Source organism: Pseudomonas sp. B14(2022), from assembly GCF_012030485.1.
In the GTDB taxonomy this organism is placed as follows: Bacteria; Pseudomonadota; Gammaproteobacteria; order Pseudomonadales; family Pseudomonadaceae; genus Aquipseudomonas.
The window spans coordinates 568,398-624,913 of sequence record NZ_JAAUVM010000001.1 but is presented as its reverse complement, the minus strand read 5'-3'; the positions used below and the strand labels follow the sequence as shown (position 1 = coordinate 624,913).

Here is a 56,516-nt window from a genome sequence, read left to right as displayed (position 1 = left end):
GATCGGCGTTGGGCCGAGACGGGCCAGGGCTTCCAGATGAACGGGCGTCGGATAGCCCTTGTGCCCTCCGATGCCGTAGCCGGGGTAGATCAATTCGAACGCCGCCATTTCACGGTCTCGGCTGACCTTGGCAAGGATCGACGCCGCTGCAATGGCGGGCACCTTGCTATCGCCCTTGACCACCGCTTCAGCCGGCATCGCCAGCTTCGGGCAACGGTTGCCGTCGATCATCGCCAGTTTTGGGGTGATATGCAGACCTTCAACGGCACGCTGCATGGCCAGCATTGTGGCGTGCAGAATGTTCAATTCGTCGATTTCTTCGACTTCAGCCCGGGCGATATGCCAGCTCAGGGCCTTTTCACAGATTTCGTCGTAGAGTTTCTCACGACGCGCTTCAGTGAGTTTTTTCGAGTCGTTGAGGCCCAGGATCGGACGGTTCGGATCAAGGATCACGGCCGCCGTAACCACCGCGCCACACAGCGGGCCGCGCCCCACTTCGTCAACACCGGCCACCAGTTCGTGGGTTTGGGCAACCAGGCTGAAATCCAGGCCTATTTGCGTGCTCATAAAGCTTCCTGTTTTTGGCCGATCAAGGTCAATACGGCGTCCGCCGCCTGGTTCGATGCATCACGGCGCAGGGTGCGGTGGATGTCGTCAAAACCACGGGTCTGTTCTTCGCCGCCGTCGATCAAGGGTAGTAGGGTTTGCGCGAGGGCTTCGGGCGTTGCATCGTCCTGCAACAACTCCGGCACCAACAGGCGCTGGGCCAGCAAGTTGGGCAGGGAGATGTAAGGACTTTTGACCATGCGCTTGAGAATCCAGAACGTCAGCGGTGCCAGGCGATAGGCCACGACCATCGGGCGCTTGTACAGCAGCGCCTCCAAGGTCGCGGTACCCGACGCGATCAGCACGGCATCACAGGCCGCCAAGGCCAGGTGCGACCGACCGTCGAGCAGGGTCAATGGGAGATTGCGACCGACCAGCAGTGTCTCGATTTGTGCACGCCGTTGCGGGCTGGCGCAGGGCAACACGAAACGTACCCCGGGCTTCAAGGCTTGAAGGCGCTCGGCAGCATCGAAAAACACGCTGGCAAGACGGCCCACTTCGCCGCCTCGACTGCCCGGCATCAGCGCGACGAGCGGCCCTTCGGGCAGGCCAAGTTCGGCACGGGCAGCCGCACGATCAGCCTGCAAAGGAATACTGTCAGCCAGGGTATGCCCGACAAACCGTACCGGCACGCCCTTCTCCTCGTAGAACCTGGCTTCGAACGGCAACAGGGTCAACATCAGGTCGCAGCCTTCGCGGATCTTCAACACACGCTTCTGCCGCCACGCCCACACAGAGGGGCTGACGTAGTGCACGGTCTTGATCCCGGCCTGACGCAACTTGAGTTCGATATTGAGGGTGAAGTCCGGCGCATCGATTCCGATAAAGACATCGGGCTTTTCTTCGATCAGCGTCTGGATCAGCAGCTTGCGACGAGCCAGAAGCTCACGCAAGCGACCCAGCACCTCGACCAGGCCCATGACCGACAGACGCTCCATGGGGAAGTATGACGTGAGGCCTTCGGCCTGCATCAGCGGGCCGCCGACACCGATAAATTCCACCGCAGGGTGCCGGGCCTTGAGCGCCCGCATAAGACCTGCGCCCAAAATGTCGCCGGAAGCTTCTCCGGCCACGAGCGCGATACGCAGAGTAGCCATGATCAGCGGGTGATGCCGCGGGTCGAAGCCTGGATCGAGTCACGGAACACCGCGACTTCCGGAAACAACGCTGCTGGCTCGGCCAGTTGGATCAACGCCTGGTCTACCGTCAGCCCCTGACGGTAGACCACCTTGTAGGCACGGCGCAGGGCGTGAATCGCGTCTTCGCTGAACCCACGACGGCGCATGCCTTCGAAGTTCATGCTGCGGGCTTCGGCCGGGTTGCCGAACACCGTGACGAACGCTGGAACGTCCTTGCCGATGGCGGTGCCCATGCCGGAAAAACTGTGGGCGCCGATATGGCAATACTGATGCACCAAGGTAAAGCCGGACAGGATCGCCCAATCGTCAACGTGTACATGGCCAGCCAACGCCGTGTTGTTGACCAGGATGCAGTGGTTGCCGATCACGCTGTCATGGCCGATATGGGCATAGGCCATGACCAGGTTGTGATCACCCAGCGTGGTCTCTGCACGATCCTGCACGGTGCCACGGTGAATGGTCACGCCTTCACGGATGATGTTGTGATCACCGATTACCAGGCGCGTCTCCTCACCCTTGTACTTCATGTCCGGGGTGTCTTCGCCTACCGAGGAAAACTGGTAGATGCGGTTGTGTTTGCCAATGCGGGTCGGACCTTTGAGGATCACGTGCGGCCCGATGACAGTCCCCTCGCCGATTTCCACACCTGCGCCGATGATCGACCAGGGGCCGACCTCAACGTCGGCGGCCAGTACGGCCGACGGATCGATGATTGCGCGAGGGTCAATCAAACTCATAGTTTGCGTTCCGCACAGATGATCTCGGCCGAGCACACCGGCTTGCCGTCTACCGAGGCCTGGCATTCGAACTTCCAGATCTGGCGCTTGCAGCTGATGAACTTGGCTTCCAGGATCAACTGGTCACCCGGAGTAACCGGGTTGCGAAAGCGCAACTTGTCGGAGCCCACGAAATAGTAAAGCGTGCCGTCGGCAGGCTTGAGGTCGAGCATTTTGAAACCAAGGATACCGGCAGCCTGGGCCATTGCTTCGATGATCAATACGCCCGGCATAATGGGATGCGCGGGGAAGTGACCGTTGAAGAACGGTTCGTTGATGCTGACATTCTTGTAGGCACGAATGCGCTTTTCCTCAACATTGAGGTCCACTACGCGGTCCACCAGCAGGAACGGGTAACGGTGAGGCAGGTATTCGCGAATCTCGTTGATGTCCATCATTTCGGGGGGAAGCCTGTAATAAAGATTGGGGGCGGGCGACTAAACGCACGCCCCGCTAGCAAATCAAGGAGGCAGTCTAGCGGCTGTGCACACTTGATATGGAAATGGTATCAGCCTTCAGATGAAGCATTACCGCCAGGGGTCACGTCCCCAACACGCTTTTCCAGCTGTTTGAGACGTCGAGCCATGTCGTCGAGCTGCCTCAAACGTGCTGCACTCTTGCGCCATTCAGCTGCGGGCTGCATGGCGGTACCAGATGAGTAGGCCCCCGGTTCGGTAATCGAGTGGGTCACCATGGTCATGCCGGTGATGAAAACGTTGTCGCAAATATCGATATGCCCCACCAGCCCTACGCCACCGGCGAGCATGCAATGCTTGCCGATCCTGGTGCTGCCGGAAATGCCTACACAGGCGGCCATGGCGGTGTGATCGCCAATCTGCACGTTGTGAGCGATCTGGATCTGGTTGTCGAGCTTCACGCCGTTACCAATCACGGTATCGGCCAGGGCTCCGCGATCGACAGCCGTGTTGACACCGATTTCCACGTCGTCGCCGATCAATACACCGCCGACCTGGGCAATCTTGTGCCAGACGCCTTTCGAGTTGGCAAAGCCAAAGCCTTCACCACCGATCACGGCACCCGATTGAATCACTACACGCTCCCCGATACGCACATCGTGGTACAGGGTCACGCGAGGCGCCAACCAACCATCGGCACCGATCTCGCAGCGCGCACCGATAAAACAATGGGCACCGACCGTCACACCTGCGCCAATGCGCGCGCCACTCTCGATCACCGCAAAGGCGCCAATGCTTGCCGCAGGATCAACCTGGGCATCATCGGCGATCACCGCCGACGCATGAATACCGCCGGCTGCCTTGGGTTTCGGATCGAACAGGTGTGACACCCGCGCATAGGCCAGGTATGGGTCGGGTACCACCAGCGCATCCCCGGCAAACCCTTCTGCATCAGCTGCCTTCAACAACACGGCTGCAGCCTGGCTGTCGACGAGGTATTTACGGTATTGAGGGTTTGCAAGGAAGCTCAACTGAGCTGGGCCAGCCTCCTGCAAGGTGGCTAGCCCAGTGATTTCCTTCTCCTGGGAACCACGCAAGGTGGCTCCCAGGAACTCGGCCAACTCGCCGAGCTTGATAGTCGCGGTCATGGCTTACTTCAGCTGGTTCATGCGCTCGATCACCTGACGGGTGATGTCGTATTGAGGCTTGACGTCGATCACTGCGCCACGCTCGAACACCAGGTCAAAGGCACCTTTCTTGATGACTTCTTCCACTGCGCTGTCGAGTTTAGGCTTGAGCTGCTTCAGCATTTCACGGTCGGCAACAGCCTTGGCTTCGTTCAGCTCCTTGGATTGGAACTGGTAGTCACGAGCCTTTTGCTTGAACTCAAGCTCCAGACGCTCGCGCTCGCCTTGCTGCATCTTGTCGCCACCCGCTACCAGACGGTCCTGGATACCCTTGGCGCTGCTTTCCAACGTCTTGAGCTTAGTCAGTTGCGGACCGAACTTCTTCTCGGCATCCACTGCGTATTTCTTGGCCGCGTCGGATTCCAGCAGAGCCATCTGATAGTTCAGGACGGCGATTTTCATTTCGGCGAAGGCCGGGGTGGTTACCAGCACGGTGGCCAGCAGAACCAATTGAGTCAACTTACGCACGATGTACTCCTACAGAATCCGTTGTCGTTATCTTGGGTCAGACGCTTAGAACGTCTGGCCGAGGGAGAATTGGAAAATCTGGGTTTCAGCGTTATCCGGTTTCTTGATCGGCATGGCCAGAGCAAAGCTCAACGGGCCAAGCGCAGTCACCCAGGTCACACCTACACCCACCGAGCTCGCCAAGTTGCTTAGGCTCACGTCGTTGCACTCAGTACTGGACTTCACGCCGCTTGGGTTGGTGATCTGTTCACACTTGGAGTCGAACACGTTACCCACATCCCAGAAGACAGAAGTACGCAGGGACCGCTGATCTTTGACGAACGGCAGCGGGAACAGGATTTCCGCCCCACCCTGGATCAACACGTTACCACCGAATGGCAGCGGGTCGTTGTCGGAGTCAGCTACGGTGCCCTGGTTACCGGTCACACCAACACCACGGCTCGGTGTACCACGTGGGCCCAGGGTGCTGTCCTTGAAGCCCCGCACGGAGTTGAAGCCACCCGCGTAGTAGTTCTCGTAGAACGGCAGCCCATTGGTGGAGCCATAACCGTCGCCATAACCCAACTCAGTGTGAAGGCGCATGGTGTAGTTATCGCTCAGCGGCTGGAACAACTGGCCACGGTAATCGAGCTTGAAGAACGACAGGTCGCTGCCCGGCGTCGTTGCTTCCAGAGTCAGGCTCTGGGAGTGGCCACGGGTGGCAAGCACGCCTTTGTTCAGGGTCGACTCGGACCAGCCGGCGGACGCCTTGAAGTTCAGGAACTTGTCGCCTTCCTTGCGAGTGAAGTCGAAGATCTCGTCCACGGTGTACACACCGGTCTTGATCTCATCCTGTTGCGCGGTCAGGCCGAACGTCAGGCGCGAAGTCTCACTGATCGGGTAACCCACGTTGACACCGGCACCGAGACTGTCGATCGCATAGCTCGCTACGTCAACATCAAGGTCTTTGTAGTCAGTGGTGCGGTAGAAGGCGTTGTAGCCCAGGCTCACGCCGTCAGCAGTCCAGTAGGGGTCGGTATAACCGAAGTTATATCGGCTCTGGTATTCGCTTCGGGTCAGGCCGATGGATACTCGGTTACCGGTACCGAGGAAGTTGTTCTGGGTGATGGAACCACCGAGGATCAGACCGGCGCTCTGCGCGAAACCGACACTGGCGGTGATCGAACCCGACGCTTGCTCTTCCACGGCGTAGTTCACGTCAACCTGGTCATCCACACCCGGTACGGCAGGCGTTTCGACGTTCACTTCCTTGAAGAAGCCCAGGCGTTCAAGACGGGTCTTGGACTGGTCGATCAGGTAAGTCGACGCCCAGCCACCTTCCATCTGGCGCATTTCGCGGCGCAGCACTTCGTCCGCAGACTTGGTGTTGCCACGGAAGTTGATGCGGTTCACGTAGGCACGCTTACCTGGGTCGACGACAAAGGTGATGTCCACGGTGTGGTCTTCATCGTGCGGGGTAGGCACGCCGTTGACGTTGGCGAAGGTATAGCCTTCGTTACCCAGGCGACGGGTGATCAGTTCGGACGTGGTGGTCATCAGCTTGCGCGAGAACACCTGGTCTTTCTGCACCAGCAACAGGGCCCTGACCTGGTCTTCAGGCACTTTCAAGTCGCCGCTGAGCTTCACGTCACGAACCTTGTACTTCTCGCCTTCGTTGACGTTGACAGTGATGTAGACGTGTTTCTTGTCCGGGGTGATGGACACCTGGGTCGAAGCGATATCCATGTTGATATAGCCACGGTCCAGGTAGTAGGAACGCAGGCGTTCCAGGTCACCGGAGAGTTTTTCGCGGGCGTACTTGTCATCGTTCTTGAAGAACGACAACCAGTTGGTGGTCTTCAGCTCGAACAGGTCGATCAGGTCTTCATCAGCGAACTTGGTGTTACCCACCACGTTGATGTGCTGAATGGCCGCCACGGTACCTTCGTTGATGTTGACCTTGAGGCCGACACGGTTACGAGGCTGCGGCACCACTTCCGTTTCCACGGTCGCAGAGTAGCGGCCCTGGGCAACGTACTGGCGTTGCAGTTCGTTACGAACACCTTCAAGGGTGGCGCGCTGGAAGATCTCGCCCTCGGCCAGGCCAGATTGCTTCAGGCCTTTCATCAGGTCTTCAGTGGAGATCGCCTTGTTGCCTTCGATCTCGATACTGGCGACGGAAGGTCGCTCGACGACGGTGATGACCAGGACGTTACCTTCGCGACCCAGTTGGATGTCTTGAAAGAACCCGGTTTTGAACAGCGCACGAGTGGATTCCACCAGGCGACGGTCATCAGCCTGTTCCCCGACGTTCAACGGCAAGGCACCAAAGACGCTACCCGCGGAAACCCGCTGGAGGCCGTTGACGCGAATATCGGAGATGGTGAAGGACTCGGCGTGAACTTCGGCGATCATCAATACGGTGAGAACCGCAGTTAGCAGCAGACGTTTCATGAAGTCCTTTCTTATTCCAACTGGCAATAAACAAACTGCCGCAAAATGCGGCAGATTCGCAATTCAGCGAAGCGTTACAGTCGACCCAGATCGTTGACCAGGGCTAATAACATCACCCCAACCACCAAGCTGATACCGATCTGTATCCCCCAACCCTGCACCCGATCCGACAAGGGGCGACCACGCACCCACTCGACCAGATAAAACAACAGATGCCCCCCATCCAATACTGGAATGGGCAGCAAATTCAGAACACCCAGGCTAATACTCAGATAAGCCAGGAAATTCAGGAAATCCGCGACACCCGACTGGGCAGAAGCGCCCGCCACTTTAGCAATGGTTATCGGTCCACTCAAGTTTTTTACCGAGAGCTCGCCGAACAACATTTTCTTGAGGGATTCGAGGGTCAGCACACTCATGGTCCAAGTGCGTCTTGCACCCTCCCCAATTGCCGCCAACGGCCCGAAACTGACCTCACGCACCATCGATGGCGGCCACTCCGGACTCTTGACGCCAGCGCCCAGGTACCCCGTGGCCGCCTTGGCTTCCCCACGTACCGCCAGGGTCACGGGGACGTCGATTTGAGCACCGTCGCGTTCAACTTTCAGCACAATTTTGGTATCAGGGCGTACCCGGACCAGATCGACCACCTGCTGCCACTCACCCAACACCTGGCCATCGAGGGCCAGCAAGCGATCGCCGGTTTTCAGGCCAGCGGCCTGGGCCGGACCTTTCGGGTCCAGCTCAGCCAGTACCGGCGGCAGCGCAGGACGCCATGGACGGATGCCCAGGGACTTGATCGGATCAGGCTCATCAGCGCCCTTGAGCCAATGGTCCAGAGCCAACGCGCGAGGGGTCTCGGCACTGGAATCCTGCTCACGTACCACGACGTTGACCGTGCCGCTTTCACCCAAACGACGTACCAATTGCAAATTGACCGCGCCCCAACCCGTCGTCGGCTCACCATCAATGGAAACAATTTCCTGTCCCGCGACCAGACCTGCCTTGGCCGCGATACTGTCAGCCTCGACCGCGCCGATGACAGGACGCACCTGCTCGCTGCCGAGCATGGCCAAGACCCAGAAGAACAGCATCGCCAACAGAAAGTTGGCAATCGGACCGGCGGCAACAATGGCGATACGCTGACGAACGGTCTTGCGATTGAAAGATTGGTCCAGCTGATCGGCCGGCACTTCGCCTTCACGCTCATCGAGCATCTTGACGTAGCCACCCAACGGAATGGCCGCGATCACGAACTCGGTGCCGCGTCGGTCGTGCCAGCGAACCAACGGCATGCCGAAGCCGACGGAAAAGCGCAGTACCTTGACGCCGCAACGACGCGCCACCCAAAAGTGGCCGAATTCGTGGAAGGTGACCAGCACGCCCAGAGCAACCAGGGTGCCGACAATCATGTAAAGCGCACTCATCTAATTTCTCCGCATTCCAATCCAGTGCCCCAAGGCTCAATCGCGCCCACAACCTAACGCGCGTTGCGGTTCAACCATTGTTCGGCCAAGACGCGTGCCTTGGTGTCCGCCTCGAATACCGCGCCGAGGTCGTTCACCGCCACCACAGGCTCAAGACCCAGGACGTCCTCGATGATACTCGCGATCTGCGGAAAGCGGATGCGCCGTTCGAGAAACGCCGCCACCGCCACCTCATTCGCCGCATTGAGCATCGCCGGCGCGCTGTTACCCGCCTCCGCCGCCTCACGCGCCAGGCGCAGACAAGGAAAACGTTGTTCGTCCGGTGCCTCGAAGTCCAAGCGGGCAATGGCAAACAGATCCAGTGGCGCCACACCGGAATCAATTCGCTCCGGCCAAGCCAGGGCATTGGCGATCGGAGTACGCATATCGGGATTGCCCAATTGGGCCAATACCGAGCCATCCACATAGTCGACCAGTGAATGAATCACACTTTGCGGGTGAATCACCACCTCGACTTGATCCGGTTGCGCATCGAACAACCAGCAGGCCTCGATCAACTCCAGGCCTTTATTCATCATGCTTGCTGAGTCTACGGAGATTTTGCGCCCCATAGACCAGTTAGGATGAGCGCACGCCTGGTCCGGAGACACATGCTCCAACTCCGCCAAGGGAGTTTGCCGAAAAGGACCACCCGAAGCGGTCAGCAAAATCCGACGCACCCCCACCTGACTGAGACCGCGAGCAAAGTCACCAGGCATGCATTGGAAGATAGCATTGTGCTCACTGTCGAGGGGCAGCAGTACGGCACCGCTCTTGCGCACAGCCTGCATGAAGAGCGCGCCGGACATCACCAGCGCTTCTTTGTTGGCCAGCAGAATTTTCTTGCCCGCGTCCACGGCGGCCAAGGTCGGACGCAAGCCGGCGGCACCGACGATAGCGGCTACCACCGTATCCACCTCGGCATCGGCCGAGACCTGGCACAACCCCTCCTCCCCCACCAGCACCTGAGTGGCCAGCCCGGCAGCCCGCAGATCATCCTGCAGGCTCCGCGCCGCCGAACGCCCGGGCACAACAGCAAAGCGCGGCACGTGGCGCACGCACAGTGCCAGCAGTTCGCTGAGACGGGTGAACCCGGTCAAGGCAAACACTTGATAGCGGTCAGGATGACGAGCGATCACATCCAGGGCGCTCAACCCTACCGAACCGGTTGCACCCAGTACGGTCACTTGTTGCAGGCGACTCACGAAGCGGTCATCCACAACAGCACGGCAAAGATCGGGATGGCAGCGGTAAGGCTATCGATACGATCCAGCACCCCGCCATGTCCCGGCAGCAGGTTGCTGCTGTCCTTGATCCCGGCCTGGCGCTTGAACATGCTTTCAGTGAGGTCACCCACCACCGAAATGAATACGACGATGGCCGTACCGAGCAGTGCCAGGAAGATGTCCATCACCGACCAGTCGCGTAACACACCCACCACAAGCGTGATCAACAGCGTCAACGCCAGGCCGCCGTACACACCTTCCCAGCTCTTGCCCGGACTGACCGCCGGCGCCAGCTTGCGCTTGCCGAATGCACGACCAGAGAAGTAGGCGCCGATGTCTGCACCCCAGACCAGCACCATCACTGCCATGATCAGCCAGTTACCCATCGGCGAATTCTTGATCTCCACCAGCCCTTGCCAGGCGGGCAACAGAATCAACAAGCCAATCACCAACTTGCTGGCGACACTGGACCACTGGCCACTGCTGCGCGGAAAAGTCAGCACCAGGTAGGTCGCAAGCGCCCACCACAACACCGCAGCCCCCAACACCCAAGGCACGATGATGCTCGACAGGGTATGCATCAGAAACAGCAGCACCGCCACCACAAGGGCGTACACCACACGCGGCAACTGCGCGTTGAAGCCTGCCAATCGTGCCCATTCCCAGGCACCCAGGGTTACCACCAGGCCGATAAACAGTGCAAAGCCGGAGCCATCCAGCAGGAAGAACCCGCACAAGGCAATCGGCAACAGTATCAGTGCTGTGATGATTCGTTGTTTAAGCATTTAAACCCGGGCTCCAGCTTCGATCTGCTCACTCGTTTTACCGAAGCGACGCTGACGGGAAGCGAAATCGGCCAGCGCAGTGCGCATGGCATCGTGTTTGAAGTCCGGCCAGAACAGGTCGGAGAAGTACAGCTCGGTATAGGCCAACTGCCATAAGAGGAAATTGCTGATGCGATGCTCACCACCGGTACGGATACATAAGTCAGGCAACGGCAGGTCACCGGTCACCAGACAGGTTTGTAACAGTTCAGGCGAGATGTCGTCCGGCCGCAGATGACCGGCCTGCACTTCACGGGCCAGTCGCTGCGCAGCCTGGGCAATATCCCACTGACCACCGTAGTTGGCCGCGATTTGCAGCACAAAGCGGTCAGTGCCAGCAGTGATCGCCTCGGCTTCACGCATGGCCGCCTGCAGTTCCGGATGGAAGCGCGAGCGGTCGCCGATGATGCGCAGGCTGATGTTGTTGTCATTCAGGCGCTTGGCCTCGCGACGCAGTGCCTTGAAGAACAGATCCATCAAGGCACTGACTTCTTCGGCGGGCCGCTGCCAGTTTTCACTGGAGAACGCGAACAAGGTCAATACCTCGACCTTGGCCTCGGCGCATACCTCGATCACAGCCCGTACCGCATCGACACCCGCTTTATGCCCGGCAACACCCGGCATAAAGCGTTTCTTCGCCCAGCGATTATTCCCATCCATGATGATCGCGACATGGCGCGGCACCACAGAGGGCACAGTCTGCTTGGTCTTTTCCATGAAGGCGTCCTGACCCCTTATACGGCCATCAGGTCCTTTTCTTTTTCTTCCGTGGCCTTGGTGATCTGGGCCTCGGCATCCTTGGTCAGCTTATCGATATCGGCGACGGCACGACGCTCTTCGTCTTCGCTGATTTCCTTGTCCTTGACCAGTTTCTTCAAGTCACCCAAGGCATCGCGACGGATGTTGCGCACGGCAACACGCGCATCTTCAGCGGCGCTGCGGGCCTGCTTGGTGAAGCCCTTGCGGGTTTCTTCAGTCAGGGCCGGCATGGAGATCAGCAGCAACTCGCCCAGGTTGGTCGGATTGAGGTTCAGGCCGGCGCTCTGGATGGCTTTGTCGACTGCGGCGAGCATGTTGCGCTCGAAGGCCACGACTTGCAGGGTGCGCGAATCTTTTACGGTAACGTTGGCCACGCCGCTCAGCGGGGTATCAGCGCCGTAATAAGGCACCATCACGCTGCCCAGAATGCTCGGGTGCGCCTTGCCGGTACGAATCTGGCCGAATGCGTGGCTCAGAGACTCCAGGGATTTCTGCATACGCGCTTGGGCGTCTTTCTTGATTTCATTGATCATTGTTGGCCTTCCTCGATCAGAGTCCCTTCCGCGCCGCCGTGTACGATATTCAGCAGGGCACCGGGCTTGTTCATGTTAAATACGCGCAGTGGCATCTTATGGTCGCGACACAGGCAAATAGCCGTCAGGTCCATCACGCCCAGCTTGCGATCCAGCACTTCATCGTAGGTCAGATGATCGAACTTCTCGGCATGCGGGTCTTTGAACGGGTCTGCGGTGTACACGCCATCTACCTTGGTCGCCTTGAGCACTACGTCAGCATCGATCTCGATGGCGCGCAGGCAGGCAGCCGAGTCCGTGGTGAAGAACGGGTTGCCGGTACCGGCAGCAAAGATCACCACCTCTTTGGCGTTCAGGTGGCGCATGGCTTTGCGACGATCATAGTGATCGGTCACGCCCACCATGGAAATAGCCGACATCACGATAGCCGAAATATTGGCACGCTCCAGGGCGTCACGCATGGCCAGGGCGTTCATCACAGTGGCCAGCATGCCCATGTGGTCGCCAGTGACCCGATCCATACCGGCCGCACTCAGTGCCGCACCGCGGAACAGATTGCCCCCGCCGATCACCAGGCCGACTTGTACGCCGATGCCGACCAACTGGCCGACTTCCAGCGCCATGCGGTCGAGAACCTTGGGATCGATCCCGAACTCTTCCGAGCCCATCAGGGCCTCGCCGCTAAGCTTGAGTAGAATGCGTTTATAGCGAGCCTGATAACCACTGCCCTGCTGAGCCATTGCGAATCTCTCCTGCGGCGTATTTTTAAAAAATTCTTGGCGAGCCATTTACGGCTTGCGTTCACTCTAGCTGGACGCTCTCACAGCGCCATCGGAACACGGCTTTGTAAGCCAGTTCCGAGGGTAAGCCAAATAAAATCGGCCTGCCCATTTGAAAAGAGGCTGCGCGCGTGAGCGGGCAGCCTCTTTCGGGCGACAGTTAAAAACTGTCTTATTGCTTGGCGGCAGCCAGCTGGGCAGCAACTTCTTCAGCGAAGTTGTCGACCGGCTTCTCGATGCCTTCGCCTACCTTGAAGTAAGTGAAGGAAACGATTTCAGCACCGGCTTTCTTGGCCAATTCGCCAACCTTGACTTCAGGGTTCTTGACGAACGCCTGCTCAACCAGGCTTGCTTCGGCCAGGAACTTGCTGATACGGCCCTTGACCATATTCTCAACAATGTTTTCTGGCTTGCCTTTGATTTTTTCTTCGTTCAGCTGCAGGAACACAGCTTTTTCACGCTCGATCGCTTCGGCAGAAACTTCCGAAGGCAGCAGGAACTCAGGGTTGCTGGCCGCTACGTGCATAGCGATGTCCTTGGCCAGCTCAACATTGCCGCCCTTCAGGACAACTGCAACGCCGATCTTGTTGCCGTGCAGGTAACCACCAACTACATCACCTTCAACGCGCACCAGGCGACGGATGTTGACGTTTTCGCCAACCTTGCCGACCAGTACCAGGCGATCAGCTTCTTGAGCGGCGATCAGCGGAGCGACGTCAGTCAGCTTGTCGGCGAACGCTTTTTCAACGCTGGCAGCAACAAAGGCCTTGAAGTCGTCCTGCAGGGCCAGGAAGTCGGTCTGAGAGTTCACTTCCAGCAGAACAGCAGATTTGCCGTCTTCTTTCAGAGCGATAGCGCCTTCAGCAGCCACGTTGCCTGCTTTCTTGGCAGCCTTGATGGCGCCGGAAGCACGCATGTCATCAATGGCTTTTTCGATGTCGCCGTCAGCCTTTTCCAGGGCTTTCTTGCAATCCATCATGCCTTCGCCGGTACGCTCACGCAGTTCTTTAACCAACGCTGCAGTAATTGCTGCCATTTTCAAATTCCTCTTGGATAGGTTTTCAACCATTCCACCCGATCGAACGGGGGATCAATTCTTCCCGAACCACCCTTGTTAGCCGCTGCACGTTACAGGTGATGTAGCTGCGCTGCTCACAAATGGTTTTCGAGGTGGCAAAAAGGGGGCCAAGCCCCCTTTTTGCTTACTGAGTCAACGCCAGGGCGTCAATTACTCAGCTGCGGCTACCGGAGCTTCTTCAACGAACTGCTCAGTACCACCAGCAACGTGGTTGCGACCACGGATTACAGCGTCAGCCATCGAACCCATGTACAGCTGGATAGCGCGGATGGCGTCATCGTTGCCTGGGATGATGTAGTCAACGCCTTCCGGGCTGCTGTTGGTATCGACTACGCCGATAACAGGGATGCCCAGCTTGTTGGCTTCGGTGATCGCGATGCGCTCGTGATCAACGTCGATAACGAACAGTGCGTCAGGCAGACCGCCCATGTCCTTGATACCACCCAGGGAACGATCGAGCTTTTCCAGGTCACGAGTGCGCATCAGCGCTTCTTTCTTGGTCAGCTTGGCGAAAGTACCGTCTTCGGCTTGCACTTCAAGGTCACGCAGACGCTTGATGGAAGCACGGATGGTTTTGAAGTTGGTCAGCATGCCGCCCAACCAGCGGTGATCGACGTACGGCGAACCGCAACGTGCTGCTTCTTCAGCAACGATCTTGCCAGCGGAACGCTTGGTGCCGACGAACAGGATCTTGTTTTTGCCCTGAGCCAGGCGCTCTACGAAAGTCAGAGCTTCGTTGAACATTGGCAGGGTTTTTTCAAGGTTGATGATGTGGATCTTGTTACGCGCGCCGAAAATGTATTTACCCATTTTCGGGTTCCAGTAACGGGTCTGGTGACCGAAGTGCACACCGGCCTTCAGCATATCGCGCATATTGACTTGGGACATGATAGTTCCTTAATAAGTCGGGTTTGGCCTCCACGTATCCCAATGACCAACCAGCGGCATCAAGGCCTCCGGCACCCAGGTCATCGTGTCGACACGTGTGTGGATTTAAGCTTTGCGGGGTATCCCCGGAAAGCGGCGCATTTTATACCACACGAAGGGCGAAAACGAAACACGCAATCACATTTGGCCTGAGCGACTTGTACGCAACCCTTTGAATAGACCCGATATAACCCCACCTGATAGAGAGAAGCGATCGTCAGGGGCTCATGATTTGACGCCCGCGTCTGTTAGAATCGCGTTTTTTGGCGCTTGTGCGAATTCTGCAACCTTTTGTCGCACGCCCGTAAACCGTATTGATTTCAGCGCATCGCGCTAGAGAGAGCCTGTATGACCGTTAGTTTGAAAACCGCCGAAGACATCGCCGGCATGCGCATTGCCGGCAAACTGGCTGCCGACGTGCTGGAAATGATTGCCGAGCACGTCAAGCCCGGCGTTACCACGGAAACCCTGAACCAAATCTGCCATGACTATATAGTCAATGTGCAGGGCGCTATTCCTGCGCCGCTGAACTACAAGGGCTTCCCCAAGTCGATCTGCACGTCGGTCAACCACGTGGTCTGCCACGGGATTCCGGGCGACAAGCCGTTGAAGGACGGCGACACCCTGAACATCGACGTCACCGTGATCAAGGACCGCTACTTCGGTGACACCAGCCGCATGTTCCACGTCGGCAACGTGCCGGTCTGGGCCGAGCGCCTGTCCCAGGTCACCCAGGAATGCATGTACAAAGCCATCGAGATCGTCAAGCCTGGCTGCCGCCTGGGCGACATCGGTGAAGTGATCCAGAAGCACGCCGAAAAGAACGGTTTCTCGGTGGTGCGCGAATTCTGCGGCCACGGTATCGGCACGGTCTTCCACGAAGAACCGCAGATCCTGCACTACGGCCGCGCCGGCACCGGCATGGAGCTCAAGGCAGGCATGACCTTTACCATCGAGCCGATGATCAACCAGGGCAAGGCCGATACCAAGGTGCTGGGCGACGGCTGGACCGCCATCACCAAAGACCGCAAGCTCTCGGCCCAGTGGGAACACACCCTGCTGGTCACCGAGACCGGCTACGAGATCTTCACCCTGCGCGCCGACGACACGATCCCACGCGTTTCGGCGTAAAGGCTGCCAAGGTTTTCCCAAACTGTGTTGTGACTGACTGATAGATAGAAAGGAAAGCCGATCAATGCCCCAGGTGGATCCCGAACTCTTCGACCGTGGCCAGTTCCAGGCCGAGCTGGCTCTGAAAGCGAGCCCCATCGCCGCGTTCAAAAAGGCGATCCGCCAGGCCCGCGAGGTACTCGACGAGCGCTTTCGCAGCGGCCGGGACATCCGCCGGCTGATCGAGGACCGCGCCTGGTTCGTCGATAACATCCTGCAAAAGGCCTGGGAACAGTTCAGCTGGAGCGAAGACGCCGATATTGCCCTGGTGGCGGTCGGCGGATACGGTCGTGGCGAGCTGCACCCCTACTCCGACATCGACCTGCTGATCCTGCTGGACAGCGCCGATCATGAGATCTTTCGCGATTCCATCGAGCGTTTTCTCACGCTGCTGTGGGATATCGGCCTGGAAGTCGGCCAGAGCGTGCGCTCGGTCGATGAATGCGCCGAAGAGGCCCGCGCCGACCTCACCGTCATCACCAACCTGATGGAAAGCCGCACCATCGCCGGCCCCGAGCGCCTGCGCCAGCGCATGCTCGAAGTCACCAGCACCGCGCACATGTGGCCGAGCAAGGACTTCTTCCTGGCCAAGCGCGCCGAGCAGAAGGCCCGGCACCACAAGTACAACGACACCGAATACAACCTGGAACCCAACGTCAAAGGTTCTCCGGGCGGGCTGCGCGACATCCAGACGATTCTGTGGGTAGCGCGTCGCCAATACGGCACGCTGAACCTGCGCGCCCTGGCCGGCGAAGGCTTCCTGGTGGAGAGCGAAAACGCCCTGCTGGCGTCGTCCCAGGAATTCCTGTGGAAAGTGCGCTACGCCCTGCACATGCTCGCCGGGCGCTCCGAAGATCGCCTGCTGTTCGACCACCAGCGCTGCATCGCAACCCTGCTGGGGTTTGAAGGCGAAGACGCGAAGACCAGCATCGAAAGCTTCATGCAGCAGTACTACCGGGTGGTCATGAGCATTGCCCAGCTCAGCGACCTGATCATCCAGCATTTCGAAGAAGTGATCCTGGCCCCGGAAGACGAAGCACCGCCGCAGCCGATCAACTCGCGCTTCCAGCTGCACGACGGCTATATCGAGGCACGCAACGACAACGTGTTCCGCCGCACCCCGTTCGCCATGCTGGAGATCTTCGTGCTGATGGCCCAGCAGCCGGAAATCAAGGGCGTACGCGCCGATACCATCCGCCTGCTGCGGGAAAACCGTCACCTGATCGACGATGACTTTCGCAACGACATTCGCAACACCAGCCTGTTTATCGAGCTGTTCAAGTGCAAGATCGGCATCCATCGCAACCTGCGCCGCATGAACCGCTATGGCATCCTCGGGCGTTACCTGCCGGAGTTCGGTTTCATCGTCGGGCAGATGCAGCACGATCTGTTCCACATCTATACCGTAGACGCCCACACCCTGAACCTGATCAAGCACTTGCGTAAGTTGCAGTACACCCAAGTGTCAGAGAAATTCCCGCTGGCCAGCAAGCTCATGGCCAAACTGCCCAAGCCGGAGTTGATCTACCTTGCCGGCCTGTACCACGACATTGGCAAGGGCCGACATGGCGACCACTCGGAAATCGGCGCGGTCGATGCCGAGGCGTTCTGCCAGCGCCACCAGCTGCCGCTGTGGGACAGCCGCCTGATCGTGTGGCTGGTGCAGAACCATCTGCTGATGTCGACCACCGCCCAGCGCAAGGACTTGTCCGACCCGCAGGTGATCCACGACTTCGCCGGGATCGTCGGCGATGAAACCCACCTCGACTACCTGTACGTGCTGACCGTTTCCGACATCAACGCCACCAATCCGACCCTGTGGAACTCCTGGCGCGCCAGTCTGTTGCGCCAGCTGTACACCGAAACCAAGCGCGCGCTGCGTCGTGGCCTGGAAAACCCGGTGGACCGCGAAGAGCAGATCCGCCGCACCCAAAGCGCCGCCCTGGACATCCTGGTGCGCGGTGGCAACGACCCGGACGACGTCGAGCAGTTGTGGTCGCAACTGGGTGACGACTACTTCCTGCGCCACACCGCCGGCGATGTGGCCTGGCACAGTGACGCGATCCTGCAGCAGCCTGCCGATGGCGGCCCGCTGGTGCTGATCAAGGAAACCACCCAGCGCGAATTCGAAGGCGGCACGCAGATCTTCATCTATGCGCCCGACCAGCACGACTTCTTCGCCGTGACCGTGGCGGCCATGGATCAGCTCAACCTGAACATCCATGACGCCCGGGTCATCACCTCCAGCAGCCAGTTCACCCTCGATACCTATATCGTGCTGGATACCGAAGGCGAGTCCATCGGCGATAACCCGGCGCGGGTGAAAAAGATCCGCGAAGGCCTGACCGAAGCGCTGCGCAACCCCGATGACTACCCGACCATCATCCAGCGCCGGGTACCGCGCCAGCTCAAGCACTTTGCCTTTGCGCCCCAGGTGACCATTTCCAACGACGCCCAACGCCCGGTCACGGTGCTGGAACTCAGCGCGCCGGATCGCCCGGGGCTGCTGGCAAGGATCGGCGGGATTTTTCTGGAGTTCGACCTGTCGTTGCAGAACGCCAAGATTGCAACCCTCGGCGAGCGAGTGGAAGACGTGTTCTTTATTACCGACGCCGACAACCAGCCGCTGTCCGACCCGGAGCTGTGCCTGCGCTTACAGGCGGCGATCGTGCAGCAGTTGAGCGTGCCCCAGGAACCCGGTGTCGAACTGACGCGCCTGACGATTTGATACCAGGAGCGGCCCACCGCTCCCCTCCCAGTTTTTAACGCCTTGCACGAGATCCACCGATGAACAACGCCCTGAATCAGCTCCAGCCCTACCCGTTCGAAAAGCTACGCGCCCTGCTGGGCAGCGTCACACCGAACCCGGACAAGCGCCCGATCGCGTTGTCCATCGGCGAGCCCAAGCACAAGTCGCCGCAGTTCGTTGCCGATGCCCTGGCCAACAACCTCGACCAGATGGCGGTGTACCCCACCACCCTGGGCATCCCGGCTTTGCGCGAGGCCATTGGCGCCTGGTGCGAGCGCCGCTTCGACGTACCCAAGGGCTGGCTGGATCCGGCGCGCAATATCCTGCCGGTCAACGGCACCCGTGAAGCGCTGTTTGCCTTCACCCAGACCGTGGTCAACCGTGGTGACGACGCGCTGGTGGTCAGCCCGAATCCGTTCTACCAGATCTACGAAGGCGCGGCGTTCCTGGCCGGGGCCAAGCCACATTACCTGCCCTGCCTGGATGAAAACGGCTTCAACCCGGATTTCGACGCCGTGTCGCCAGACATCTGGAAACGCTGCCAGATCCTGTTCCTCTGCTCCCCGGGCAACCCGACGGGTGCACTGATCCCGGTCGACACCCTGAAAAAACTCATCGCCCTGGCCGACGAACATGACTTCGTGATCGCCGCCGACGAGTGCTACAGCGAACTCTACTTCGACGAACAAACCCCACCGCCGGGCCTGCTCAGCGCGTGTGTCGAACTGGGCCGCCAGGACTTCAAGCGCTGCGTGGTGTTCCACAGCCTGTCCAAGCGCTCCAACCTGCCAGGCCTGCGTTCCGGTTTTGTCGCGGGCGATGCCGAGATCCTCAAGGGCTTCCTGCTGTACCGCACTTACCATGGTTGTGCGATGCCGGTACAAACCCAGCTGGCAAGTATCGCGGCCTGGCAGGACGAGGCCCATGTGCAGGCCAACCGGGACTTGTACCGCGAGAAGTTTGATGCCGTGCTGGCGATCCTCAAGCCGGTGCTGGACGTACAGGCCCCGGACGGCGGGTTCTACCTGTGGCCGAATGTACAAGGCGATGATGCCGCGTTCTGCCGCGATTTGTTCGTCGAGGAACACGTGACCGTGGTGCCGGGTTCGTACCTGTCCCGGGAAGTGGATGGCGTCAACCCTGGGGCTGGCCGTGTGCGCCTGGCGCTGGTTGCACCGCTTGCCGAGTGCGTGGAAGCGGCTGAGCGAATTCGGGACTTCATTCAGCGTCACCGCTGATCCCAAGGGCCGCTCGCGCGTTCCGGAGCGGCCAACTCAAAGAAAGATCAAGCAACCCTTTGAATGGGAACACGCCCGCGTTTCTCACCCACCAAAAGTAGTAGCCAACAATGATGCCAATGGCAGCCCATGCCGTTCATGGCGGCCTGGCCTTTTACTTTTGATGGAGAGAAGACATGACCGTCTGCAACTTGCCTCCCCCTACTTCCTCATACAACACAGCCGCCTTTACGACGCCCGAATCAAATCCCACCCGGCATAAACGTGGCATCGCCACCCCCGACAAACTCTGGCCACAGCATTCAGTCCTGAAGATAGCTTTGCTGGATATGACGGACGCGCAGAAGACGCTGGTAAAAGCCAATATAAGAAAATGGACGCCTCACACCAACCTGCACTTCAAGTTCGTCGATACAGCGCATGGCGATATCAGAATTACCGCAAATAACACGAGCACTGCAGGCTGGTCGTACATTGGAACGGACGCAAAAAATATCTCCCCCTCTGAACCGACGATGAGCATTGGCTTCGGCAGTTCGCCGGAACGTATTGAGGCGCAGGTGCTACATGAGTTTGGTCATGCGCTGGGTTTAAGGCATGAACACCAGCATCCGGATCGGACATTGGTATTTGATGAGGATGAAGTTTACAAAGATTACGAATCCCGAAATAAAACAAGAGGTGACGCTTACCACGACGTCCTCAAGAAATCACACCGCAGCACCGTGAAAACTTCACCTTACGATGAACAATCAATCATGCATTACAGTTTTTCCAAGCCCCGATTGAAAAGTCCAAACGAAATCCCTAAACCGTTGCAACTGTCGGACGGCGATAAGGGTTTTATTCAATCGCTTTATCCGCAGGACAGCACGCCTGCGGGGCAACTGATTTATACGTTGATGAAGGTGTTAATCAAAACTGATCGCCCTCCAACTGTGTAATACCTCCTCTACTTCACGGGCCCCAAGTTCGCCTCACTCATATCCAGCTCTGCCAGCACCTCTCGCAACACGTCATCACCAATCTGGTGATGACGGCTCAAGCTGTAGAGCTCCAACCGCTGCGCGCGCAGCGCCTTGAGACGCAACTTTCGCTCTAGTTGGTCCATCTGCTGTGCCAATGCCTGGGCTTCGGCCGAGTCATTGAACACTTCCAACTGATGGCGATATTCCGACATCAGGCGTGCCTTGAGTTCAGTGGCCAACGCGGCCTGGGCGGCGTCCTGGGTTGCGATGTCAACGGGCTCCTCTGCCTCCAAGGCATGGATCGCCGCCACGGCGGTTTTTTTCCAGGCCTCGCGCACTTCGTTATGGCGCTTTTCATCCGGACTCTTTTCAACGCCGCGCAAGAGCAGCGGCAGGGCGATGCATGCGGCGATCAGTGACAGCAGGATCACACCGGCCGCGATAAAGATCAGCAGGTCTCGCTCGGGGAAACTCTGGCCCGGCACCAGCAACAATGGCACCGACATTACACCGGCCAGGGTCACCGCACCGCGCACTCCGCCCACGGTCAACAGCCAACAGGAACGCGCGGTCGGCACCAGGGTCAACTCACTTTTCACACGTAGCCGCCGGAGTAAACCCGACAGGCGCCAGATGCTCTGTACCCAGATAAAGCGCAACACCACCAGCACCAGAAAGATCGCAATCACATCCAGGCAGCGATACAACAAGGCGGGCCACAGCGTCGGCTCATGACTGACCACGGCCTTGATGATGTCCGGCAGTTGCAGGCCCAGCAGCAGGAAGATCAGGCCATTGAAAGCAAACTCCAGCAATGACCAGACACTGCGATTGAGCAAACGCGTGCTGGTCTGGCGAGGCAACAGGTCGAGCCAGCTTTGCATCATGCCCGCCGCGACCGCCGACAAGATGCCCGAGGCGCCGAGGCGTTCGGCCAGCACGTAGGCCGCAAACGGCAGCAGCAACATGAACACCACGTGCGTTGCCGGGTCATCCCAACCTCGAGCAATCATCCAGGCACGCAGGCGGCCGACCAGCCAGCTCAGCGCCACCCCGACCGCCAGGCCGCCCACGGCCACCAAAACAAAGGTCAGGCTGGCATCGGCCAGAGAGAACACGCCGGTCAATGCTGCGGCCAAGGCGAACTTGAAGGTCACCAGGCCCGAGGCATCATTCATCAACGCTTCGCCCTGGAGCATATGCATCAGCGGTGTCGGCAAGCGGTTCTGGGCAATCGCCGACACGGCCACGGCATCTGTCGGCGACAACACGGCAGCGAGGGCGAAGGCCACCGGCAGCGGGATCGTCGGCAATAGCCAATGAATGAAGTAGCCAGCACCGACCACGGTGAAAAGCACCAGGCCGACGGCCAGCGTCAGGATCGGCCCACGCAGGCGCCACAATTCGCGCTTGGGCATGCGCCAGCCATCGGAGAACAGCAGCGGTGGCAGGAATAGAAACAGGAACAGCTCCGGGTCCAGCGCCACATGCAGCCCCAGTGTGGGCCAGGCCAGCAAGGCGCCAGCGGCAATCTGCACCAGGGGTAACGGCAGGGGGATGACACGCCCGACCAGACGCGAAACGCTGACCAGCATCAGCAGGATAAGAACGGTGTAGGCGGTTTGCATAACGCGGTTTCCCGGACAATCGACTTGCAACGACACATCAGGCAACAACCAGCCGTTGAAGTGCCATATTACCCGGCTATGTTAAGCGCTGGCTTTTGCACAAAGGTCGCACGATGCTGACGAGCGGCACCCAAACCCGCTGGTCGTGGCATAATCCGTGATCTTTCATTTTCATTGGCACTGACATCAGTAAAGCAGGGGGGGCAATTCCTTGACCGCTTCAAGCAAAACGTTGCACCTTTTCGGCATCAAAGCCTGCGACACCATGAAAAAGGCGCGCACGTGGCTCGATGAGCACGCGGTGAGCTATGAGTTCCACGACTACAAAACGGCCGGTATCGACCGTGAACACTTGACCCAATGGTGCAACGAGCACGGTTGGCAGGTGGTTTTGAACCGTGCGGGCACCACCTTTCGCAAACTCGAAGACGAACGCAAAGCCGATCTCGATCAGTCGAAAGCCATTGAATTGATGCTCGCACAACCCTCGATGATCAAGCGTCCGGTGCTTGATCTCGGTGACAGAACCCTGATTGGCTTCAAGCCAGATAGTTATTCGGCGGCCCTCAAGTAGGCCAGCCCTTCCATTTTTGTAGAGGTAACAGCATGTCCAATTCCCTGTTCAGCCTGGGCTTCGGCGTCGGCACTCAGAACCGCCAAGGTGCTTGGCTGGAAGTGTTTTACGCACAACCCTTGCTCAACCCATCGGCTGAAATCGTTGCCGCCATCGCGCCGATCCTCGGCTACAGCGAAGGCAACCAGGCGATCACCTTCACCGTCGCCCAGGCCCTGCAACTGGCTGACGCGCTCAAGGGCGTCGACGCCACCCAAGCCGCTCTGCTGAGCCGTCTGGCTGAAAGCCACACGCCGCTGGTTGCGACCTTGCTGGCCGAAGACGCCGCACTGACGTCCACCCCAGAGGCCTACCTCAAGCTGCACCTGCTGTCCCATCGCCTGGTCAAGCCACACGGCCTGAGCCTCGCCGGTGTGTTCCCGCAGTTGCCGAACGTGGCCTGGACCAGCCAGGGCGCAATCGACATCAATGAGCTGGCCGAACGCCAACTGGAAGCACGCCTGCGTGGCGAGTTGCTGGAAGTGTTCTCGGTGGACAAGTTCCCGAAAATGACCGACTACGTGGTACCGAGCGGCGTGCGTATCGCTGATGCCGCGCGTATCCGCCTGGGTGCCTATGTGGGCGAAGGCACCACCGTGATGCACGAAGGTTTCGTCAACTTCAACGCCGGCACCGAAGGCCCGGGCATGATCGAAGGCCGTGTATCGGCTGGCGTGTTCGTCGGCAAGGGTTCGGACCTGGGCGGCGGTTGCTCGACCATGGGCACCCTGTCGGGCGGCGGCAACATCGTGATCAAGGTCGGAGAAGGCTGCCTGATCGGCGCCAATGCCGGTATCGGTATCCCGTTGGGCGACCGCAACACCGTGGAGTCGGGCCTGTACGTGACCGCCGGCACCAAGGTTGCATTGCTGGACGAGTCGAACCAACTGGTCAAGGTGGTCAAGGCGCGCGAGCTGGCCGGCCAACCGGACCTGCTGTTCCGCCGCAACTCCGAGACCGGTGCCGTGGAGTGCAAAACCCACAAATCGGCCATCGAACTGAACGAAGCGCTGCACGCTCACAACTAAGCAGCCACTCGATGCCACTAGCGGGCCCCGACCCTGGGGCCCGCTTATACGAGTCTTGAACACCATGCTAGTGCCCTCCCCCTGGCGCGCCGACTTTCCGGCCATCGCCACCCTGCAACGGCAAGACCAGACCTACCTGGACAACGCCGCCACCACGCAAAAACCCCAAGCCTTGCTGGATGCCATCAGCCATTACTACGCCAATGGCGCCGCCAATGTGCACCGTGCCCAGCATTTGCCGGGAGCCCATGCGACCCAAGCCTTCGAGGACAGTCGCAGCAAGGTTGCGCAGTGGTTGAATGCAGGTGACAGCGGGCAAATCGTGTTTACCCACGGCGCGACGTCAGCGCTGAACCTCTTGGCTTATGGCCTTGAGCACTTATTCAATGCGGGCGATGAGCTTGTCATCAGCGCCCTGGAACACCACGCCAACCTATTGCCGTGGCAGCAACTGGCCAAGCGTCGCGCGCTCACACTGGTGCTATTGCCGCTCGACGATGACGGCGTGATCGACCTGCAAGCCGCCGCCGAGTTGATCGGCCCGCGTACGCGCCTGCTGGCGGTAAGCCAACTGTCCAACGTCCTCGGCACCTGGCAGCCGCTGCAAGCCTTGCTGGCGTTGGCCCAGACCCATGGCGCCCTGACCGTGGTCGATGGCGCCCAAGGCATCGTCCACGGCCGTCACGACGTGCAGGCCCTGGGCTGCGACTTCTATGTGTTTTCCAGCCACAAGCTGTACGGCCCCGACGGCGTCGGCGTGCTATATGGCCGCAACGAGGCCCTGCATCACCTGCGCCATTGGCAATTCGGTGGCGAGATGGTGCAACAGGCCGACTACCACAGCGCCAGCTTCCGCCCGGCACCGCTGGGGTTCGAGGCCGGCACCCCACCGATTGCCGGCGTGATCGGCCTGGGCGCGACGCTGGACTACCTGAGTTCGCTGGACCCAAAGGCGATTCTCACCCATGAAGCGGCCCTGCATGACTACCTGTTGCGCGGGCTGCAAGCGCGCAAGGGTGTCCGTGTGCTGGGTTCGCCGCAGGCGGCGCTGGTCAGCTTTGTGGTCGAGGGCGTGCACAACGCCGACCTTGCGCACCTGCTGACCGAGCAAGGCATTGCCGTACGTGCCGGGCATCATTGCGCGATGCCGCTGCTCAAGGCGATGCACTTGTCGGGTGCGATCCGCGTATCCCTGGCGCTGTATAACGACTCCGATGATCTGGAGCGCTTCTTCGAAGCGCTGGACCAGGCGCTGGATATGCTGCGATGAGCCTGCCGGTGGATGCAGTTGCCGCGCTGGAGGCCTTTCAGTCGGTGGGCAGCTGGGAGCAACGCGCGCGAATGCTGATGCAGTGGGGTGAACGTCTGCCCGTATTGGCGGATGAGGAGAAGGTCGATGCCAACCTGGTGCAGGGCTGTGAGAGCCTGGTGTGGTTGGTGGGGCGCTTCGAGCACGGTCATTGGCAATTCGCCGCGAGCAGCGATGCGCGGATGATTCGTGGCTTGGTGGCATTGCTGCTGGCGCGGGTCAATGGGTTGTCGGCGGACGAGTTGCAGGCGGTCGACTTGCCTGACTGGTTCAATCAACTCGGGCTTTCCCGCCAACTGTCGCCATCGCGCAGCAATGGCTTGAATGCAGTCCTGCAGCGCATGCGAACGCTAAGCCATACACAGGACTAAAGGTGGGAGGGGCGGTGCGATTCAGGCGGGTTTGACCCGCTCGGAAGGCCTGCGCACCCCGGCCACAATCTTATCCACCGCCTTGGTCGCCGCGACCATGCCGAAGGTCGCCGTCACCATCATCACCGCGCCAAACCCGCCGGCGCAGTCGAGCTTCACCCCATCACCGACAAAACTCTTCTGCAAACAGATGCTGCCATCCGGCTTGGGATAACGCAGTTGCTCGGTGGAAAACACACACGGCACGCTGTAATGACGGGTCACGGTGCGGGAAAAGCCGTAGTCACGGCGTAAGGTGGAGCGCACTTTCGACGCCAACGGGTCATTGAAGGTGCGGTTCAGGTCGCACACTTGGATCAGCGTCGGGTCGATCTGCCCGCCGGCGCCGCCGGTGGTGATGATCTGGATCTTGCGGCGCTTGCACCAGGCGATCAGCGCGGCCTTGGCGTTGACGGCATCGATGCAGTCGATCACGCAATCGATGTTGGGCGTGATGTATTCGGCCATGGTCTCGCGGGTCACGAAATCTGCCACCGCATGCACCGTGCAGTCCGGATTGATGCCGCGCAAACGCTCGGCCATCACCTCGACCTTGGGCTTGCCCACGGTGCTGTCCAGGGCGTGCAGCTGGCGGTTGCTGTTGCTGACGCAGACGTCGTCCAGGTCGAACAGCGAAATCTCGCCCACCCCGCAGCGGGCCATGGCTTCCGCCGCCCACGAGCCCACGCCGCCGACACCGACGATCGCCACATGGGCCGCTTTCAAGCGTTCCAGGCCTTCAATGCCATACAAACGGGCGACGCCTGCAAACCGCGGATCTTCTGTGCTCATGACCATTACCCCAAAAACCGGCGCGCATTATGGACTACGTAGCGACAAGTTCGAAGCCACAAGCTACAAGTAAAGAACTTAGAGGGTGTTTCGCTGACTAACGTCCGGCTTTTCTCTGTCTGCTATACGCTCAGGGAGCGGCCGGTGTAGGATGCGCGCCGTTCGGCGCAGGCCGACACCTCTTTTCGTTCCGCACCCTTTGGAACCCGAAATAGCCATGTCATCGCGTAAATTTGGACTCAACCTGGTGGTAGTGCTGGCAATTGCCGCGCTGTTCACCGGCTTCTGGGCGCTGATCAACCGCCCGGTCACTGCTCCCAACTGGCCCGAGCAGATCTCCGGTTTTTCCTACTCGCCGTTCCAGCAAGGCCAGTTCCCGCAGAAAGACCAGTACCCCACCGACGAACAGATGCGTCGCGATCTGGAGATCATGAGCAAGCTGACGGACAACATCCGTACTTACTCGGTCGACGGCACATTGGGGGACATTCCCAAGCTCGCCGAAGAGTTCGGCCTGCGCGTAACGCTGGGGATCTGGATCAGCCCGGATCTGGAGCGTAACGAGCGCGAAGTCCAGCGCGCCATCGAGATCGCCAACAGCTCGCGCAGTGTCGTGCGGGTTGTCGTCGGTAACGAGGCCCTGTTCCGTGAAGAGATCACCCCTGAAGCGCTGATTGTGCTGCTGGACCGGGTGCGCGCCGCCGTGAAAGTCCCGGTGACGACCTCCGAGCAATGGCATATCTGGGAAAAGAACCCGCAACTGGCCAAGCACGTCGACCTGATCGCCGCGCACATCCTGCCGTTCTGGGAATACATCCCGATGGACAAGGCCGGCCAGTATGTCCTCGACCGCGCCAAGGATCTGAAGAAACTGTTCCCGAAAAAGCCGCTGCTGCTGTCGGAAGTTGGCTGGCCAAGCAACGGTCGTATGCGCGGTGGCAATGAAACGTCCCCGGCAGACCAGGCGATTTACCTGCGTACGCTGGTGAACAAGCTGAACCGCCAGGGCTACAACTACTTCGTGATCGAGGCGTTCGACCAGCCGTGGAAAGTCAGCGACGAAGGCTCGGCCGGCGCTTATTGGGGCGTGTATAACGCCGCGCGCCAGCAGAAGTTCAACTTCGAGGGGCCCGTCGTTGCCATCCCGCAATGGCGCGTCCTGGCGATCGGATCGGTGGTGCTCGCATTGCTGTCCCTGACCCTGCTGATGATTGACGGCTCATCCCTGCGCCAGCGTGGCCGCACCTTCCTGACCTTTATCGCGTTCCTCTGCGGTTCGGTACTGGTGTGGATCGGCTACGACTACAGCCAGCAATACAGCACGTGGTTCAGCGTGACCGTCGGCATTTTGTTGGCCCTGGGCGCCCTCGGCGTATTCATCGTGTTGCTGACCGAAGCCCACGAACTGGCGGAAGCGGTCTGGACCCACAAGCGCCGGCGTGAATTCCTGCCGGTGGAAGGGGAATCAGACTACCGCCCGAAAGTGTCGATCCATGTGCCGTGCTACAACGAGCCGCCAGAGATGGTCAAACAGACCCTCGACGCTCTGGCCGCGCTCGATTACCCGGACTACGAAGTCCTGATCATCGACAACAACACCAAGGACCCGGCGGTATGGGAACCGGTGCGCGACTACTGCGACACCCTCGGCCCGCGCTTCAAGTTCTTCCACGTCGCACCCCTGGCCGGTTTCAAGGGCGGTGCACTGAACTACCTGATCCCGCACACCGCCAAGGATGCCGAAGTGATCGCGGTGATCGACTCGGACTACTGCGTGTCGCCGAACTGGCTCAAGCACATGGTGCCGCACTTCGCCGACCCGAAAATCGCCGTGGTGCAGTCGCCGCAGGACTACCGCGACCAGAACGAAAGCACCTTCAAGAAGCTCTGCTACGCCGAATACAAAGGCTTCTTCCATATCGGCATGGTCACCCGTAACGACCGCGACGCGATCATCCAGCACGGCACCATGACCATGACCCGTCGCTCGGTGCTCGAGGAGCTGGGCTGGGCCGACTGGTGCATCTGCGAAGACGCCGAACTGGGCCTGCGGGTATTCGAGAAAGGCCTGTCGGCGGCGTACTACCACGACAGCTACGGCAAGGGCCTGATGCCGGATACCTTTATCGACTTCAAGAAACAGCGTTTCCGCTGGGCCTATGGCGCGATCCAGATCATCAAGCGTCACACCGCCAGCCTGCTGCGCGGCAAAGACACCGAGCTGACCCGTGGCCAGCGCTACCACTTCCTCGCGGGCTGGTTGCCGTGGGTGGCGGACGGCATGAACATCTTCTTCACCGTCGGCGCGCTGTTGTGGTCGGCGGCGATGATCATCGTGCCGACCCGGGTCGACCCGCCGCTGCTGATTTTCGCGATCCCGCCGTTGGCGTTGTTCGTGTTCAAGGTGGGCAAGATCATCTTCCTGTACCGCCGTGCGGTGGGCGTGAACCTCAAGGACGCGTTCTGCGCCGCCCTGGCTGGCCTGGCGCTGTCCCACACCATCGCCAAGGCGGTGCTGTATGGCTTCTTCACCACCAGCATTCCGTTCTTTCGTACACCGAAAAACGCGGATAACCACGGCTTCTGGGTAGCAATTTCCGAAGCCCGCGAAGAAATGTTCATCATGCTGCTGCTGTGGGGCGCGGCGCTGGGGATCTACCTGGTGCAAGGCCTGCCGAGCAATGACATACGTTTCTGGGTGGTGATGCTGCTGGTGCAATCGCTGCCGTATGTGGCGGCATTGATCATGGCGTTCCTGTCGTCGCTGCCAAAACCGGCCGTGGCACCTGAGCCTGCACCTGCGGCTTAAAAACTTGCGCAATGCACTAAACGGCGGCCTCTGGCCGCCGTTTTGCTATAAGATAACGGCCGTTTTGTCTGCCCGCCCTGCTCTTCCAAACATGCTTTCCGGAGTTTTCCCATGACGGCCCATGCCGACCTTTCGCCGACCCTTCAACTTGCCATCGACCTGATCCGTCGTCCCTCGGTCACGCCGATCGACGCCGATTGCCAGAAGCTGATGATGCAGCGCCTGGGCGACGCCGGTTTTGCGCTGGAGCCGATGCGTATCGAGGATGTGGACAACTTCTGGGCCACCCATGGCAAGCACGAGGGTCCGGTGCTGTGCTTCGCCGGCCACACCGACGTGGTCCCCACCGGTCCGGTGCACGCCTGGCAGAACGACCCGTTCGACGCATTGATCGACGAAAACGGCATGCTCTGCGGGCGTGGCGCAGCGGACATGAAGGGCAGCCTGGCCGCGATGCTGGTGGCGGCGGAGCGCTTCGTCAGCGACTACCCGGACCACAAGGGCTCGGTCGCGTTCCTGATCACCAGCGATGAGGAAGGCCCGGCGCACCACGGCACCAAGGCCGTGATTGAACGCCTGGCGGCGCGCAAGGAGCGCCTGGACTGGTGCGTCGTAGGCGAACCGTCGAGCACCACCCTGGTGGGCGATGTGGTCAAGAACGGCCGTCGCGGCTCCCTCGGCGCCACCCTGACCGTGCGCGGTGTGCAGGGCCATGTGGCCTACCCGCACCTGGCGAAGAACCCGATCCACCTGGCCGCACCGGCCCTGGCCGAACTGGCCGCCGAACACTGGGACAACGGCAACGCCTTCTTCCCGCCGACCAGCTTCCAGATCTCCAACCTCAACTCTGGCACCGGCGCCACCAACGTGATTCCGGGTGACCTGACGGCGGTGTTCAACTTCCGTTTTTCCACCGAATCCACTGTCGAAGGCCTGCAACAGCGGGTTGCGGCGATTCTCGACAAGCATGGCCTGGACTGGCATGTGGAGTGGGCGCTGTCGGGCCTGCCGTTCCTCACCGAGCCGGGCGCGTTGCTCGATGCGGTGTCGGCCAGCATCAAGGCGATCACCGGGCGTGAGACCCAGGCCTCCACCAGTGGCGGCACTTCCGACGGGCGCTTCATTGCGACCCTCGGCACCCAGGTGGTGGAGTTGGGCCCGGTGAATGCGACGATCCACCAGGTCAACGAGCGGATCCTGGCCAGCGACCTCGATGTGCTGACCGAAATCTATTACCAGACCCTGATCAAGTTGCTCGCCTGATGCTGGCCTGCCCCATTTGCAACGCACCGCTCAATGCGGTGGACAATGGCGTGGCGTGCCCGGCCGGGCATCGTTTCGACCGCGCGCGCCAGGGTTACCTGAACCTGTTGCCGGTGCAGCACAAGAACAGCCGCGACCCGGGCGACAACCTGGCCATGGTCGAGGCGCGTCGTGACTTTCTCAACGCCGGGCACTACGCCCCGGTAGCCAAGCGCCTGGCCGAGCTGGCCGCCGAACGTGCACCGCAGCGCTGGGTGGACATCGGTTGTGGCGAGGGTTACTACACCGCGCAAATCGCCGCGGCCCTGCCCCATGCCGATGGCTACGCGCTGGACATTTCCAAGGAAGCGGTCAAGCGCGCGTGCAAGCGCAACCCGGCGCTGACCTGGTTGATCGCCAGTATGGCCCGCGTGCCGTTGGCCGACGCCAGCTGCCAGTTCCTCGCCAGTGTGTTCAGCCCGTTGGACTGGCAAGAGGCCAAGCGCCTGCTCAGCCCGGGCGGCGGCCTGATGAAGGTCGGCCCTACCAGCGGCCATCTGATGGAACTGCGCGAGCGCCTGTACGACGAAGTGCGCGAGTACACCGACGACAAGCACCTGGCCCTGGTGCCGGACGGCATGAGCCTGGCGCACAGCGAAACCCTGGAATTCACGTTGAGCCTGGCCGAGCCCCAGGACCGCGCCAACCTGCTGGCCATGACCCCTCACGGCTGGCGCGCCAGTGCCGAACGCCGTGCCGAGGTGATCGAGGCGGCCGAACCGCTGCTGGTCACGGTATCGATGCGCTACGATTATTTCGTGCTTCAATAACCGACTTTTAAACATCCGCGAATGGATTTTCGAATCCCGCAACGAGGAATATCCATGCGCCAACCCGATATCGAGATTTACCTGAAGGACGCCGACGTCGACTACAAGGCCATCGCCGCTTGGCTGGGCACCGCCCTGGGCCCTTGCAGCGACTGGGTCCAACGTGGCCAGACCTACAAATGCAAGGCCGGCAATGTGCCGGTCACCTGGCTGCCGAAAGCCGTAGGCAAGTGGAACAGCCTGTACCTGGAAAGTGACCAGACGCCGTGGGAAGACGACATTGCCTGCGCCCGCGCTGCGTTTGCTGCACTGAACGTGGAAGTGCGCTGCGCGCCGGGAAGCTGGGTCGAGGAGGAAGGTGAGGAAAGCGCCGACACCTGGATACGCATCAGCGCAGACGGTGAAGAGCAGATCACCTGGAAAACTGCCTGAGCCTGAGCGGGAAACCACAATCAACATGTGGGAGGGGGCTTGCCCCCGATAGCGGTGTATCAGCCAATGTATTCAGTGACTGACACTCTGCCATCGGGAGCAAGCCCCCTCCCACATGGGTTCAGTGGTGAACTTACAGGCCGACCACATCCTCCGCCTGCAACCCCTTCTCGCCAGTCACCACGGCATATTCCACCTGCTGGCCCTCGGCCAACGAACGGTGGCCATCGCCGCGAATGGCGCGGTAGTGCACAAACACATCCTTGCCATCTTCACGCTGGATAAAGCCATAGCCCTTGGCGTCGTTGAACCACTTCACATTGCCTGTCTCGCGCGTTGCCATCTGTTCACTCCCACTTGATTGTTATTGTTGAGCCGGTCGCGTTGAACTGCCGAGTATAAGACAGGCTCAAAAACGATCAACTCAAGTTTACATCGCTGCTTTTTTGCCGATTTTCGGCGAATACGGCACACTACCCGCCCGAGCGCCTGCTCGGTTTTTCCCACTTGAAGCAGCTCGCCTATGACCCGCTCCCCGTTCCGCCGTCTGGTATTTGGCACCTTGCGCCGACTGTTGTACCTCTGGGTTCGCTCGGAGACGATCAACCAGTCGTCCCTAACCCTTAACCTCGACCGCAGCCGGCCGGTGTTTTACGTCCTGCAATCGCCCTCCCTCACCGAATTGGCCGTGGTCGATGCCGAGTGCACCAAGGCAGGCCTGCCGCGCCCGGTGCTGCCGGTATCGGTAGGCCCGTTGATGGAACCCGCGGCGTTCTTTTACCTCACGCCCGAGCCGGACTGGCTGGGGCGTCAGGACAAGCGCGGCGCCCCGCCGACCCTGACCCGACTGGTCAACACCCTCAGCGAACACGCCGAAGAGAATGCACAAATCATTCCGGTCAGCGTGTTCTGGGGGCAAACCCCTGCCAGCGAGTCCAGCCCGTGGAAACTGCTGTTTGCCGACAGCTGGGCGGTCACCGGGCGTCTACGCCGGTTGTTGAGCATCCTGATCCTGGGACGCAAGACCCGCGTGCAATTCTCCGCGCCCATCAACCTGCGTGAATTGATCGAGCACAATAAAGGCCACGAACGCACCGTTCGCATGGCCCAACGCATCCTGCGCGTGCACTTTCGTAACCTGAAGACTGCGGTGATTGGCCCCGATTTGTCCCACCGGCGCAATCTGGTGAAAGGCCTGGTCAACATGCCGCTGGTGCGCCAGGCCATCCTTGACGAAGCCGAGCGGGAAAAAATCAGTCCGGAAAAAGCCAAGGCCCTGGCCCTGCGCTACGGCAATGAGATCGCCTCGGACTACACCTACACCGCGATCCGCTTCCTGGAAGTGGTGCTGAGCTGGTTCTGGAACAAAATCTACGACGGCATCAAGGTCAATAACATTGAGGGCGTGCAAAAGGTTGCCCAGGGCTACGAGGTGATTTATGTGCCTTGCCACCGCAGCCATATCGACTACCTGCTGCTGTCCTACCTGCTGTTCAAGAACGGCCTGACCCCGCCGCATATCGCCGCCGGCATCAACCTGAACATGCCGGTGATCGGCAGCCTGTTGCGCCGCGGCGGTGCGTTTTTCATGCGCCGCACCTTCAAGGGCAACCCGCTGTACACCTCGGTGTTCAACGAATACCTGCATACCCTGTTCACCAAGGGCTTCCCGGTGGAGTACTTCGTCGAAGGCGGACGCTCGCGCACCGGGCGCATGTTGCAGCCGAAGACCGGGATGCTGGCCATCACCCTGCGCAGCTTCCTGCGTTCCTCACGCATGCCGATCGTGTTCGTGCCGGTGTATATCGGCTATGAGCGCGTGCTCGAAGGCCGTACGTATCTCGGCGAGCTGCGTGGGGCGAGCAAGAAGAAAGAGTCGATCTTCGATATTTTCAAAGTGGTCGGCGCGCTCAAGCAGCGCTTTGGCCAGGTCGCGGTCAACTTCGGCGAGCCGATCAAGCTGGCGGAATTCCTCGACGCCGAGCAACCGGACTGGCGCGCCCAGGAACTGGGCCCGAACTACAAACCGGCCTGGCTCAACGAAACCACCAACCGCCTCGGCGAGCAGGTGGCCCGCCACTTGAACGAAGCCGCCGCGGTGAACCCGGTGAACCTGGTCGCCCTGGCGCTGTTGTCCACCACACGCCTGGCCCTGGATGAACAGGCCATGGCCCGCCAGTTGGACCTGTACCTGGCGCTGCTGCGCCGCGTGCCTTATTCGCCCCATACCACCTTGCCCGAAGGCGACGGCCTGGCGCTGATCAAGCACGTCAAGGACATGAACCTGCTGTCGGAACAGAGCGATGCCTTGGGCAAGATTCTGTACCTGGACGAGCAGAACGCCGTCCTGATGACCTACTACCGCAACAACGTGCTGCACATCTTCGCCCTGCCGGCGCTGCTGGCCAGCTTCTTCCAGAGCAGCTCGCGGATGAGCCGCGAACAGATCCTGCGCTATACCCATGCGCTGTACCCGTACCTGCAATCGGAACTGTTTATTCGCTGGTCACTGGACGAGTTGGATACCGTGGTCGATCAATGGCTGGACGCGTTCGTCGAACAAGGCCTGCTGCGCTTCGAAAACAACGTGTACCTGCGCCCGGCACCGAGCTCGCGACACTTCGTGTTGCTGACGCTACTGTCCAAAACCATCGCACAGACCCTGCAACGCTTCTACATGGCGATCTCGCTGCTGCTCAACAGCGGCCAGAACAGCATCAGCGCCGAAGAACTGGAAGACCTGTGCACGATCATGGCCCAGCGCCTGTCGATCCTGCATGGCCTCAACGCCCCGGAATTCTTCGACAAGAGCCTTTTCCGACATTTCATCCAGACCTTGCTGGAGCAAGATGTGCTGCGCCGCGACGAGGCCGGCAAGTTGAGCTACCACGATCTGCTCGGCGAACTGGCCGAAGGCGCGGCCAAACGCGTGTTGCCCGCGGAGATTCGCCTGTCGATCCGCCAGGTGGCCTTGCACCGTGTGGATGGCGCGGCGGAAGCGCCGGTGGAAGCAGAAGAAACACGCTAGATTGAACAAGGCGCCAGTTGGATGCTGGCGCCGTTGAAAAGGAGCTGCACCATGAAAAAAATCATTCTCCTGGGCCTAACCGCCCTGCTGGGAGCCTGCCAATCCATGCATCCCGCCCCCAAGGCCAGCCTCGACGGCGAAGTGTTCTACCTGCAACGCATCGCCCTGCCGCCCGCCGCCACCTTGAGTGTCAGCCTCCAGGACGTGTCCCTGGCGGATACGCCCGCTGTGACGCTGGCCGAGCAGAAAGGCCCGGTCAAAGGCCAGGTGCCGCTGCCGTTTCACTTGACCTACGACCCCGCACAGATCAAGCCGGGCCACAGTTATTCGGTGAGCGCTCGCATCGAACTGGATGGCAAGCTACTGTTTATCACCACCGAACGGCACACAGTGCAGCTCAACGGCCAGGATCCACAGCCGCTGCGCGTGCGCGTGAACGCCGTAGCACCCTGACTTCGAACATAAGGAAGCGTCCATGCTCCGCAACTCCCTTCGCCTCACTGCCCTGTTTGCCGGCCTGCTGCTCGGCACCAATGCCATGGCTCTGGACCTCAGTAGCCTGTCCCAGGGCGACGCCAGCGGCGGCCTCAAGGACGCCTTGACCCAGGGCGCACAGATCGCCGTAAAACAACTCGGTGTACCCGGCGGTTTCAGCAACAACCCTGAAGTGAAGATCGGCCTGCCGGGCAAGCTGGGCAAAGTCGCCGAAAAACTGAAAATGTTCGGCATGGGTGACCAGGTCACGCAGTTGGAAGACAGCATGAACAAAGCTGCTGAAACCGCCGTGACCCAGGCCCAGCCGATCCTGGTCAACGCGGTGAAAAACATGAGCGTGACCGACGCCAAGGGCATCCTCAGCGGCGGCCAGGACTCCGCCACCCAGTACTTGAACAAGAGCAGTCGCGAACAGATCCGCGCCAAGTTCCTGCCGATCGTCAAGGCCGCTACCGACAAGGTGGGCGTGGCCCAGCAGTACAACGCCCTCGCAGGTAAGGCCGCCGCGTTTGGCGCCGTGGATGCCAAGAGCGCCAACGTCGAAAACTACGTGACCGAACAGGCGCTGGATGGTTTGTTCAAGATGATTGCGCAGCAGGAAGAGACGATTCGCAAGAACCCGGCGGCTGCGGCTACCAGCCTGGCGAAGAAAGTGTTTGGCGCGCTGTAACCGAAAACTCCGCACTGGGTGCCTCGACACCCCTCACAACGCCAGGGTCGGTCATCCGATACCTGGCGTTTTTTGTCTCAGGCTCAATAAAAGAGCGAGTCGGCCAGGCGCCCCATCATTAGCGTGGCAAAACAGCAGATAGCCACAGAAGTCGCACGATTGATCTTCAAGGGCGTCAGCCAGGTCCTTCGAATACCCTCGAATTGACTCCCCAGAATAATCCAGGCCGAGCCCACGGGTATCACGACCAGCGCAAGCGTGGCCATGAATACGGTGTAGTCCAGCAACGCGGTAAATGTATGCGCTGGCGCGATAAACGAAACGATCAACAAGCCCTTGGGGTTCATCACCGTCAGCCAGAAGAAATACAGCCCGGAGAACCGATCCTTGCCTGGCGCAACAGCCTGCTCTTTGCGCTGCCATAACTGATAGGACACGTACAGCAAGTAACAGGCCGCGGCCATTTGCGTAGCCTTCAATGCCCAAGGCGAATACGTTGCCAGATAAACCAGCGCCACGCCCCACAGTGACACCTGCAGCACGTAGGCCACGCACTCGACGTAGGCCAGCTTCCACGACGCCCGAAAGCCGAGCAGCACACCGGCGCGCAGCAACAGGGTGTTTGTCGGCCCGGGCACAACCAATAGCAACACGAGTGCTAAAACGGTACCCAACATGAACATTATCCTCAGTGGGTCATGAACAATCGTCTTTTCACCGATAGCCCTTACGGCTGCCAACCTGGCGAATAAAGTGTTGGGGCGTTGTATCACAGAGGCCGTTATTTATCGTGAAAAAAGCAAACGCCCCGTGGCATTCGGGGCTCTTGCAATTGCAGTGTGCGAAAAGACGCACGCTGCCAATCAACGCATTCAGTGGCTGATGAGGGTGTTTGTGTTGCTATTCTGAATCGTGATACCGCTTGTGGGTTGTACTGGCCTGAAGTTAATCGAATTTCTTTCCATATTCGATACCCTTTCCTCCAGATCACGCTTATTTCGACCTGAGTTGCAATCGTTGCACGTTTGCGATGGTTGACTGCCACCCAACAATGCACCAAACGCCATGTACATGCTGCCCAATGCCTGTAGCATCTTATTTCCGCCTCTATGAATGTCATGGAATCTTTATTCTGGCGATCAAACCGACCGAATAAAGTACCTGCCTGACAGGTAACCTTATGTGGCACGCGTGAGAAAAAGGTTCCCCATCAGCGCGCCAAGTTACTCCAAGGCTTACACAACACCCTTCCTCACCCGGAACCACGCCGCGTACAACGCCGGCAAGAACAGCAGCGTCAACGCCGTCGCCACAATCAGCCCGCCCATGATCGCCACCGCCATCGGCCCGAAGAACACGCTGCGTGACAGCGGGATCATCGCCAGCACCGCTGCGAGGGCGGTCAGCACAATCGGGCGGAAACGCCGCACGGTAGCTTCGATAATCGCCTGCCACGGCGCCAGGCCGGCCTTGATATCCTGCTCGATCTGGTCCACCAGGATCACCGAATTGCGCATGATCATCCCAGACAGCGCGATGGTCCCGAGCATGGCCACGAAGCCGAAGGGCTGGCGGAACACCAGCAGGAACAGCGTCACACCAATCAGGCCCAACGGCGCGGTCAGAAAAACCATCGCGGAGCGTGAGAAGCTGCGCAGTTGCAGCATCAGCAAGGTCAGCACCACCACGATAAACAGCGGCACACCGGCCTTCACCGAGTTCTGCCCGCGAGCGGAGTCTTCGACGGTGCCACCGACGTCCAGCAGGTAGCCATCCGGCAGTTCGGCGCGCACGCCTTCAAGGGTTGGCAGGATCTGCTGCACCAGGGTCGCCGGTTGTTCCTTGCCGTAGATATCGGCGCGCACGGTCACCGTCGGCAGACGGTTGCGGTGCCAGATAATGCCCTCTTCAAAGCCGTATTCGAGAGTGGCGATCTGCGACAGGGCCACGCTTTTGCCGTTGTCAGTCGGCACCGCCAGGCTTGGCAACAGCGACAACTCGGTGCGTTCGTGGACGGTGCCGCGCAGGAGGATTTCGATCAACTCGTTGTCCTCTCGGTATTGACTGACGCTGGAGCCGGTCAGTGAGCTTTGCAGGAATTTCGACAGGTTGGCGGTACTGACGCCGAGTGCGCGGGCGCGGTCCTGGTCGATATTGAGGTAGACGATCTTGCTCGGCTCTTCCCAGTCCAGGTGCACGTTGACCACGTGGGTATTTTCACGAACCTTGGCCGCGACTTTCCGCGCAAGGGCACGGACTTCCTCGATATGTTCGCCGGTTACGCGGAACTGCACCGGATAGCCCACGGGCGGGCCGTTCTCCAGGCGGGTGACACGGGAGCGCAGGTCGGGAAATTGTTCGTTAAGCGTTTCAATCAGCCAGGTACGCAGGCTTTCGCGTCCCTCGATAGTTTTAGCCAACACCACGAACTGCGCAAAACTGGCCGCTGGCAGTTGCTGGTCCAGTGGCAGGTAGAAACGCGGCGAACCGGTGCCGACGTAGGCCACATAGTTATCAATGCCGGCGTGCTCCTTGAGCAAGGCTTCCAGGCGCTTGACCTGGTCGGCAGTGTTGCTCAGGGAAGCGCCTTCAGCCAGTTTCAGGTCGACCATCAGTTCCAGGCGGCCCGAGGCCGGGAAGAACTGTTGTGGCACGAAGCGAAACAACGCCACCGAGCCGATAAACAGCAGCAACGTCAGCACAATCACGGTTTTGCGCCGACGCACGCACCACTCCACCAAGCGTCTTACACGTTGGTAGAACGGCGTGCCGTAGGGATCCGGACCATCGGTGCCGTGTTTGGCCGCGTGAATCTTTGCCAGGTCCGGCAGGAGTTTTTCCCCCAGGTACGGCACAAACACCACGGCGGCGACCCATGAGGCGAGCAACGCGATGGTCACCACCTGGAAAATCGAGCGCGTGTATTCACCTGTGCTCGACTGCGCAGTAGCAATCGGCAGGAAGCCGGCCGCCGTGATCAGCGTGCCGGTGAGCATCGGGAAGGCGGTGCTGGTCCAGGCAAAACTGGCAGCTTTGAGCCGGTCGTAGCCCTGCTCCATTTTGATTGCCATCATTTCCACGGCGATGATCGCGTCATCCACCAGCAAGCCGAGGGCCAGCACCAACGCACCGAGGGAGATCTTGTGCAGGCCGATGCCGAGGTAATACATGGTGGCAAAGGTCATTGCCAGCACCAGCGGAATCGCCAGGGCTACGACCATGCCAGTGCGTACGCCGAGGGAGAAGAAGCTCACCAGCAAGACAATCGCCAACGCCTCGGCCAACACCTGCACGAATTCGCCGACGCCGGTTTTCACCGCTGCCGGTTGGTCTGACACCTTGCGCAGCTCCATGCCCGCCGGAAGGTTCTTTTGCAAGCGTGCGAATTCGCGTTCAAGAGCCTTGCCCAGCACCAGAATATCGCCGCCATCCCGCATGGCCACGGCCAGTCCGATAGCATCCGCCCCCATGTAACGCATGCGCGGCGCCGGTGGATCGTTGAAACCGCGGTGAATGTCGGCAACATCGCCGATGCGGAAGGTTCGATCACCGACACGAATAGGAAAGTTGCGGATCTCTTCCACCGTCTTGAAGTTACCCGACACACGCAGTTGCACACGCTCGCTCGGGGTTTCAAAGAAGCCGGCAGTGGACACCGCGTTCTGCTCCTGCAACGCCTGCTGTACAGCGGCCAACGGCAGGCCGAGGGTGGCGAGCTTGAGGTTGGACAGCTCGATCCAGATCTTCTCATCCTGTAGGCCAAGTAACTCGACCTTGCCCACATCCGCCACCCGTTGCAGCTGAATCTGGATGCGGTCGGCGTAGTCCTTAAGTACGGCATAGTCGAAGCCGTCGCCGGTCAGGGCGTAGATATTGCCGAAGGTGGTGCCGAACTCGTCGTTGAAAAACGGCCCCTGGATATCCGGCGGCAAGGTTTGCCGGATGTCGCTGATCTTCTTGCGCACCTGGTACCACAGCTCAGGAATCTTCACGGAGTGCATGGAGTCGCGCGCAATGAAGGTAACGGTGGACTCTCCTGGGCGAGAGAAGGAGACGATGCGCTCGTATTCGCCGGTCTCCATCAGTTTTTTCTCGATGCGCTCGGTGACCTGGCGCGAGACTTCCTGGGCCGTAGCGCCGGGCCAGTTGGTCTTGATCACCATGGCTTTGAAGGTGAACGGTGGGTCTTCGCTTTGCCCCAGCTTGGTATAGGACAAGGTACCGACCACAGCCAGCAGGATCATCAGGAACAGTACGATCTGGCGGTTACGCAACGCCCATTCGGAAAGATTGAAAGCCATCGGGGACTACTCCTTGGCCGCCAGGTTCACTATACGGTTGGAGCCATCCACCGGGCGCACTTGCTGGCCCTCATGGAGTACATGCACGCCTGCTGCGACCACCCAGTCGGTGGGGGTCAAGCCTTCCAGCACTGGTACGGTTTTTTCGCCGAAGGCACCGATGCGTACCGGTGTGCGCTTGAGGGTGTTGTCCGGCTGTACACGCCAGACGTAGGACGCACCGTTCTCCGCACTCAGGGCAGACAGCGGCACCGACAACGGAACAACGCCATCAGACTGTATGAATACGCGCGCGCTTTGACCCAGTTCCGCCGGGACTTTGCCGCCGGTGAAGGCAACGCGAGCGGCGAAAGTGCGCGATTTTGGGTCAGCCGCAGGCGACAGTTCACGAATGCGCCCGGTGAAACGCTGGTCCGGTTGGCTCCACAATTCCACGGCTACCGGCTGACCGATCTTGAAACGCCCAAACCCTTGCTCAGGCAGGCTGATGAGCACTTCACGCTCGCCATCGGTGGCCAGGGTGAACACGGTCTGGCCAGCGGACACCACTTGGCCGACTTCCACCGCGCGCTTGGCGACGACGCCATCCTGGGGGGCGCGCAGGACGGAGTAACCGGCCTGGTTACTGGCCACGTCGAACTCGGCCTTGATCTGCTTGAGACGCGCTTCGCCGGAACGGTAAAGGTTTTCGGAATTGTCGTACTGGGAACGGCTGACCATCTGACGGTCCATCAGGGTCTTGTAGCGATCACGCTCGGCGCGCACCAGGCTCAGGTTGGCCTCGGCAGCGGCCACCTGGGCACGGGCGGCCTCCAGTTGCAGGCGCACATCCTGAGGATCCAGTTCCGCCAGCGCCTGGTTGGCCTTGACCCGCTCGCCCTCCTCCACCAGACGCTTGCTGACTTTGCCGCCGATGCGAAAGGCCAGGTCCGGCTCATAACGAGCGCGTACTTCACCCGGGTAGCTGTCCGTCGCCTGAGCCGAGGGCTGCGGCTGCACCACCATGGCCGGGCGGACGGTAGTCTGGATCGGGTCTTCATGGCCGCAAGCGGCCAACAGGACGACCAGGCAGACAGGCAACGCAAAGGGCAGGAAAGTGCTGCGCATGCTGAAGGACCTTTCGCAAATGAAGCTAGGAATAATTATACTGGCCGGTATGTTATTAATACCAAACTCACCAGTCCAGTATTAAAGGTGAAAATGTCCGACAATCGTGTAAACACCAATAGCCCTGGGCGTCCCAAGGACATGGCAAAACGCCAGGCTATCCTCTCGGCAGCGAAAACCCTGTTCTTGAGCAATGGCTACGCCAACACCAGCATGGATGCCGTGGCCCTTGAGGCCGGCGTGTCGAAACTGACCGTCTACAGTCACTTCACCGACAAAGAAACCTTGTTCACCGCCGCCGTGGTGGCCAAGTGCGAGGAACAGTTGCCGGTGATGTACTTCGAACTGCCCGAAGGCATGCCGGTGGAAACGGTATTGTTGAATATCGGGCGGGGGTTCCATCGGCTGATCAACAGTGAAGAGTCGGTGAACCTGCATCGCCTGATGATGACCACCGGCAATCAGGACGTGAAACTCTCCCAAATCTTCTTTGAAGCCGGACCCATGCGCATGCTCCAGGGCATGGAACGCCTGCTCGGCAAGATTGACCAGAGCGGCGCCCTGAGCATCGACAGACCGCTTACCGCGGCCGAGCACTTCTTCTGCCTGCTCAAGGGCACGGCGAACTTTTGCCTGCTTTATGGCTGTGGGGGGCGACTGAGTGAAGAAGCCGCCGAAGCCCATGTGCAGGAGGTGGTGGGGTTGTTTATGCGGGCCTATAGGCCTTGAGCGGGCTCGCTACAAGTTCTTGCGTACCTTTTAAGGCTTGAGTGCTTTCTTGGGATAAATGTCATACCGGCTGGACTTGCCATCCAGCGCATGGCTCGGCTTGGGCCCCTCGATGCAGGGCGCCTTGCGCGGGCGCTTCACCACCACGCGGTGGCTGGCCAGGGCCAGGGCGGCGGCCAGCAAGGCCGGTGCGTCCGGGTCATCGCCCACCAGCGGGCGGAACAGGCGCATTTCTTTCTTCACCAGGGCGGTTTTCTCCCGGTGAGGGAACATCGGGTCGAGGTAAATCACCTGGGGCGGCTCCCCTTGCCAATTGAGCATCACGTCAATGGAGTTGCCCTTGAGCAGCTTCATGCGCGCGACGATGGGCGCCACCTCAAAATCCTGCGCGCCGCGCGCCAGGCCATCTTCGAGCAAGGCACCGATCAGCGGTTGGCGCTCGATCAGGCTCATCTCGCAGCCCAGGCTGGCCAGCACGAACGCGTCCTTGCCCAGACCGGCCGTGGCATCCAATACACAAGGGCGCACGCCTTGGGCAATGCCCACGGCCTTGGCAATCATCTGCCCGCTGCCGCCACCATATAGCCGCCGGTGAGCCGCGCCGCCTTCGACAAAGTCCACCCGCACCGGACCCGGCGCGTCAGGCCCAAGCTGCTGCAGTTGCAGGCCGTGCTCCCCTACCTGCAGGGAAAAATCCGCCTCCGCGAGCTGTAAAGGCAAGCCGAGCTGTTCAGCCCACTGCTCGGCCCGGGCCTGGAAACCTTCGCCCAAGGCCTCGACCTGGATGCGGCTGGCCGCTGGTTGTTCGCTCATCAATCGCTACGCTCAAAAATATTAAGGATCGGCAAACAACGGCCGATAAAAATAACAGTCAGGTATTTTGCCAGAGCTGAGCGTCGACCGAGAAAAATGTCAGACATTCTCCCCCTAACCATCGGTGTACTGCCGACCCACAACCACTACGGCCTGCGCAATACTCAAGCGCTGGCCGGGGTGAGTCATGTGTGGCAGGACTTCTTCGCCCGGGCGCTGGCCGAGCAGCTCGGTGAAACGCCGGACGCGCTCGCCGCCAAGGCGCCGGCACCGGCGGACCCGGCAGTAGAGCCCAGCGCCGGCGCCGACCTGTTGTCGCAGATCCTCACCCAGCGTGAGTGCGACGTCAAAGACACCGAGATCGCCCCACCTGAGCCGCTGTTCCTGCCCATCGCCGAATTCGAAACCGAGTTGCTGCCACCAGCCGCCACGCCATTCCCGCAGGAAGAAATCGTCGCTCAACAACGCCAGCAGAATTTCGAAAGCACTTGGGTTCGCCCCATCGTCCTGACTGCCGGCCAGCCGCTGCCTGAGCCCGGCCCGGCGCCGGAACCACGCCCTCTGCACTTGCCGATTGCCGAGTTCGAACTGGACCTGTTGCCACCACCTGCCACGCCTTACCCAACCGAAGAACTGCTGGCACAACAAAAGGCGCTGGACTTCGATTACCACTGGGCACGCCCACTGATCACCCACAACCTGCGCCTGGCGGCCTAGCGACACACCCACCAACGGCCCATGTCCAGATGGAAATGGTTGCGGTGCGCGGCGTTGTAGTCCGGGCTCAACACCACATTGAAATCATCACAGGCGCCATCGCGCACCTGGCGCAGGAACCGCGCACTGTCACCCTCCCCCGACCAATCCTTGAGCACGCTGATACTGCGCCCGTCCGCCAGGCGAAACCCGGCGATATCCAAGGCATTGGCCGACGCATGCTGGCTGAGCCGCCCTTCGGCACGGTTATACATGTTGCGACAGGCAAAGCTGCCCAGGTGATCGACCCGCGTCACGGCTTGGCCGAACACCGCCTGGGCCGCCGGCTGCAGGCTATGACGCTCGAACAGCGCGAACGCCACGGCCAACGGACAGCTGGCCAGAAAGCTGCTGCTTAATGCCACGTCTGCCCCCTGCACGCGCAAGGTATTGCGCAGCGGACAGGCAGCGTCGGCGGGCGTGTCAGCCTGATGGCTGACACGCAGGCCAGCGGTTTTCAGCACCTGGTCGCACAGCGCGGGGTCGTCCTGCAGGCGTCCCAACTTGTAGCGGGTCAACAGGTTAGGGCTGGACCGTACATCCAGCGGCGACCAGGGGTTCCATTCAGCCGGCAATGGCAGCCAGCCACGCCATACACCCACGACAAATGCACCGCCGAGCACCAGCAGCGCACCCAGCACCCTGAAAAAACGCACGGCTCAGTCCTTGAAGAACTGATTGGCCTTGCTGAAGGGCATCGAGCGCTCGGTAAAGCTGAAGGTGCCCAGCTCATACACTTCCTGGGCCGCTCGGTAGAATTCACCATAGGCCGCCAGTGCCATGGCCGAGCCCACGCTGATACGTTTTACCCCCATCGCGCTCAATTGCGCCACGTTGAGTTTCAGGCCGCCGGACATCAACACGTTCACCGGTTTTGGCGCCACGGCCTTGACCACCGCGAGCACGTCCTCGGCACTGCGCAGGCCCGGCGCATAGAGCACGTCGGCACCGGCTTCGGCGTAGGCCTGCAGGCGGCGAATGGTGTCGGGCAGATCCACGCGACCATGCAGGAGGTTTTCCGCGCGAGCGGTCAGTGTGAAGGGGAATGGCAAGCTGCGGGCAGCGGCCACGGCAGCTTCCACGCGCTCTACGGAGAGGTCGAAGGGATAGATTGGGTCGACGGCAATGCCGGTGGCATCCTCGATAGAGCCACCGACGATGCCGCTGCCGGCGGCACTCAGTATGGCCTGTGCACACCCTTCGGGGGTGTCGCTGAAACCGTTTTCCAGGTCGGCCGCCACCGGCAGCGCGGTAGCCTTGGCGATCATGGTGGCATTGCGCAAGGTGTCTTCCAGGGACAATGCCCCTTCCGCGTCCGGGCGCCCCAGGCTGAACGCATAACCTGCACTGGTCGTGGCCAGGGCTTCAAAGCCAAGGCTGGCGAGCATTACCGCAGAGCCGGCATCCCAAGGGTTAGGCATCACGAAGGCGCGGTCGCGTTCATGCAGGGCCTTGAAGGTTTCGGCGCGAAGGGTTTGGGCATCCATGACTGACTCCTGGCGGGAAAAGAGCCCTAGAGTAACCCCAGTTGTTCCGCTTCGGGTTGCCGATCTAACGTCGGCAGTGCCGGAAGGCCGGGCAGGCGCACCATCAACTTGGCGTGGAAACGCAGGGCCAGTTGTGCGGCCAGGCGGTTGTCCGAGGTGTGCAGGAATACGTAGGGCGTACGGCCTTCTTCGATCCAACCAGCGATTTTTTCCACCCACGGGACCAGGAACGGGTCATTGGCCTCAAGCTCCGGATGACCGATAAAACGCACTTGGGGGAACTGGGTCAACGCTGCCGGACGGGGCGGCACCTTGGGCTTTTTCGATTGTGCATGCAGCACCGCCGCCGAAGATGACGTGCAACTGAACAACGCGCGCGGATCGAGACAGATGCGCTCGACACCTCGATCACGCAGCAAGCGGTTGAGCGTACGTTCGGCATCCCCCCTGGCGAAGAACTCAGGGTGGCGTACTTCCACCGCCATCGGGCGTTCCAGGCCATCAATAAAGCCGGCCAGTTCAGCCAGGCGTTGCGGCGAAAAACTCGCCGACAGTTGCAGCCATAGCGGTGAAACACGTTCACCGAGCGGGCTCATCAAACCGACAAAACTTTCCGCTGCCGGCAATTGCTCGCGCAAGTCACCACCGTGACTGATGTCACCGGGGAACTTGGCTGTGAAGCGAAAATCTTCAGGCATGATGTCGGCCCAGCGCTGCACGGTAGCGACCGAGGGCCGAGCGTAGAACGTGGTATTGCCTTCAACGGCGTTGAAGACCTGGGAATAAAGGGCAAGGTAATCGCCGGAGCGGGCGTCGACTGGGTACAGGTACTCGCGCCAGGCGTTTTCACTCCAGGACGGGCAACCGAGGTAGTAAGGCAGCCGCATCAGATGTGAATGTCGAGGCCCAGCACTTCCATATCCCATTCGACAAATCCGGCGGTGGTCAGGTAGCTGGCCAGGGCGGTGGCGACGCTTTTGCTCATGGAGCGCGGGAAGACCATGTCTTGCTGGCGGGCGGGAACGCCGCTGATGCGGGCTTGTGAACTGGCCTGCGCATCGGATTGGACCTCGATGAAATCCGGCGAATCCTCGACGGAGTCGTCCACCGTAGCGTTTGCCTTACGCGGCTTGCGCTTGATTGGGTACGACTGTGAGGAAAATCCATCAATACGCATAGGCGCGAACTCGCTATCAGTAATGGCATTTTGGCAGCACTGTCCGTCGCGCGCAAATGCTCTGGTGATAACTAGAACACATAATTTGAAAAAGGTTTAAAAACGAGGGCAAATTCTGACGATTGGCGACTTTTGCCTCAAATTGCCATCATTTTTGGCGTCAACTAATCCCTCTTTCCGCCTTGGTCTGCGCCACTTTATCGCGCAGGTAAACCGGTGCAGCCTGATCCGCAGGAATCGCCTCGCCACGTTCGAACGCAAAGCGCGCCAGGGTCAGCAGATCCTCGGCGTGAGGCAACAGGGTGGCGTCCTGGCCAGCAGGTTGAACGCCGATACGCTCGCCATAACCCCAGCCGGTGCCAGCGCCGAACCAGTCACCGCTGGCATCGGCGGGCAATACCGCCGATTCCGGTGGCTGCACGGCTTCCACGCCGACAAGGCGCATTTCGCCAGCCGTTTCGCGGTAGCAGCCCCAATACACTTCGTCCATACGTGCATCGATAGCCGCCGCCACCTGCCGGGCCCCCTGTTCGCGCAAGGCACGCTGAGCCAGTACGGCAAGGTTGGAGACCGGCAGCACCGGGCGCTCCAACGCAAAGGCCAAGCCCTGAACCACACCAATGGCGATACGCACACCAGTAAACGCCCCCGGGCCGCGGCCAAAGGCAATGGCGTCCACGGCAGACAGCGTGATGCCAGCGTCTTCGAGCAACTGCTTGATCATCGGCAACAGCTTCTGCGCGTGCAGGCGCGGGATCACCTCGTAGTGGCTTGTGACTTTGCCATCATGCAGCAAGGCAACGGAGCAAGCTTCAGTCGCGGTGTCCAGGGCCAGCAGGGTGCTCATCGGTGTGGGTGTCCAAGTCGAAAAAAAGTGCGCCAGTATAAACAACAACGGCCCGCAAGCGGGCCGTTGTGTATCGAGCCGATGAAGGATCAGCTCAGTGCTTGCAGCACCTTGGCGGTGATGGCTTCCACCGAGCCGACGCCAGGGATATGGCTGTACTTCGGCTTGCCCTGGGCTGCGGACAGCTTCTGGTAGAAATCCACCAGCGGCTTGGTCTGGGAATGGTAGACCGACAGGCGATGACGCACGGTTTCTTCGGTGTCGTCTTTACGCTGCACCAGGTCTTCACCGGTGACATCGTCCTTGCCTTCGACTTTAGGCGGGTTGTAGACGGTGTGGTACACGCGGCCAGAGGCTTCGTGAACGCGACGACCGGCAATACGCTGGACGATTTCCTCATCCTCAACCGCGATTTCGACCACGGCGTCCAGCTCGACGCCGGCTTTCACCAGGGCTTCAGCCTGGGGAATGGTGCGTGGGAAGCCGTCGAACAGGAAACCGTTCTTGCAGTCTTCCTGGCTGATGCGTTCCTTGACCAGGTTGATGATCAGGTCATCGGAGACCAGGCCGCCACTGTCCATCACGCTCTTGGCGATCAGGCCCAGCTCGGTGCCGGCCTTGACGGCTGCGCGCAGCATGTCACCGGTGGAGATTTGTGGAATGCCGAATTTTTCAGTGATGAACTTTGCCTGAGTACCTTTACCGGCCCCGGGAGCTCCCAGCAGAATGACGCGCATCGATGTGCTCCTCAATTTTTTATAGAGATGACGCTCGGATTCGCCGCGTGGGGCCAATCTCGTAAAAATATGTGGCTCATAAAAATATGGGCCCAAGCCGCCCAAACGGCCAAAGGCTGATCAAGATACACAGCAGGCCCTAACCACACAAGCCGCCAAAAGTCGCAGGAACCCGCGCCACGCGTACGTCATAGGTAGGGTGTGCCTGAGTGCAACCAGCGCTGTAAACGCCGACCACCCCTTTCAGGGCGGCCGTCGTGGTTTATTCGCAAGCCTTTGAGAACACGCAAAAAACCTCAGCCGGTGTTGCGCAGGCCGGCCGCAATACCGGCCACGGACACCAGCAGCGCCTGTTCCAGAGGGCTGTCTTGCGCGGCTTCCTGGCGACGCGAGCGCGCCAGCAACTCGGCCTGCAACAGGTGCAGGGGGTCAAGATAGGTGTTACGCAGGCGGATGAACTCCAGGGTGTCAGGACTATGGGCCAGCAGTTGCGACTGGCCGGTCAGGCCAAGCACCACGCCGCATGCCTGCGACAATAGGTCGCGTAAGTGCGCCCCCAATGGCAACAGGTCCGGCTGCACCAGGCGCTCGTCATACAGGCGCGCAATATCGGCGTCGGCCTTGGCAAGGACCATTTCCAGCATATCGATGCGGGTGCGGAAGAACGGCCACTGTTCGCGCATCTGCCCCAGCAGTTCGCCTTCACCGCGTTCCAGGGCCTTGCTCAACGCAGCTTCCCAACCCAGCCAGGCCGGCAGCATCAGGCGAGTCTGGGTCCAGCCGAAGATCCACGGAATGGCGCGCAGGCTTTCTATACCACCGGCACGCCGCTTGGCGGGGCGACTGCCCAAGGGTAGACGGCCCAGCTCCTGCTCGGGGGTGGATTGGCGAAAATACTCGACGAATTGCGGATTTTCCCGCACCACTGCGCGGTAAGCGCTGACACCGTCGGCCGCCAACTCATCCATCAAATGCCGCCACGCCGGCTCCGGTGGCGGCGGTGGCAGCAACGTCGCTTCCAACACGGCAGCCAAATAGAGATTGAGGTTCTGTTCAGCAATGTCCGGCAAGCCGAATTTGAAGCGAATCATCTCGCCTTGCTCGGTGGTACGGAAACGCCCCGCCACCGAACCCGGCGGTTGCGACAGGATCGCCGCATGGGCCGGGCCGCCGCCACGCCCGACGGTCCCACCACGGCCATGGAACAGCAGCAATTCCACCTGTTGCTCCCGGCAAATATCCACCAACCGCTCCTGGGCGCGGTACTGCGCCCAGGCGGCGGCGGTGGTGCCGGCGTCCTTGGCCGAGTCGGAATAGCCGATCATCACTTCCTGCGGGCCCTGCAAGCGTGCACGGTAGCCCGGCAGCAGCAACAGTTGCTCGATCACGGGACCGGCGTTATCCAGGTCGGCCAGGGTTTCGAACAGCGGTACCACACGCATCGGCCGTTGAACGCCCGACTCTTTAAGCAGCAGCTGCACCGCCAATACATCCGAGGCGGCACCGGCCATGGAGATGACATACGAGCCTAACGATGCGGCAGGTGCGGCGGCCACTTCCTTGCAGGTGTTGAGCACTTCGGCCGTATCCGCCGACGGCTTGAAATAGCCCGGCAACAGCGGTCGACGGTTGGCCAGCTCCTTCATCAGGAAGCTGATGCGCATGTCTTCGTTCCAGTCTTCGTACCGGCCCAGGCCCAGATAATCGGTGATTTCGGTCATGGCCGCCGAATGGCGACTGGAGTCCTGGCGTACATCCAGGCGCACCAGGAACAGACCAAAGGTTACGGCCCGGCGCAGGCAATCGAGCAGCGGGCCGTCGGCGATCACGCCCATGCCGCATTCGTGCAGCGACTGATAGCAAAGCTCCAGTGGCTCGAGCAGGTCGCGGTTGTTCTGCAAGACCTCGGCAGGCGCCGGCGTGCTGCTGCTCAACGCGGTATGGGCCCATTGGCGCGTGGCGCGCAGGCGTTCGCGCAGCTGCTTGAGCAGGGCACGATAGGGTTCGACGCTGTCGCCGACCTTGGCCTGCAACGCCGGGCTGGCCTTTTGCATCGACAGCTCGGAGGCCAGGTGGTCAATGTCGCGCAGGTACAGGTCGGCAGCCATCCAGCGCGCCAGCAGCAACACCTCGCGGGTGACCGGCGCGGTGACATTCGGGTTGCCGTCACGGTCGCCGCCCATCCACGACGCAAAGCGGATCGGCGCGGCTTCCAGGGGCAAACGCAGGCCCGTCGCAGCGTGTAATGCCTGGTCGGCCTTGCGCAGGTAATTGGGGATGGCGTGCCACAACGAATGCTCGATCACCGCGAAGCCCCACTTGGCTTCATCCACCGGGGTAGGCCGGGTTCGACGGATTTCTTCGGTGTGCCAGGCTTCAGCGATCAAGCGTTGCAGGCGCTGGCGGATCTGCTCGCGCTCAGCGGTGGTGAGGTCACGGTGATCCTGCAGCGCCAGTTGCGCGGCGATAGCGTCGTATTTCTGGATCAGGGTGCGACGCGCCACTTCGGTGGGGTGGGCGGTGAGGACCAGTTCGATTTCCAGGCGGCCCAACTGACGGGCCAGGGACTCGTTGCTGTGGCCTTCGCCTTGCAGACGGGCCAGCAACTCCGGCAAAACACGGGACTCGAACGGTGCCGGTTGCGACTCATCGCGCCGGTGAATCAACTGGTACTGCTCAGCGATATTGGCCAGGTTAAGGAACTGGTTGAAGGCCCGGGCCACGGGCAGCAGTTCGTCTTCCTGCAATTGATTGAGGCTGGCGCTCAGTTCATCACCAGCGGCTTTGTCCGGGGCGGCTCCGCGGCGGTCGGCCTTGGCGCCTTTGCGGATCTGCTCGATCTTGTCGAGGAAATCATCGCCGTACTGCTCTCGAATGGTGTTGCCCAACAGCTCACCCAGGAGGTGAACATCCTCACGCAAGCGTGCATCGATATCACTCATCAGCCAATCTCCAGCCAGAAATCCGGGACGCGCAGGTCTGCCAGAGTGCCGCCAGCATCGTTTTATGACAAGACTTTAAACCTTGTGACTTGCAGCTAGTCTCAACTGTGAGTCGCCGCGTTATCCAGGCGAGCGACTGGTCACTCATCACCGCCTGCCATCGCGGGTTCTATTGAGGTTGCCATGAAAATTCGAGAACTGGCCCAGCATTGGGAAGAGAATGCCAAGGGTCGCTTGACCAAGACCGAGTACGCCATCCATCTGGATGTAGAGGCCGCTGCGCGGTTGGCGGCCATTGCCGAGATGTACCCCAAGCGCCACACCGAAGAACTGCTCGGCGAACTGATCGGGGCGGCCCTGGAAGAGCTGGAAGCCAGCTTTCCGTACATCAAGGGGCAGCAGGTGATTGCCACCGATGAGGAGGGTGACCCGCTGTACGAGGACGTCGGCCCTACCCCGCGTTTTCTGACCCTGTCGCGGCGCTACTTGCATGATATGTCGGCCAGTACCGACGAACAAAAACACTGACAGCATCGCGGAAAAATCCCGCCCCCCCCAGTATCCCGGGCCTTTCACAGGCCCGGCGGTACCGCTGAGCATTGCAAAAGTTCCACAATCAATACGCTGACCACTCAGTCAGATGTTTTTTTAGGCAAATCGCCATCTTCTCTGAACTTTTAAAAAAAGCCTCCGGTCACAACCAGTAAGCCATCACTTGGAACGGCCGTTTGAAAGGGCCCGTCGTGCTTTACCGCCGCGCCCCAGCCGCTCACCGACTGAGATGGATTTTGATGTTTTTCAGGAGTTATCCAATGGAGTTGAAGACGATGAAGACCAGCACTGCCAAATCCACGTTTAACCACCTGCGCGGGCTTAAATTGGCCGCGCTGGCAATCGGCACCAGCTTCGTTTTGGCTGGCTGCGCCGGCAACCCGCCTACAGAGCAATACGCGGTGACTCAATCTGCGGTCAACAGCGCAGTCAGCGCGGGCGGTACCGAGTACGCGGCCGTAGAAATGAAGTCGGCCCAGGACAAGCTCAAGCAAGCCGAAATCGCCATGCACGACAAGAACTATGACGAGGCGCGTCGCCTGGCCGAACAAGCCGAATGGGATGCTCGCGTTGCAGAGCGCAAGTCCCAGGCCGCCAAGGCCGAACAGGCTGTGAAGGATTCCCAGAAAGCTGTTCAGGAGCTGCGTCAGGAAGGTATGCGCCCGGCTGCTATCCAGCAGCAATAAACCGCCGCGCCTGATTGCACTGCACCCGATATCGAATTGAAAGGACGACACGACTATGCGTAAACAATTGATGATCCCTGCCCTGCTGGCGATGAGCGTTGCCCTGGCGGCCTGCTCCACCCCGCCCAACGCGAACCTGGAAAACGCACGGACCAACTTCTCGTCCCTGCAAACCAACCCGCAAGCCACCAAGCTTGCCGCGCTGGAAACCAAGGACGCCAGCGAATGGCTGGACAAGGCCGACAAGGCTTACCGCGACAAGGAAGACCAGAAGAAAGTTGACCAACTGGCCTACCTGACCAACCAGCGTGTTGAAGTGGCCAAAGACACCATCGTGCTGCGCGAATCCGAAGCCAAGCTGAAAAACGCCGGCGACGAACGTGCCCGTGCACTGCTTGAAGCCCGTGATGCGCAGATCAAGCAGTTGCAGGACAGCTTGAATGCCAAGCAAACCGAACGCGGTACGCTGGTGACGTTCGGCGACGTGCTGTTCGCTACCAACAAGTCCGACCTGAAATCCAGCGGCCTGGTTAACATCACCAAGCTTGCGCAGTTCCTGCGTGACAATCCGGATCGTAAGGTGATCGTCGAAGGCTACACCGACAGCACCGGTTCCGACTCGTACAACCAGAGCCTGTCGGAGCGCCGCGCGGCATCGGTACAACGCGCACTGGCTCAGCAAGGCGTGGATATTTCGCGCATCGTGACCCAGGGTTATGGCAAGGAATACCCGGTTGCCGATAACGGCAGCGTCTCGGGCCGTGCCATGAACCGCCGTGTTGAAGTGACCATCTCCAACGACAACCAGCCCGTCAAGCCACGTTCGTCCATGGCGAACTGATTGATTGATGCTGGATAAAAAAACCCACCTCACGGTGGGTTTTTTTTCGGTTCGCCGAACTGGATAGAACGGTGCGTGTCCTCCGCTGGCAGCTCAATTTTTGGTTTACGCTCCTGTTGGGCCCGCCGTTCCAGATCCCCATGACACCTGCACATATTCAGCAGGTTGCGAAATGCCTGACTTTCAGAACTTGCCGGATGTACAGGAGGTAAAGGATTTGCAATTGTCGCCACTTTCTCGGCCCTGATCTGTGTAAGTTACCCCGCTTTCTGTGGCTTCTTACGCGACATGGTTCCAAATAAACCCGTCGCCGACTGATCGTCCCATGCACTATAAAAAAACCGCCTATGACCGGCGGGTTTTCTCAGGCGGCCAATCAGCTGCCAACCCTGCCTGACCCCTGGTAGTCCGGCGTCTGGATTTGCGCACCGTTCTGTGCGCCATCTTGACTGCCTTGCTGACTCTGACCGTCCTGCGCACCCTGACCGGCCTGTGCACCTTGGTTCGTTTGTGCAAGCAGTTTTTCCAGCTTCTTCAACAGTTCCTCAAGGCTTTCTTCACCTCCGGCACCGCCGCTACCCTGCCCACCTTGGGAACCTTGCGACTGCTGTTGCTTAATTTTACTTTGTAAGTCCTGAATCTGCTGTTCAAGGCCGCCTTGAGCCCCGCCGCCAGCGTTACCAATATTGCCCACACTCCCAGCACCCGATACTCCGTTGATACCTGCCATAAACATCGACTCCACATTAACTAATAAAAAGGACCGATCAGTAATACCAATCGGCCCATAATCTGTGGTTGGCAAATTGAGATGGTTCCAGTCGTATGAGGATCGCAGGTGCATCGAAGGACTAATCGCCAGGTTTCATCGCGTTTTCCCACGGCGGTGATGCGATAGCTTACTGCTGCAATTGCGGCGTTTCCTGCCCCATGCAACGCACAGCCTGCTTCTTGTTGTTTACCAGCACACCACTCAGGCCTTTCTGCTCGGTGTCGAACATTACCAGTACACCATCAACACACTGCGCCACTTGCGCGGCCGGGGTAAGGGAGATCTTGTAATCCTCACCAGGCACAGTCTTGAGCATGGTGAAGTCACTGAGCAGCAGAGCATCTTCCGGCTTGGCGAAGTGCAGGTAGCCGTAGTACCACAGACAACCGACAGTACCGATGATGGTGCCGATGCCGGTGAGGATCAGCGGGATCATGTTGCGTTCTTCGCTCATTGCGGGCTCTCTGATGGGTCAACTTTAGGAGTCGGATAGTTCGGAATTTCGCCCAGGCGGCGCAGGCCGTTAAAGTGCTGCGGGTCGTCCAGATAGCGCAGCATCACGGTTTGCCAGGTTTTGTCGGCAAAGGTTTGCACATGGCCACCTCGGGTCAACTGCAACACTCGTGGCGGTGGCGCGGCCTGATACAGGCGGATACCGTTGGCCACGGGCACGACCGGGTCATCCAGACTGTGGAACAGCAATTTCGGCACGCCGGTCAGCTGCGGCATGGCGTTGATCGCGCTGTCGGCGTCGGGCACCAACCAAGACAAAGGCACCTGGAATGGCCATGTTAACCAGGAGGTGCTCAGGGCGAATTGTCCTACGTCACGATAACTGGCGGGCACACCGTCCAGTACCAGGGCTTTGAGTTGGGAATGACGCTGTGGGTGTTCCGCCAAATAATGCACCGCCAGCGCGCCGCCGAGGCTTTGGCCGAGGACGATCAACGGTTGGCCCTGGGTTTCGGGGGCCTTGTCGAGCCAACTGAAAGCCGCATCCACATCCTGATAAATCGCCGGCAATGAGGGCTTGCCTTCCGACAGCCCATAACCGCGATAGTCCAGCAGCAGGACCTGGTAACCTTGCTCCGGCAACCACCAACTGCCCCCCAGGTGCCAGGCCAGGTTGCCGCCGTTGCCGTGCAGGTGCAGTACCGTACCTTTGACGGGCACTCCGGCCTTCGCCGGCAGCCACCATGCATGCAGCTTCACACCGTCGGCGGTGGTGAGGGTGACATCGCGGTATTGCAAGTGCGCTTTTTCGGGCGTGAACGGCAGGCCGGGTTCGGGGTAGAACAGCAACGAGCTGCAACCGTTCAATGTGAGTAGCAGGCATAGAATGCCGAGGATTCTCATCCGTTGAAGCCTCGTGAATAACAGCGTTTAAAGGATATTGGAGTAATCCGCCTCGATCCGGTCCAGGCTCAAGTGGTTGAGGAAGTTGGAGAAGCACATCCATGCCGCCAGTGCGTTCATGTCGCGGAACTGTTCGGGCAGGTACTTGGGTGGCACCACCAGGCCTTCGTCGACCAGTTGGCGCAAGGTGCGCATGTCTTCCAGGGTGGTCTTGCCGCAGAACAGCAGCGGCACTTGCTCCAGCTTGCCTTTGCGCACGGCCAGCTGGATGTAGTTGTAAACCATGATAAAGCCCTTGAGGTAGGACAAATCCTTGGTAAACGGCAGGCCGTCCGGCACCGAGCCACGGAATACCCGGCTGGCATTGCCATAGCTTTCGGCCATTTCAAAGCCTTGTTCGCGGAAGAACTCGAACACCTGCAGGAAGTCGGCGCCCTCTTCCACCATGTGGATGGCACGGGTGCGGTTGGTCAGTTTGCGCAAGCGGCTCGGGTAGGAGGCGAACGTGATGATCTCCATCAGGATCGCCAGGCCTTCCTGGGTCACGGTGGACGACGGAGGGCCCTTGGACAGGAACGTGCAGATCGGCTGGTTCTGACCGTTGAGCGTGGTACCGACATGCACCAGGCCTTCGTGGACTTCCAGCGCACGCACGTCGCGGTCGTTGAACATCGCGTCGGCGCGGATCTTGATGTAGTCGGCGCCCGCTGCGGCATCGGCGACGATGCCGTCGGACTCAAACACCCGAATGGTCTCTTCCGCCTCGCCAAACACCTTGTTCAGGCGGGTTTGCAGCAGGGCCACGGCGTCCTTGGCGGTAAGGGTCTTGGCTTCGTCCTTGAGGTCGCCACGGCCGTCGATATTGTTCAGGTAGTCGGAGAGCATCAGGCCCAGGTCAGCCAGGGTCGGGTCGCCGGCGTGGAAGGCATCGGAAGCCGCGCCGTACAGTTCCTGGGAAATCAGGCCAAAATCCTCGGTGCCGCGCGCTTCGAGCATCCGCACCACCATGCGGTATTCACGGCACATGCGACGCATGATCTGCCCCACCGGGCTGAACTGGCCGAGGCGGCGAGTGATGTCGCGTTCGATGTTCTGGAATTCGAGCTTAACAGCACTGGAGTCGAACGACAGCGGCCGGTTCAGGTAATAGTCGCGGTCCACGGCCGGCATTGCCTTGCCCTTGGCCTTGAGGAACCCCTGGCGAATGTTGTCGTCCCACTTCACAGCGTCGAGGACGCGAATCGGTGTTTGCGCCAGCACAATGCGATCGGACAAGGTGCGTATCGTCTGCTGGTAATCGTCCACCCGGTGCTTCCTCTTTAAACGTTATTTGCCCGCACGCCGGTAGCGCACGGCTTCAACGAACACATCGGCATTGGCCGGAT

The 56,516-nt window shown here is 60.1% G+C and carries 54 protein-coding genes (2 of these 54 cut by a window edge); 20 read left to right on the top strand and 34 right to left on the bottom strand.

Annotated elements, in window-relative coordinates; all coding sequences use genetic code 11:
• From rnhB to rpsB, 15 genes are all read right to left on the bottom strand, one after another.
• Positions 1 to 567, bottom strand: partial view of a ribonuclease HII gene (rnhB, locus tag HCF10_RS02980; protein WP_027604470.1) — the 5' portion only. It extends 66 nt beyond the left edge of the window; the window shows 567 of its 633 coding nt (coding positions 1–567); the start codon lies at positions 565 to 567; its stop codon lies beyond the left edge, outside the window.
• Positions 564 to 1,703 (bottom strand): lipid-A-disaccharide synthase, encoded by a 1,140-nt coding sequence (lpxB, locus tag HCF10_RS02975; protein WP_065926454.1) that lies wholly within the window; start codon positions 1,701 to 1,703, stop codon positions 564 to 566. Before lpxB ends, rnhB begins: the two co-directional genes overlap by 4 nt.
• A gap of 2 nt (positions 1,704 to 1,705) precedes the next feature.
• Positions 1,706 to 2,482: an acyl-ACP--UDP-N-acetylglucosamine O-acyltransferase gene (gene lpxA / locus HCF10_RS02970; RefSeq protein ID WP_025855134.1), complete on the bottom strand. Its 777-nt coding sequence runs from the start codon at positions 2,480 to 2,482 to the stop codon at positions 1,706 to 1,708.
• Entirely contained in the window at positions 2,479 to 2,919 is a 441-nt protein-coding gene (gene fabZ, locus HCF10_RS02965) for a 3-hydroxyacyl-ACP dehydratase FabZ (protein WP_003172281.1), read from the bottom strand. Before fabZ ends, lpxA begins: the two co-directional genes overlap by 4 nt.
• Positions 2,920 to 3,029: 110 nt before the next feature.
• On the bottom strand, positions 3,030 to 4,085 hold the full coding sequence (gene lpxD / locus HCF10_RS02960) for a UDP-3-O-(3-hydroxymyristoyl)glucosamine N-acyltransferase (RefSeq protein WP_131697251.1): 1,056 nt from the start codon (positions 4,083 to 4,085) through the stop codon (positions 3,030 to 3,032).
• Between the two features lie 3 nt (positions 4,086 to 4,088).
• A complete protein-coding gene (locus HCF10_RS02955) occupies positions 4,089 to 4,592 on the bottom strand; it encodes an OmpH family outer membrane protein (RefSeq protein WP_003172279.1) in 504 nt (167 codons plus the stop codon).
• 45 nt (positions 4,593 to 4,637) lie between these two features.
• Positions 4,638 to 7,025 (bottom strand): outer membrane protein assembly factor BamA, encoded by a 2,388-nt coding sequence (gene bamA, locus HCF10_RS02950; RefSeq protein ID WP_131697252.1) that lies wholly within the window; start codon positions 7,023 to 7,025, stop codon positions 4,638 to 4,640.
• Between the two features lie 74 nt (positions 7,026 to 7,099).
• The gene (gene rseP / locus HCF10_RS02945) at positions 7,100 to 8,452 is read right to left on the bottom strand and encodes a sigma E protease regulator RseP (protein ID WP_167654846.1); all 1,353 of its coding nucleotides are present in this window, start codon (positions 8,450 to 8,452) and stop codon (positions 7,100 to 7,102) included.
• Positions 8,453 to 8,505: 53 nt separating this feature from the next.
• The gene (gene ispC / locus HCF10_RS02940) at positions 8,506 to 9,696 is read right to left on the bottom strand and encodes a 1-deoxy-D-xylulose-5-phosphate reductoisomerase (RefSeq protein ID WP_167654845.1); all 1,191 of its coding nucleotides are present in this window, start codon (positions 9,694 to 9,696) and stop codon (positions 8,506 to 8,508) included.
• The gene (locus HCF10_RS02935) at positions 9,693 to 10,502 is read right to left on the bottom strand and encodes a phosphatidate cytidylyltransferase (protein ID WP_145335049.1); all 810 of its coding nucleotides are present in this window, start codon (positions 10,500 to 10,502) and stop codon (positions 9,693 to 9,695) included. The genes ispC and HCF10_RS02935 overlap by 4 nt, the downstream gene beginning before the upstream one ends.
• Positions 10,503 to 11,258: a polyprenyl diphosphate synthase gene (gene uppS, locus HCF10_RS02930; protein ID WP_167654844.1), complete on the bottom strand. Its 756-nt coding sequence runs from the start codon at positions 11,256 to 11,258 to the stop codon at positions 10,503 to 10,505. It lies immediately after the preceding gene.
• 17 nt (positions 11,259 to 11,275) lie between these two features.
• Positions 11,276 to 11,833, bottom strand: coding sequence for a ribosome recycling factor (gene frr, locus HCF10_RS02925; RefSeq protein WP_016974404.1), 558 nt, complete (start codon positions 11,831 to 11,833; stop codon positions 11,276 to 11,278).
• Entirely contained in the window at positions 11,830 to 12,573 is a 744-nt protein-coding gene (gene pyrH, locus HCF10_RS02920; protein ID WP_003172271.1) for a UMP kinase, read from the bottom strand. Before pyrH ends, frr begins: the two co-directional genes overlap by 4 nt.
• A gap of 211 nt (positions 12,574 to 12,784) precedes the next feature.
• Complete coding sequence (gene tsf, locus HCF10_RS02915; protein WP_065926460.1) at positions 12,785 to 13,648, bottom strand: translation elongation factor Ts; 864 nt, start codon at positions 13,646 to 13,648, stop codon at positions 12,785 to 12,787.
• Between the two features lie 192 nt (positions 13,649 to 13,840).
• Complete coding sequence (gene rpsB, locus HCF10_RS02910; protein WP_003219330.1) at positions 13,841 to 14,578, bottom strand: 30S ribosomal protein S2; 738 nt, start codon at positions 14,576 to 14,578, stop codon at positions 13,841 to 13,843.
• A 387-nt stretch (positions 14,579 to 14,965) separates the two neighbouring features.
• On the opposite strand from rpsB, the gene map reads away from it, so the two are divergent.
• The 4 genes from map (at position 14,966) to HCF10_RS02890 (ending at position 20,718) form a co-directional block, all read left to right on the top strand.
• Positions 14,966 to 15,748, top strand: coding sequence for a type I methionyl aminopeptidase (gene map, locus HCF10_RS02905; protein WP_016975842.1), 783 nt, complete (start codon positions 14,966 to 14,968; stop codon positions 15,746 to 15,748).
• 64 nt (positions 15,749 to 15,812) lie between these two features.
• A complete protein-coding gene (locus HCF10_RS02900; RefSeq protein WP_145335053.1) occupies positions 15,813 to 18,515 on the top strand; it encodes a [protein-PII] uridylyltransferase in 2,703 nt (900 codons plus the stop codon).
• Positions 18,516 to 18,574: 59 nt separating this feature from the next.
• Positions 18,575 to 19,774: a succinyldiaminopimelate transaminase gene (gene dapC, locus HCF10_RS02895; protein ID WP_131697258.1), complete on the top strand. Its 1,200-nt coding sequence runs from the start codon at positions 18,575 to 18,577 to the stop codon at positions 19,772 to 19,774.
• Between the two features lie 176 nt (positions 19,775 to 19,950).
• The gene (locus HCF10_RS02890; RefSeq protein ID WP_131697259.1) at positions 19,951 to 20,718 is read left to right on the top strand and encodes a M12 family metallopeptidase; all 768 of its coding nucleotides are present in this window, start codon (positions 19,951 to 19,953) and stop codon (positions 20,716 to 20,718) included.
• 8 nt (positions 20,719 to 20,726) lie between these two features.
• On the opposite strand, the gene HCF10_RS02885 is transcribed toward HCF10_RS02890, so the two are convergent.
• Positions 20,727 to 22,370 (bottom strand): Na+/H+ antiporter, encoded by a 1,644-nt coding sequence (locus HCF10_RS02885; RefSeq protein WP_167654843.1) that lies wholly within the window; start codon positions 22,368 to 22,370, stop codon positions 20,727 to 20,729.
• Positions 22,371 to 22,635: 265 nt separating this feature from the next.
• On the opposite strand from HCF10_RS02885, the gene HCF10_RS02880 reads away from it, so the two are divergent.
• The 4 genes from HCF10_RS02880 (at position 22,636) to HCF10_RS02865 (ending at position 25,691) form a co-directional block, all read left to right on the top strand.
• Positions 22,636 to 22,944 (top strand): arsenate reductase, encoded by a 309-nt coding sequence (locus HCF10_RS02880; protein WP_231982825.1) that lies wholly within the window; start codon positions 22,636 to 22,638, stop codon positions 22,942 to 22,944.
• 32 nt (positions 22,945 to 22,976) lie between these two features.
• The gene (gene dapD, locus HCF10_RS02875; protein ID WP_027604485.1) at positions 22,977 to 24,011 is read left to right on the top strand and encodes a 2,3,4,5-tetrahydropyridine-2,6-dicarboxylate N-succinyltransferase; all 1,035 of its coding nucleotides are present in this window, start codon (positions 22,977 to 22,979) and stop codon (positions 24,009 to 24,011) included.
• Positions 24,012 to 24,075: 64 nt separating this feature from the next.
• On the top strand, positions 24,076 to 25,281 hold the full coding sequence (locus HCF10_RS02870) for an aminotransferase class V-fold PLP-dependent enzyme (protein ID WP_167654842.1): 1,206 nt from the start codon (positions 24,076 to 24,078) through the stop codon (positions 25,279 to 25,281).
• Positions 25,278 to 25,691 (top strand): SufE family protein, encoded by a 414-nt coding sequence (locus HCF10_RS02865; protein ID WP_131697263.1) that lies wholly within the window; start codon positions 25,278 to 25,280, stop codon positions 25,689 to 25,691. Before HCF10_RS02870 ends, HCF10_RS02865 begins: the two co-directional genes overlap by 4 nt.
• A gap of 21 nt (positions 25,692 to 25,712) precedes the next feature.
• Here HCF10_RS02865 and tcdA read toward each other — a convergent pair whose 3' ends face one another.
• The gene (tcdA, locus tag HCF10_RS02860; RefSeq protein WP_131697264.1) at positions 25,713 to 26,528 is read right to left on the bottom strand and encodes a tRNA cyclic N6-threonylcarbamoyladenosine(37) synthase TcdA; all 816 of its coding nucleotides are present in this window, start codon (positions 26,526 to 26,528) and stop codon (positions 25,713 to 25,715) included.
• Positions 26,529 to 26,739: 211 nt separating this feature from the next.
• Between tcdA and HCF10_RS02855 the strand changes: the two genes are divergently transcribed.
• The 4 genes from HCF10_RS02855 (at position 26,740) to HCF10_RS02840 (ending at position 31,835) form a co-directional block, all read left to right on the top strand.
• Positions 26,740 to 29,331, top strand: coding sequence for a glycosyltransferase (locus HCF10_RS02855; protein WP_131697265.1), 2,592 nt, complete (start codon positions 26,740 to 26,742; stop codon positions 29,329 to 29,331).
• 111 nt (positions 29,332 to 29,442) lie between these two features.
• A complete protein-coding gene (dapE, locus tag HCF10_RS02850; RefSeq protein ID WP_167654841.1) occupies positions 29,443 to 30,594 on the top strand; it encodes a succinyl-diaminopimelate desuccinylase in 1,152 nt (383 codons plus the stop codon).
• On the top strand, positions 30,594 to 31,403 hold the full coding sequence (locus HCF10_RS02845) for a putative RNA methyltransferase (protein ID WP_131697267.1): 810 nt from the start codon (positions 30,594 to 30,596) through the stop codon (positions 31,401 to 31,403). Before dapE ends, HCF10_RS02845 begins: the two co-directional genes overlap by 1 nt.
• A 54-nt stretch (positions 31,404 to 31,457) precedes the next feature.
• On the top strand, positions 31,458 to 31,835 hold the full coding sequence (locus HCF10_RS02840; protein ID WP_065938761.1) for a hypothetical protein: 378 nt from the start codon (positions 31,458 to 31,460) through the stop codon (positions 31,833 to 31,835).
• Between the two features lie 133 nt (positions 31,836 to 31,968).
• Here the strand turns inward: HCF10_RS02840 and HCF10_RS02835 are convergent, their stop codons facing one another.
• Positions 31,969 to 32,178, bottom strand: a complete 210-nt coding sequence (locus tag HCF10_RS02835) for a cold-shock protein (RefSeq protein ID WP_032891681.1) — start codon at positions 32,176 to 32,178, stop codon at positions 31,969 to 31,971.
• Positions 32,179 to 32,358: 180 nt separating this feature from the next.
• On the opposite strand from HCF10_RS02835, the gene plsB reads away from it, so the two are divergent.
• The 3 genes from plsB to HCF10_RS02820 are packed head-to-tail and all read left to right on the top strand — an operon-like array spanning position 32,359 to position 36,028.
• A complete protein-coding gene (gene plsB / locus HCF10_RS02830) occupies positions 32,359 to 34,863 on the top strand; it encodes a glycerol-3-phosphate 1-O-acyltransferase PlsB (protein WP_145335069.1) in 2,505 nt (834 codons plus the stop codon).
• Positions 34,864 to 34,914: 51 nt separating this feature from the next.
• Positions 34,915 to 35,316: a YbaY family lipoprotein gene (locus HCF10_RS02825; RefSeq protein WP_131697269.1), complete on the top strand. Its 402-nt coding sequence runs from the start codon at positions 34,915 to 34,917 to the stop codon at positions 35,314 to 35,316.
• A gap of 22 nt (positions 35,317 to 35,338) precedes the next feature.
• Complete coding sequence (locus HCF10_RS02820) at positions 35,339 to 36,028, top strand: DUF4197 domain-containing protein (RefSeq protein ID WP_167654840.1); 690 nt, start codon at positions 35,339 to 35,341, stop codon at positions 36,026 to 36,028.
• Positions 36,029 to 36,111: 83 nt separating this feature from the next.
• Here the strand turns inward: HCF10_RS02820 and HCF10_RS02815 are convergent, their stop codons facing one another.
• The 3 genes from HCF10_RS02815 to HCF10_RS02805 all read right to left on the bottom strand — a co-directional run bounded on the left by HCF10_RS02815 (position 36,112) and on the right by HCF10_RS02805 (position 41,436).
• The gene (locus HCF10_RS02815) at positions 36,112 to 36,705 is read right to left on the bottom strand and encodes a LysE family translocator (RefSeq protein ID WP_167654839.1); all 594 of its coding nucleotides are present in this window, start codon (positions 36,703 to 36,705) and stop codon (positions 36,112 to 36,114) included.
• Between the two features lie 558 nt (positions 36,706 to 37,263).
• Positions 37,264 to 40,329, bottom strand: a complete 3,066-nt coding sequence (locus HCF10_RS02810) for an efflux RND transporter permease subunit (RefSeq protein ID WP_167654838.1) — start codon at positions 40,327 to 40,329, stop codon at positions 37,264 to 37,266.
• Between the two features lie 6 nt (positions 40,330 to 40,335).
• The gene (locus HCF10_RS02805; RefSeq protein WP_167654837.1) at positions 40,336 to 41,436 is read right to left on the bottom strand and encodes an efflux RND transporter periplasmic adaptor subunit; all 1,101 of its coding nucleotides are present in this window, start codon (positions 41,434 to 41,436) and stop codon (positions 40,336 to 40,338) included.
• 93 nt (positions 41,437 to 41,529) lie between these two features.
• On the opposite strand from HCF10_RS02805, the gene HCF10_RS02800 reads away from it, so the two are divergent.
• On the top strand, positions 41,530 to 42,165 hold the full coding sequence (locus HCF10_RS02800) for a TetR/AcrR family transcriptional regulator (protein WP_131697274.1): 636 nt from the start codon (positions 41,530 to 41,532) through the stop codon (positions 42,163 to 42,165).
• A 30-nt stretch (positions 42,166 to 42,195) separates the two neighbouring features.
• Here HCF10_RS02800 and HCF10_RS02795 read toward each other — a convergent pair whose 3' ends face one another.
• Positions 42,196 to 42,978: a class I SAM-dependent methyltransferase gene (locus HCF10_RS02795; RefSeq protein ID WP_131697275.1), complete on the bottom strand. Its 783-nt coding sequence runs from the start codon at positions 42,976 to 42,978 to the stop codon at positions 42,196 to 42,198.
• A 96-nt stretch (positions 42,979 to 43,074) separates the two neighbouring features.
• On the opposite strand from HCF10_RS02795, the gene HCF10_RS02790 reads away from it, so the two are divergent.
• Entirely contained in the window at positions 43,075 to 43,695 is a 621-nt protein-coding gene (locus tag HCF10_RS02790) for an energy transducer TonB (RefSeq protein WP_131697276.1), read from the top strand.
• Here HCF10_RS02790 and HCF10_RS02785 read toward each other — a convergent pair.
• From HCF10_RS02785 to ppc, 7 genes are all read right to left on the bottom strand, one after another.
• Positions 43,692 to 44,390, bottom strand: coding sequence for an extensin-like domain-containing protein (locus tag HCF10_RS02785; RefSeq protein ID WP_131697277.1), 699 nt, complete (start codon positions 44,388 to 44,390; stop codon positions 43,692 to 43,694). The two genes, HCF10_RS02790 and HCF10_RS02785, sit on opposite strands and share 4 nt — an antisense overlap.
• A 3-nt stretch (positions 44,391 to 44,393) precedes the next feature.
• Positions 44,394 to 45,221 carry an isocitrate lyase/PEP mutase family protein gene (locus tag HCF10_RS02780; RefSeq protein ID WP_167654836.1) on the bottom strand — a complete coding sequence of 276 codons (828 nt, stop codon included), beginning with the start codon at positions 45,219 to 45,221 and terminating at the stop codon, positions 44,394 to 44,396.
• Positions 45,222 to 45,247: 26 nt separating this feature from the next.
• A complete protein-coding gene (locus tag HCF10_RS02775) occupies positions 45,248 to 46,108 on the bottom strand; it encodes a DUF72 domain-containing protein (RefSeq protein WP_167654835.1) in 861 nt (286 codons plus the stop codon).
• On the bottom strand, positions 46,108 to 46,398 hold the full coding sequence (locus HCF10_RS02770; RefSeq protein ID WP_065926482.1) for a hypothetical protein: 291 nt from the start codon (positions 46,396 to 46,398) through the stop codon (positions 46,108 to 46,110). Before HCF10_RS02770 ends, HCF10_RS02775 begins: the two co-directional genes overlap by 1 nt.
• A gap of 160 nt (positions 46,399 to 46,558) precedes the next feature.
• Positions 46,559 to 47,245 carry a tRNA (adenosine(37)-N6)-threonylcarbamoyltransferase complex dimerization subunit type 1 TsaB gene (gene tsaB / locus HCF10_RS02765; RefSeq protein ID WP_131697280.1) on the bottom strand — a complete coding sequence of 229 codons (687 nt, stop codon included), beginning with the start codon at positions 47,243 to 47,245 and terminating at the stop codon, positions 46,559 to 46,561.
• An 89-nt stretch (positions 47,246 to 47,334) separates the two neighbouring features.
• The gene (gene adk / locus HCF10_RS02760; protein WP_010212617.1) at positions 47,335 to 47,982 is read right to left on the bottom strand and encodes an adenylate kinase; all 648 of its coding nucleotides are present in this window, start codon (positions 47,980 to 47,982) and stop codon (positions 47,335 to 47,337) included.
• 296 nt (positions 47,983 to 48,278) lie between these two features.
• Positions 48,279 to 50,924, bottom strand: coding sequence for a phosphoenolpyruvate carboxylase (ppc, locus tag HCF10_RS02755; RefSeq protein WP_145335080.1), 2,646 nt, complete (start codon positions 50,922 to 50,924; stop codon positions 48,279 to 48,281).
• Between the two features lie 183 nt (positions 50,925 to 51,107).
• On the opposite strand from ppc, the gene HCF10_RS02750 reads away from it, so the two are divergent.
• The 3 genes from HCF10_RS02750 (at position 51,108) to HCF10_RS02740 (ending at position 53,003) form a co-directional block, all read left to right on the top strand.
• Entirely contained in the window at positions 51,108 to 51,452 is a 345-nt protein-coding gene (locus HCF10_RS02750; protein WP_131697282.1) for a pilin assembly protein, read from the top strand.
• 299 nt (positions 51,453 to 51,751) lie between these two features.
• Positions 51,752 to 52,162 carry a DUF4398 domain-containing protein gene (locus HCF10_RS02745; protein ID WP_178116714.1) on the top strand — a complete coding sequence of 137 codons (411 nt, stop codon included), beginning with the start codon at positions 51,752 to 51,754 and terminating at the stop codon, positions 52,160 to 52,162.
• A gap of 55 nt (positions 52,163 to 52,217) precedes the next feature.
• Positions 52,218 to 53,003, top strand: coding sequence for an OmpA family protein (locus HCF10_RS02740; RefSeq protein WP_131697284.1), 786 nt, complete (start codon positions 52,218 to 52,220; stop codon positions 53,001 to 53,003).
• 376 nt (positions 53,004 to 53,379) lie between these two features.
• On the opposite strand, the gene HCF10_RS31060 is transcribed toward HCF10_RS02740, so the two are convergent.
• The 5 genes in view from HCF10_RS31060 to HCF10_RS02715 are tightly spaced (at most 55 nt apart) and all read right to left on the bottom strand, a layout consistent with a single transcriptional unit that may run on beyond the window.
• The gene (locus HCF10_RS31060; protein ID WP_205885405.1) at positions 53,380 to 53,847 is read right to left on the bottom strand and encodes a hypothetical protein; all 468 of its coding nucleotides are present in this window, start codon (positions 53,845 to 53,847) and stop codon (positions 53,380 to 53,382) included.
• A gap of 55 nt (positions 53,848 to 53,902) precedes the next feature.
• Positions 53,903 to 54,229 carry a hypothetical protein gene (locus tag HCF10_RS02730; RefSeq protein ID WP_003172217.1) on the bottom strand — a complete coding sequence of 109 codons (327 nt, stop codon included), beginning with the start codon at positions 54,227 to 54,229 and terminating at the stop codon, positions 53,903 to 53,905.
• Entirely contained in the window at positions 54,226 to 55,131 is a 906-nt protein-coding gene (locus tag HCF10_RS02725) for an alpha/beta hydrolase (protein ID WP_167654834.1), read from the bottom strand. Before HCF10_RS02725 ends, HCF10_RS02730 begins: the two co-directional genes overlap by 4 nt.
• Positions 55,132 to 55,158: 27 nt before the next feature.
• Positions 55,159 to 56,436, bottom strand: a complete 1,278-nt coding sequence (locus HCF10_RS02720) for a flavohemoglobin expression-modulating QEGLA motif protein (protein ID WP_131697287.1) — start codon at positions 56,434 to 56,436, stop codon at positions 55,159 to 55,161.
• A gap of 21 nt (positions 56,437 to 56,457) precedes the next feature.
• Positions 56,458 to 56,516, bottom strand: the 3' portion of a protein-coding gene (locus HCF10_RS02715; protein WP_131697288.1) for a hypothetical protein. 490 nt of this gene lie beyond the right edge of the window; the window shows 59 of its 549 coding nt (coding positions 491–549); the start codon falls outside the window, past its right edge; the stop codon is at positions 56,458 to 56,460.

Excerpts from the sequence above, each read along its gene's own strand:
- lpxD (WP_131697251.1), bottom strand. The coding sequence starts at position 4,085 with ATGACCGCGACTATCAAGCTCGGCGAGTTGGCCGAGTTCCTGGGAGCC.
- HCF10_RS02795 (WP_131697275.1), bottom strand. The coding sequence starts at position 42,978 with ATGAGCGAACAACCAGCGGCCAGCCGCATCCAGGTCGAGGCCTTGGGC.
- ppc (WP_145335080.1), bottom strand. The coding sequence starts at position 50,924 with ATGAGTGATATCGATGCACGCTTGCGTGAGGATGTTCACCTCCTGGGT.
- rpsB (WP_003219330.1), bottom strand. The coding sequence starts at position 14,578 with ATGTCCCAAGTCAATATGCGCGATATGCTGAAGGCCGGTGTGCACTTC.
- HCF10_RS02790 (WP_131697276.1), top strand. The coding sequence starts at position 43,075 with ATGTCAGACATTCTCCCCCTAACCATCGGTGTACTGCCGACCCACAAC.
- HCF10_RS02890 (WP_131697259.1), top strand. The coding sequence starts at position 19,951 with ATGACCGTCTGCAACTTGCCTCCCCCTACTTCCTCATACAACACAGCC.
- HCF10_RS02880 (WP_231982825.1), top strand. The coding sequence starts at position 22,636 with ATGAAAAAGGCGCGCACGTGGCTCGATGAGCACGCGGTGAGCTATGAG.
- HCF10_RS02740 (WP_131697284.1), top strand. The coding sequence starts at position 52,218 with ATGCGTAAACAATTGATGATCCCTGCCCTGCTGGCGATGAGCGTTGCC.
- HCF10_RS02900 (WP_145335053.1), top strand. The coding sequence starts at position 15,813 with ATGCCCCAGGTGGATCCCGAACTCTTCGACCGTGGCCAGTTCCAGGCC.
- rseP (WP_167654846.1), bottom strand. The coding sequence starts at position 8,452 with ATGAGTGCGCTTTACATGATTGTCGGCACCCTGGTTGCTCTGGGCGTG.
- HCF10_RS02815 (WP_167654839.1), bottom strand. The coding sequence starts at position 36,705 with ATGTTGGGTACCGTTTTAGCACTCGTGTTGCTATTGGTTGTGCCCGGG.
- dapD (WP_027604485.1), top strand. The coding sequence starts at position 22,977 with ATGTCCAATTCCCTGTTCAGCCTGGGCTTCGGCGTCGGCACTCAGAAC.
- HCF10_RS02865 (WP_131697263.1), top strand. The coding sequence starts at position 25,278 with ATGAGCCTGCCGGTGGATGCAGTTGCCGCGCTGGAGGCCTTTCAGTCG.
- tsaB (WP_131697280.1), bottom strand. The coding sequence starts at position 47,245 with ATGAGCACCCTGCTGGCCCTGGACACCGCGACTGAAGCTTGCTCCGTT.
- frr (WP_016974404.1), bottom strand. The coding sequence starts at position 11,833 with ATGATCAATGAAATCAAGAAAGACGCCCAAGCGCGTATGCAGAAATCC.
- HCF10_RS31060 (WP_205885405.1), bottom strand. The coding sequence starts at position 53,847 with ATGCACCTGCGATCCTCATACGACTGGAACCATCTCAATTTGCCAACC.
- HCF10_RS02840 (WP_065938761.1), top strand. The coding sequence starts at position 31,458 with ATGCGCCAACCCGATATCGAGATTTACCTGAAGGACGCCGACGTCGAC.
- HCF10_RS02820 (WP_167654840.1), top strand. The coding sequence starts at position 35,339 with ATGCTCCGCAACTCCCTTCGCCTCACTGCCCTGTTTGCCGGCCTGCTG.
- HCF10_RS02725 (WP_167654834.1), bottom strand. The coding sequence starts at position 55,131 with ATGAGAATCCTCGGCATTCTATGCCTGCTACTCACATTGAACGGTTGC.
- map (WP_016975842.1), top strand. The coding sequence starts at position 14,966 with ATGACCGTTAGTTTGAAAACCGCCGAAGACATCGCCGGCATGCGCATT.
- tsf (WP_065926460.1), bottom strand. The coding sequence starts at position 13,648 with ATGGCAGCAATTACTGCAGCGTTGGTTAAAGAACTGCGTGAGCGTACC.
- HCF10_RS02780 (WP_167654836.1), bottom strand. The coding sequence starts at position 45,221 with ATGGATGCCCAAACCCTTCGCGCCGAAACCTTCAAGGCCCTGCATGAA.
- HCF10_RS02805 (WP_167654837.1), bottom strand. The coding sequence starts at position 41,436 with ATGCGCAGCACTTTCCTGCCCTTTGCGTTGCCTGTCTGCCTGGTCGTC.
- HCF10_RS02745 (WP_178116714.1), top strand. The coding sequence starts at position 51,752 with ATGAAGACCAGCACTGCCAAATCCACGTTTAACCACCTGCGCGGGCTT.
- HCF10_RS02750 (WP_131697282.1), top strand. The coding sequence starts at position 51,108 with ATGAAAATTCGAGAACTGGCCCAGCATTGGGAAGAGAATGCCAAGGGT.
- HCF10_RS02935 (WP_145335049.1), bottom strand. The coding sequence starts at position 10,502 with ATGCTTAAACAACGAATCATCACAGCACTGATACTGTTGCCGATTGCC.
- HCF10_RS02835 (WP_032891681.1), bottom strand. The coding sequence starts at position 32,178 with ATGGCAACGCGCGAGACAGGCAATGTGAAGTGGTTCAACGACGCCAAG.
- fabZ (WP_003172281.1), bottom strand. The coding sequence starts at position 2,919 with ATGATGGACATCAACGAGATTCGCGAATACCTGCCTCACCGTTACCCG.
- dapE (WP_167654841.1), top strand. The coding sequence starts at position 29,443 with ATGACGGCCCATGCCGACCTTTCGCCGACCCTTCAACTTGCCATCGAC.
- lpxB (WP_065926454.1), bottom strand. The coding sequence starts at position 1,703 with ATGGCTACTCTGCGTATCGCGCTCGTGGCCGGAGAAGCTTCCGGCGAC.
- HCF10_RS02730 (WP_003172217.1), bottom strand. The coding sequence starts at position 54,229 with ATGAGCGAAGAACGCAACATGATCCCGCTGATCCTCACCGGCATCGGC.
- HCF10_RS02870 (WP_167654842.1), top strand. The coding sequence starts at position 24,076 with ATGCTAGTGCCCTCCCCCTGGCGCGCCGACTTTCCGGCCATCGCCACC.
- adk (WP_010212617.1), bottom strand. The coding sequence starts at position 47,982 with ATGCGCGTCATTCTGCTGGGAGCTCCCGGGGCCGGTAAAGGTACTCAG.
- uppS (WP_167654844.1), bottom strand. The coding sequence starts at position 11,258 with ATGGAAAAGACCAAGCAGACTGTGCCCTCTGTGGTGCCGCGCCATGTC.
- HCF10_RS02770 (WP_065926482.1), bottom strand. The coding sequence starts at position 46,398 with ATGCGTATTGATGGATTTTCCTCACAGTCGTACCCAATCAAGCGCAAG.
- lpxA (WP_025855134.1), bottom strand. The coding sequence starts at position 2,482 with ATGAGTTTGATTGACCCTCGCGCAATCATCGATCCGTCGGCCGTACTG.
- bamA (WP_131697252.1), bottom strand. The coding sequence starts at position 7,025 with ATGAAACGTCTGCTGCTAACTGCGGTTCTCACCGTATTGATGATCGCC.
- HCF10_RS02800 (WP_131697274.1), top strand. The coding sequence starts at position 41,530 with ATGTCCGACAATCGTGTAAACACCAATAGCCCTGGGCGTCCCAAGGAC.
- pyrH (WP_003172271.1), bottom strand. The coding sequence starts at position 12,573 with ATGGCTCAGCAGGGCAGTGGTTATCAGGCTCGCTATAAACGCATTCTA.
- HCF10_RS02775 (WP_167654835.1), bottom strand. The coding sequence starts at position 46,108 with ATGCGGCTGCCTTACTACCTCGGTTGCCCGTCCTGGAGTGAAAACGCC.
- HCF10_RS02825 (WP_131697269.1), top strand. The coding sequence starts at position 34,915 with ATGAAAAAAATCATTCTCCTGGGCCTAACCGCCCTGCTGGGAGCCTGC.
- HCF10_RS02845 (WP_131697267.1), top strand. The coding sequence starts at position 30,594 with ATGCTGGCCTGCCCCATTTGCAACGCACCGCTCAATGCGGTGGACAAT.
- plsB (WP_145335069.1), top strand. The coding sequence starts at position 32,359 with ATGACCCGCTCCCCGTTCCGCCGTCTGGTATTTGGCACCTTGCGCCGA.
- HCF10_RS02855 (WP_131697265.1), top strand. The coding sequence starts at position 26,740 with ATGTCATCGCGTAAATTTGGACTCAACCTGGTGGTAGTGCTGGCAATT.
- HCF10_RS02810 (WP_167654838.1), bottom strand. The coding sequence starts at position 40,329 with ATGGCTTTCAATCTTTCCGAATGGGCGTTGCGTAACCGCCAGATCGTA.
- HCF10_RS02885 (WP_167654843.1), bottom strand. The coding sequence starts at position 22,370 with ATGCAAACCGCCTACACCGTTCTTATCCTGCTGATGCTGGTCAGCGTT.
- tcdA (WP_131697264.1), bottom strand. The coding sequence starts at position 26,528 with ATGGTCATGAGCACAGAAGATCCGCGGTTTGCAGGCGTCGCCCGTTTG.
- dapC (WP_131697258.1), top strand. The coding sequence starts at position 18,575 with ATGAACAACGCCCTGAATCAGCTCCAGCCCTACCCGTTCGAAAAGCTA.